The sequence below is a fragment of the Streptomyces pactum genome, from assembly GCF_002005225.1.
GTDB classification, from domain to species: Bacteria; Actinomycetota; Actinomycetes; order Streptomycetales; family Streptomycetaceae; genus Streptomyces; species Streptomyces pactum_A.
Genome location: NZ_CP019724.1, coordinates 1,372,140 through 1,429,665, shown reverse-complemented (window position 1 = coordinate 1,429,665; position 57,526 = coordinate 1,372,140). Strand labels below are relative to the sequence as shown.

The 57,526-nt window shown below is 73.4% G+C and carries 49 protein-coding genes and 2 pseudogenes (2 of these 51 only partly in view); 24 read left to right on the top strand and 27 right to left on the bottom strand.

Annotated features, from left to right (window positions below; genetic code table 11):
• The 5 genes in view from B1H29_RS06120 to B1H29_RS06100 are tightly spaced (at most 59 nt apart) and all read right to left on the bottom strand, a layout consistent with a single transcriptional unit that may run on beyond the window.
• Positions 1-1,547: the 5' portion of a hypothetical protein gene (locus tag B1H29_RS06120; RefSeq protein WP_055419253.1), read on the bottom strand. The gene continues 1,429 nt to the left of window position 1, outside the view; only the first 1,547 of its 2,976 coding nucleotides appear in the window; the start codon lies at positions 1,545-1,547; its stop codon lies off the left edge, out of view.
• Positions 1,544-2,668 carry an ATP-binding protein gene (locus B1H29_RS06115; protein ID WP_055419252.1) on the bottom strand — a complete coding sequence of 375 codons (1,125 nt, stop codon included), beginning with the start codon at positions 2,666-2,668 and terminating at the stop codon, positions 1,544-1,546. The genes B1H29_RS06120 and B1H29_RS06115 overlap by 4 nt, the downstream gene beginning before the upstream one ends.
• A gap of 59 nt (positions 2,669-2,727) precedes the next feature.
• Positions 2,728-4,170, bottom strand: a complete 1,443-nt coding sequence (locus B1H29_RS06110) for a vWA domain-containing protein (protein ID WP_055419251.1) — start codon at positions 4,168-4,170, stop codon at positions 2,728-2,730.
• Positions 4,167-5,600 (bottom strand): hypothetical protein, encoded by a 1,434-nt coding sequence (locus tag B1H29_RS06105; protein ID WP_234393059.1) that lies wholly within the window; start codon positions 5,598-5,600, stop codon positions 4,167-4,169. Before B1H29_RS06105 ends, B1H29_RS06110 begins: the two co-directional genes overlap by 4 nt.
• The gene (locus tag B1H29_RS06100) at positions 5,567-6,085 is read right to left on the bottom strand and encodes a hypothetical protein (RefSeq protein ID WP_055419250.1); all 519 of its coding nucleotides are present in this window, start codon (positions 6,083-6,085) and stop codon (positions 5,567-5,569) included. Before B1H29_RS06100 ends, B1H29_RS06105 begins: the two co-directional genes overlap by 34 nt.
• Before the next feature lie 218 nt (positions 6,086-6,303).
• Between B1H29_RS06100 and B1H29_RS06095 the strand changes: the two genes are divergently transcribed.
• Both B1H29_RS06095 and B1H29_RS06090 read left to right on the top strand, forming a co-directional pair.
• Positions 6,304-7,926 carry a phosphodiester glycosidase family protein gene (locus B1H29_RS06095; protein WP_055419928.1) on the top strand — a complete coding sequence of 541 codons (1,623 nt, stop codon included), beginning with the start codon at positions 6,304-6,306 and terminating at the stop codon, positions 7,924-7,926.
• A gap of 71 nt (positions 7,927-7,997) precedes the next feature.
• Entirely contained in the window at positions 7,998-9,023 is a 1,026-nt protein-coding gene (locus tag B1H29_RS06090) for an alpha/beta hydrolase (protein ID WP_055419249.1), read from the top strand.
• A 28-nt stretch (positions 9,024-9,051) separates the two neighbouring features.
• Here B1H29_RS06090 and B1H29_RS37980 read toward each other — a convergent pair whose 3' ends face one another.
• Entirely contained in the window at positions 9,052-9,192 is a 141-nt protein-coding gene (locus tag B1H29_RS37980; protein WP_159027787.1) for a hypothetical protein, read from the bottom strand.
• Positions 9,183-9,329 (bottom strand): hypothetical protein, encoded by a 147-nt coding sequence (locus B1H29_RS37975; RefSeq protein WP_159027786.1) that lies wholly within the window; start codon positions 9,327-9,329, stop codon positions 9,183-9,185. Before B1H29_RS37975 ends, B1H29_RS37980 begins: the two co-directional genes overlap by 10 nt.
• Positions 9,330-9,523: 194 nt before the next feature.
• On the opposite strand from B1H29_RS37975, the gene B1H29_RS06085 reads away from it, so the two are divergent.
• The 6 genes from B1H29_RS06085 to B1H29_RS06060 all read left to right on the top strand — a co-directional run bounded on the left by B1H29_RS06085 (position 9,524) and on the right by B1H29_RS06060 (position 16,627).
• Positions 9,524-10,060 (top strand): hypothetical protein, encoded by a 537-nt coding sequence (locus B1H29_RS06085; RefSeq protein WP_055419248.1) that lies wholly within the window; start codon positions 9,524-9,526, stop codon positions 10,058-10,060.
• A 328-nt stretch (positions 10,061-10,388) separates the two neighbouring features.
• A complete protein-coding gene (locus tag B1H29_RS06080) occupies positions 10,389-10,859 on the top strand; it encodes a GNAT family N-acetyltransferase (protein WP_234393086.1) in 471 nt (156 codons plus the stop codon).
• 138 nt (positions 10,860-10,997) lie between these two features.
• Complete coding sequence (locus tag B1H29_RS06075; RefSeq protein WP_055419246.1) at positions 10,998-12,506, top strand: ABC transporter substrate-binding protein; 1,509 nt, start codon at positions 10,998-11,000, stop codon at positions 12,504-12,506.
• Between the two features lie 3 nt (positions 12,507-12,509).
• Complete coding sequence (locus B1H29_RS06070; RefSeq protein WP_055419245.1) at positions 12,510-14,306, top strand: ABC transporter permease subunit; 1,797 nt, start codon at positions 12,510-12,512, stop codon at positions 14,304-14,306.
• On the top strand, positions 14,303-15,547 hold the full coding sequence (locus B1H29_RS06065) for an MDR family MFS transporter (RefSeq protein WP_055419244.1): 1,245 nt from the start codon (positions 14,303-14,305) through the stop codon (positions 15,545-15,547). Before B1H29_RS06070 ends, B1H29_RS06065 begins: the two co-directional genes overlap by 4 nt.
• A 198-nt stretch (positions 15,548-15,745) precedes the next feature.
• Positions 15,746-16,627 (top strand): GNAT family N-acetyltransferase, encoded by an 882-nt coding sequence (locus B1H29_RS06060; protein WP_055419243.1) that lies wholly within the window; start codon positions 15,746-15,748, stop codon positions 16,625-16,627.
• Between the two features lie 74 nt (positions 16,628-16,701).
• Here B1H29_RS06060 and B1H29_RS06055 read toward each other — a convergent pair whose 3' ends face one another.
• Positions 16,702-17,475: a CDP-alcohol phosphatidyltransferase family protein gene (locus B1H29_RS06055; RefSeq protein WP_055419242.1), complete on the bottom strand. Its 774-nt coding sequence runs from the start codon at positions 17,473-17,475 to the stop codon at positions 16,702-16,704.
• A gap of 108 nt (positions 17,476-17,583) precedes the next feature.
• On the opposite strand from B1H29_RS06055, the gene B1H29_RS38445 reads away from it, so the two are divergent.
• The 5 genes from B1H29_RS38445 (at position 17,584) to B1H29_RS39195 (ending at position 22,670) form a co-directional block, all read left to right on the top strand.
• A complete protein-coding gene (locus tag B1H29_RS38445) occupies positions 17,584-18,609 on the top strand; it encodes a zinc-dependent alcohol dehydrogenase (protein WP_234393058.1) in 1,026 nt (341 codons plus the stop codon).
• Positions 18,610-18,749: 140 nt separating this feature from the next.
• Positions 18,750-19,148, top strand: a complete 399-nt coding sequence (locus tag B1H29_RS06045; RefSeq protein WP_055419240.1) for a 6-pyruvoyl trahydropterin synthase family protein — start codon at positions 18,750-18,752, stop codon at positions 19,146-19,148.
• On the top strand, positions 19,145-20,386 hold the full coding sequence (locus B1H29_RS06040; protein WP_055419239.1) for a glycosyltransferase family 4 protein: 1,242 nt from the start codon (positions 19,145-19,147) through the stop codon (positions 20,384-20,386). Before B1H29_RS06045 ends, B1H29_RS06040 begins: the two co-directional genes overlap by 4 nt.
• Complete coding sequence (locus B1H29_RS37965; protein WP_055419238.1) at positions 20,383-21,402, top strand: hypothetical protein; 1,020 nt, start codon at positions 20,383-20,385, stop codon at positions 21,400-21,402. Before B1H29_RS06040 ends, B1H29_RS37965 begins: the two co-directional genes overlap by 4 nt.
• A complete protein-coding gene (locus tag B1H29_RS39195; RefSeq protein ID WP_159027784.1) occupies positions 21,399-22,670 on the top strand; it encodes a lysylphosphatidylglycerol synthase transmembrane domain-containing protein in 1,272 nt (423 codons plus the stop codon). The genes B1H29_RS37965 and B1H29_RS39195 overlap by 4 nt, the downstream gene beginning before the upstream one ends.
• On the opposite strand, the pseudogene B1H29_RS06030 reads toward B1H29_RS39195, so the two are convergent.
• Positions 22,556-23,278: pseudogene (locus B1H29_RS06030) on the bottom strand (creatininase family protein); the annotation flags it as partial. The gene B1H29_RS39195 and the pseudogene B1H29_RS06030 overlap by 115 nt on opposite strands.
• A 53-nt stretch (positions 23,279-23,331) precedes the next feature.
• On the opposite strand from B1H29_RS06030, the gene ribA reads away from it, so the two are divergent.
• Positions 23,332-23,991 (top strand): GTP cyclohydrolase II, encoded by a 660-nt coding sequence (ribA, locus tag B1H29_RS06025; protein ID WP_055419236.1) that lies wholly within the window; start codon positions 23,332-23,334, stop codon positions 23,989-23,991.
• A gap of 59 nt (positions 23,992-24,050) precedes the next feature.
• Here ribA and B1H29_RS06020 read toward each other — a convergent pair whose 3' ends face one another.
• From B1H29_RS06020 to B1H29_RS06010, 3 genes are all read right to left on the bottom strand, one after another.
• A complete protein-coding gene (locus tag B1H29_RS06020) occupies positions 24,051-25,280 on the bottom strand; it encodes a serine hydrolase domain-containing protein (RefSeq protein WP_055419235.1) in 1,230 nt (409 codons plus the stop codon).
• A gap of 339 nt (positions 25,281-25,619) precedes the next feature.
• Complete coding sequence (locus B1H29_RS06015; RefSeq protein WP_055419234.1) at positions 25,620-26,978, bottom strand: MFS transporter; 1,359 nt, start codon at positions 26,976-26,978, stop codon at positions 25,620-25,622.
• A 162-nt stretch (positions 26,979-27,140) separates the two neighbouring features.
• Positions 27,141-27,806 (bottom strand): TetR/AcrR family transcriptional regulator, encoded by a 666-nt coding sequence (locus B1H29_RS06010; RefSeq protein ID WP_055419233.1) that lies wholly within the window; start codon positions 27,804-27,806, stop codon positions 27,141-27,143.
• Between the two features lie 159 nt (positions 27,807-27,965).
• Here B1H29_RS06010 and B1H29_RS06005 point away from each other — a divergent pair, with 159 nt between their 5' ends.
• Both B1H29_RS06005 and B1H29_RS06000 read left to right on the top strand, forming a co-directional pair.
• Positions 27,966-28,844: a shikimate dehydrogenase gene (locus B1H29_RS06005; RefSeq protein WP_055419232.1), complete on the top strand. Its 879-nt coding sequence runs from the start codon at positions 27,966-27,968 to the stop codon at positions 28,842-28,844.
• 15 nt (positions 28,845-28,859) lie between these two features.
• Entirely contained in the window at positions 28,860-30,656 is a 1,797-nt protein-coding gene (locus tag B1H29_RS06000; protein WP_055419231.1) for a bifunctional sugar phosphate isomerase/epimerase/4-hydroxyphenylpyruvate dioxygenase family protein, read from the top strand.
• Here the strand turns inward: B1H29_RS06000 and B1H29_RS05995 are convergent.
• From B1H29_RS05995 to tkt, 7 genes are read right to left on the bottom strand one after another with little or no spacing between them, the layout of a single operon-like run.
• Positions 30,643-32,103, bottom strand: coding sequence for a hypothetical protein (locus tag B1H29_RS05995; protein WP_055419230.1), 1,461 nt, complete (start codon positions 32,101-32,103; stop codon positions 30,643-30,645). The two genes, B1H29_RS06000 and B1H29_RS05995, sit on opposite strands and share 14 nt — an antisense overlap.
• A gap of 56 nt (positions 32,104-32,159) precedes the next feature.
• Complete coding sequence (gene gnd, locus B1H29_RS05990) at positions 32,160-33,041, bottom strand: phosphogluconate dehydrogenase (NAD(+)-dependent, decarboxylating) (RefSeq protein ID WP_055419229.1); 882 nt, start codon at positions 33,039-33,041, stop codon at positions 32,160-32,162.
• A 1-nt stretch (position 33,042) separates the two neighbouring features.
• Positions 33,043-34,731 carry a glucose-6-phosphate isomerase gene (gene pgi, locus B1H29_RS05985; protein WP_055419228.1) on the bottom strand — a complete coding sequence of 563 codons (1,689 nt, stop codon included), beginning with the start codon at positions 34,729-34,731 and terminating at the stop codon, positions 33,043-33,045.
• Positions 34,724-35,659 carry a glucose-6-phosphate dehydrogenase assembly protein OpcA gene (opcA, locus tag B1H29_RS05980; RefSeq protein WP_055419227.1) on the bottom strand — a complete coding sequence of 312 codons (936 nt, stop codon included), beginning with the start codon at positions 35,657-35,659 and terminating at the stop codon, positions 34,724-34,726. Before opcA ends, pgi begins: the two co-directional genes overlap by 8 nt.
• Entirely contained in the window at positions 35,656-37,434 is a 1,779-nt protein-coding gene (gene zwf / locus B1H29_RS05975) for a glucose-6-phosphate dehydrogenase (RefSeq protein ID WP_055419226.1), read from the bottom strand. The genes opcA and zwf overlap by 4 nt, the downstream gene beginning before the upstream one ends.
• Entirely contained in the window at positions 37,431-38,600 is a 1,170-nt protein-coding gene (tal, locus tag B1H29_RS05970) for a transaldolase (RefSeq protein ID WP_055419225.1), read from the bottom strand. Before tal ends, zwf begins: the two co-directional genes overlap by 4 nt.
• 30 nt (positions 38,601-38,630) lie before the next feature.
• A complete protein-coding gene (tkt, locus tag B1H29_RS05965; RefSeq protein WP_055419224.1) occupies positions 38,631-40,715 on the bottom strand; it encodes a transketolase in 2,085 nt (694 codons plus the stop codon).
• A gap of 157 nt (positions 40,716-40,872) precedes the next feature.
• On the opposite strand from tkt, the gene B1H29_RS05960 reads away from it, so the two are divergent.
• Positions 40,873-41,811, top strand: a complete 939-nt coding sequence (locus B1H29_RS05960) for a helix-turn-helix transcriptional regulator (RefSeq protein WP_055419223.1) — start codon at positions 40,873-40,875, stop codon at positions 41,809-41,811.
• A gap of 160 nt (positions 41,812-41,971) precedes the next feature.
• Here B1H29_RS05960 and B1H29_RS05955 read toward each other — a convergent pair whose 3' ends face one another.
• The 4 genes from B1H29_RS05955 to B1H29_RS05940 form a co-directional block, all read right to left on the bottom strand.
• Positions 41,972-44,077 (bottom strand): MMPL family transporter, encoded by a 2,106-nt coding sequence (locus tag B1H29_RS05955; RefSeq protein WP_055419222.1) that lies wholly within the window; start codon positions 44,075-44,077, stop codon positions 41,972-41,974.
• Positions 44,078-44,224: 147 nt separating this feature from the next.
• Positions 44,225-44,893 (bottom strand): response regulator, encoded by a 669-nt coding sequence (locus B1H29_RS05950; protein ID WP_055419221.1) that lies wholly within the window; start codon positions 44,891-44,893, stop codon positions 44,225-44,227.
• Positions 44,890-46,086, bottom strand: a complete 1,197-nt coding sequence (locus B1H29_RS05945; RefSeq protein ID WP_055419220.1) for a sensor histidine kinase — start codon at positions 46,084-46,086, stop codon at positions 44,890-44,892. Before B1H29_RS05945 ends, B1H29_RS05950 begins: the two co-directional genes overlap by 4 nt.
• Positions 46,087-46,119: 33 nt before the next feature.
• Positions 46,120-47,013, bottom strand: coding sequence for an IclR family transcriptional regulator (locus B1H29_RS05940; RefSeq protein WP_079160053.1), 894 nt, complete (start codon positions 47,011-47,013; stop codon positions 46,120-46,122).
• A 614-nt stretch (positions 47,014-47,627) separates the two neighbouring features.
• On the opposite strand from B1H29_RS05940, the gene B1H29_RS05935 reads away from it, so the two are divergent.
• Positions 47,628-48,965, top strand: a complete 1,338-nt coding sequence (locus B1H29_RS05935) for a 6-phospho-beta-glucosidase (protein WP_055419219.1) — start codon at positions 47,628-47,630, stop codon at positions 48,963-48,965.
• 200 nt (positions 48,966-49,165) lie between these two features.
• Here B1H29_RS05935 and B1H29_RS05930 read toward each other — a convergent pair whose 3' ends face one another.
• A complete protein-coding gene (locus B1H29_RS05930) occupies positions 49,166-50,371 on the bottom strand; it encodes an ATP-grasp domain-containing protein (protein ID WP_055419218.1) in 1,206 nt (401 codons plus the stop codon).
• A 283-nt stretch (positions 50,372-50,654) separates the two neighbouring features.
• Between B1H29_RS05930 and B1H29_RS05925 the strand changes: the two genes are divergently transcribed.
• Positions 50,655-51,524, top strand: coding sequence for a metallophosphoesterase family protein (locus B1H29_RS05925; protein ID WP_055419217.1), 870 nt, complete (start codon positions 50,655-50,657; stop codon positions 51,522-51,524).
• Positions 51,521-52,201: a 4'-phosphopantetheinyl transferase family protein gene (locus tag B1H29_RS05920; RefSeq protein ID WP_055419216.1), complete on the top strand. Its 681-nt coding sequence runs from the start codon at positions 51,521-51,523 to the stop codon at positions 52,199-52,201. Before B1H29_RS05925 ends, B1H29_RS05920 begins: the two co-directional genes overlap by 4 nt.
• Positions 52,202-52,205: 4 nt before the next feature.
• On the opposite strand, the gene B1H29_RS05915 is transcribed toward B1H29_RS05920, so the two are convergent.
• The 3 genes from B1H29_RS05915 to B1H29_RS05905 all read right to left on the bottom strand — a co-directional run bounded on the left by B1H29_RS05915 (position 52,206) and on the right by B1H29_RS05905 (position 53,811).
• Positions 52,206-52,445 carry a hypothetical protein gene (locus B1H29_RS05915; protein WP_055419215.1) on the bottom strand — a complete coding sequence of 80 codons (240 nt, stop codon included), beginning with the start codon at positions 52,443-52,445 and terminating at the stop codon, positions 52,206-52,208.
• Between the two features lie 137 nt (positions 52,446-52,582).
• Positions 52,583-53,122 (bottom strand): hypothetical protein, encoded by a 540-nt coding sequence (locus B1H29_RS05910; protein ID WP_055419214.1) that lies wholly within the window; start codon positions 53,120-53,122, stop codon positions 52,583-52,585.
• 32 nt (positions 53,123-53,154) lie between these two features.
• Positions 53,155-53,811, bottom strand: a complete 657-nt coding sequence (locus B1H29_RS05905) for a helix-turn-helix domain-containing protein (RefSeq protein WP_055419213.1) — start codon at positions 53,809-53,811, stop codon at positions 53,155-53,157.
• Between the two features lie 232 nt (positions 53,812-54,043).
• Here B1H29_RS05905 and B1H29_RS05900 point away from each other — a divergent pair, with 232 nt between their 5' ends.
• The 4 genes and pseudogenes from B1H29_RS05900 to B1H29_RS39835 form a co-directional block, all read left to right on the top strand.
• Positions 54,044-54,703 carry a hypothetical protein gene (locus B1H29_RS05900; protein ID WP_055419212.1) on the top strand — a complete coding sequence of 220 codons (660 nt, stop codon included), beginning with the start codon at positions 54,044-54,046 and terminating at the stop codon, positions 54,701-54,703.
• 62 nt (positions 54,704-54,765) lie between these two features.
• Complete coding sequence (locus B1H29_RS05895) at positions 54,766-55,917, top strand: NAD(P)/FAD-dependent oxidoreductase (protein ID WP_055419211.1); 1,152 nt, start codon at positions 54,766-54,768, stop codon at positions 55,915-55,917.
• Positions 55,914-56,213 (top strand): (2Fe-2S)-binding protein, encoded by a 300-nt coding sequence (locus B1H29_RS05890; RefSeq protein WP_055419210.1) that lies wholly within the window; start codon positions 55,914-55,916, stop codon positions 56,211-56,213. Before B1H29_RS05895 ends, B1H29_RS05890 begins: the two co-directional genes overlap by 4 nt.
• Positions 56,203-57,526: pseudogene (locus B1H29_RS39835) on the top strand (NAD(P)/FAD-dependent oxidoreductase); its annotated part runs 38 nt beyond the window's last position; the annotation flags it as partial. The gene B1H29_RS05890 and the pseudogene B1H29_RS39835, both read left to right, overlap by 11 nt.

Sequence of the window (57,526 nt, the reverse complement as noted above, 5' to 3'; positions counted from 1 at the left end):
TAGCCGACCTGCCCGATCCGGTCGCCGCCCATCATGATCTCGACGAGGCGCCGCACGTCCCGCCGCCCGGGGACCCTGTCCTTCTCGATGCAGGTGACCGCCGCGTCCTGGAAGTCGTACGGCGTCGGCTTGGCCCGGTCCCGCATGCCGGCCAGCAGGATCGACGTCTCGAAGACGGCGATGGCGTCGGCGGTGGAGGCGAGGTAGCCGCCTCGCCGGGCGGCGCGCACGATGTCCACGGACCAGCCGAGCAGCTCCGCCTCGTCCAGCCCGTCGAGCACGGGCGCTCTGTGCAGGAAGCCGGACAGGTGGTCCCCGGTCGACGACGGGGACGGGGACGGGGACGGGGACGGCGGACCGACGGCCGTCCCGGTCCTCCCGCTCAGGGACTTCGTCGCCGCGGTCTTCTTCGTGGCAGGCTTCTTCGCACCCGCCTGCCCCGCCAGCCGGTACGGCCGCACACCGGTGCGCCTGAGGCTCTTCGCCCACTCCGTCGACGCGATCGACACCGATCCGGCGGCGAGGCCGAACTGCGCCTCGATCGCCCCGTTGCTGGACGGGATCAGCCCGTACTGCCAGGTGGTCGCGGTGCGCGGGGAGATGCTGAACGTGTCGGCGCCGTCCACCCCGAACTCCGGTACCCGGCTGGCCGCGTGGAACGCCCCGCAGACGTACAGGCAGTCAGCCGGATCCGCGCCGGTCGCGCTCAGGTGCTCGCGCATCCGGGTCCACATGTACCGCTCGCGGTCCTCGTCCACGCGGACCCGGCCGCCGTCGCCCGGTGCGAGCCGCCTGAACAGGCTGCCGATGAGGAACATGACCTGGCGGTAGGTGTCGTGGTCGGCGGTGCCGTCGCCGAGCGGTACCTCGACGTACTGGTGCCACCACTCCGACCAGTGCCGCACCTTGCCGTGCCGCAGCAGGTGCTCCTCCAGCTCGGCGAAGCGCGGCCGGAGGTCACCGATCTCGACGCCGACGGCCTCGCCGTGCAGCCCGGCCCCGGGGTCCGTACCCTCCGCGGGAGCGGTGCCCTCCGGCGCGGCCTCCCGCGCCCGCTCGCCCCTGCTGTCCCACTGGAACACATGGTCCGAGGAACGGTCGACCAGGACCAGCTCGACGCCGGGAGTGTCGAGGGCGTAGGCGATGGCCTGGTACTCGGCGGACGCCTCGGTGATCGGTGCGACGACCGACAACGGAGCCCACTCGACGGGGAAGCCGTCGACGTCACCGGCGAACGCCTGCACCGCCACCGGCAGCCGGCAGTTGCGCAGCTCGGTCAGCAGCGGCGCCATGTCCTCGCACAGCTCCAGATACACGACCTTGGGCTGCTTCTCGCGCAGGCGGCGGGCCATGGCGGTCGCCGAGGCGGGGGAGTGGTGGCAGACCGGGAAGATCTCGAGCGGCTCGCGCACCGCGCGGTCGACGTCGTCGACCAGGCCCAGGAGGATGCCCTCCAGCGCGTCGGGCCCGCCCGCGAACGCGGCCGCGGCCTCCTGCAGTTGCCCGCGCAGCGCGGCGAACGACGTGCTCTCCTGACGGGTACTCATGACAGTGTGGCGATCGCGTCGCGGCCGCCCTCCAGGAACTCGGGCCAGGAGCCGCCCTCGTCCTTGCTGCGCGGCTCGACGACGCCGTGCAGGTACTTGTTGAGGATGGCCAGGTCCTCCGGCTCGCGGCGGGTGAGGGAGCCGACGAGGGAGGAGGCGAGGGTACGGGCGGTCAGGGCGCGCTCCCCGAAGAAGTTGCTGTGCAGGACGGCGTCCTCCAGCACGCCGATCTGCTCGGCCGTCGACAGCGCGGACTCCAGCTTCTCGTCGTCGCTGCCGGCCGCGGCGGCGGAGGCGCGCAGGTCGGCGAAGCTCTGCAGGAGCACGTCGAGCAGCGTCGGCGGCACGTCGAGGTCGATCGAGTGCCGGCGCAGCAGCTCCTCGGTGCGGAAGCGGACGATCTCCGCCTCGCTCTTCCTGTTCGTCACGACCGGGATGCGGACGAAGTTGAAACGGCGCTTGAGCGCGGAGGACAGGTCGTTGACCCCCCGGTCGCGGCTGTTGGCCGTGGCGATGATCGAGAAGCCCGGCTTGGCGAAGACGATGTTGTCGTCCCCGCCCCCACTCCCCAGCTCGGGAACGGAGATGTACTTTTCGGAAAGGATGGAGATCAGCGCGTCCTGCACGTCACTCGTGGACCGGGTCAGCTCCTCGAAGCGGCCGATGGACCCGGCCTCCATCGCGGTCATGATCGGGGAGGGAATCATCGACTCCCGGGACTGCCCCTTGGCGATGACCATGGAGACGTTCCACGAGTACTTGATGTGGTCCTCGGTGGTGCCGGCCGTGCCCTGCACCACCAGCGTGGAGTTCCGGCTGATCGCGGCGGACAGCAGCTCGGCCAGCCAGCTCTTGCCGGTGCCCGGATCACCGATGAGCAGCAGACCGCGGTCGGAGGCGAGGGTGACGATGGACCGCTCGACGAAGCTGCGGTCGCCGAACCACTTCTGCGAGATCTCACGGTCCAGGCCGTCGGAGCGCTCGGAACCCAGGATGAACAGCCGGACCATCTTCGGCGACAGGCGCCACGAGAACGGCTTGGGGCTGTCGTCGATCGACTCCAGCCAGTCGAGCTCCTCCGCGTACTTGATCTCGGCGGGCGCGCGCAGCAGGTCGGACATGAGGAGAAGGCCTTTCCGTACGGTGATCACTGGGGACGGCTTGGACGAGCGTCCGTCGATCAGGTGAGGAACGTCTTGAGTTCGTGCACGAGCTTCTTGATGTGACCGGAGATCACCGGAGTGCCGAGATCCTTGAACCGCTCCCGGAACCACGGGTTCACGCTGCCGCGCCCGGAGCTGGTCACCGAGCCGACCGGGATGAACTTCGCCCCGGAGCGATGAACGGCGGCCATGCTGTCGAACAGCTCCTGGTGACGCCACTCGTAGAAGTCGGAGATCCACACCACGACGGTGCTGCGCGGCTCGTCGATCTTCGGCTGGGCGAGCGCCATGGCGACCGTGCCGTCGGTGCCGCCGCCCAGCTTGGTGCGCAGCAGCGTCTCGAACGGGTCGTGCGCCCAGGGGGTGAGGTCCAGTGCCTGTGTGTCGTAGGCGATCAGGTGGACGTCCACCTTCGGCAGCCCGGCGAAAATGGAGGCCAGGATGGTGCAGTTGACCATCGAGTCGACCATGGAACCCGACTGGTCCACGACGACGACGAGCCGCTGGGGCGTCGTCTTGCGGCTGGTGTGCCGGTAGTAGAGGCGGTCGACGTAGAGCCGCTCCTCCTCCGGGCTCCAGTTGGTCAGGTTCTTCCAGATGGTGCGGTCGATGTCGAGGTTGCGGAAGACGCGCTTGGGCGGGACGGACCGGTCCAGCTCGCCGACCGTGGACTTCTCCACCTGGGTGCGCAGCACCTCGGTGACCTCGTCGACGTAACGGCGGATCAGCGTCTTGGCGTTGGCGAGGGCGACACCGGAGAGGTTGTTCTTGTCCCGCAGCAGTTGCTCGATCAGGGACATGCTCGGCGTCAGCCGGGAGGCCAGCGCGGGGTCGGCCAGTACCTCGCGCAGGCGCATGCGCTGGACGAGGCCCGCCTCGATGGAACCGAGCTCCGGCCCGATCTCCGGGATCAGCCGGCTGAGGTCGGGCGTCCGCCCGCCACCCCCGGTACCGGTCGGGCTGACACCGCCGCCGGCCCCCGGCCGGTTCGCGCCCCCGCCCTGTCCGCCCCGCCCGCCGCGCAGCTCACCGGGCCGGCACCCCAGGGACCGTTCCAGCCATTCGGCGTCGGACTGCCAACGGGCCAGCCGCTCGGCGGTGACGTCGCCGGGCCGGGAGGCGAAGACGTTGAGCAGCACCTTCGACGCGAGCGCCGCCCGCCGCACCTCGGCGGCCCGGTCACGCGCACCGTCCTCCTCCGGCTCGGGCGTCATCAGTCCGTCGAACTCGGCGGCCAGTTCCGGATGCCGCTGCACGACGGAGTCGACGGACGCGTCGGGGTCGAGCAGGGCGGGCGGCAGACCGATGTCCTCGACGACGGCGACACTCGCCGACTCCAGGGAGGCCTGCTCCTCGGGGTCGAACAACCGCGCCAGCAGCCGCCAGTAGAGAACCTGCCGCCGGTTGTCGTACGCGTCGGGCTCGGGACCGGGCTCTTGCCCGGCGCTGAGGTGGGTCATTTCCGCAGCAGCCTTCCGGCGCGTTCGCGCAGCACGGTGACGGCGTCGGTGGCGGCCTTCTCGGCCCGGACCCCGGCCTTGTCGGTCGTACCCCCGGCCCAGGCCGCGGCATGGACCGCGACGGCCTTCTTCCGCACGACGCGCTCGACGGCGAGCGGCTGGAGCAGGAACTTCCCGGCATCCCAGCGCAGCAGCCCCAGACAAGCACTGGACGAGGCGACCGCCTCCGGGGTGAGTGGACCCGCGGCCGGCACCCGATCGGCGTCGACACGCAGACACCCCCCGGCGACATCGAGCACGACCCCGTCGGCCTCGTCGCCCCCGTCCGCCACGCCGTACCCCTCCACCAGGACGGGCACCGCGATCCGGGCAGGATGCCGGTCCAGCGGCTGCACGGCGAACGCGGCGGCGGTGGGCAGAGCCACCCGGGCGGTGGCGAAGACGTCGGCGGGCTCGCCCGCACGAGCACACGCGTCGTCCCACACCAGATCACCCTCGGCGGTGACGGGCATCGCGTCGAGGTCCATGGAACGCCCCTCGCTCACGGCGGCGAGCAGGGCCATGCGCGGCCGCAGCAACTGCCACAGCCCCGCCCCGACGACCGTGTCGGGCTTCGGCGCGGACACCGAGGCCCGCACCAGCCGGGGCGTGCCCCCGTCCGCGGGCTCGAACACCGCGTGCACCTGGGCCTGTACGGCGGTGGCGTGTTCCTGGACGTCGACGCCGAGCGGCAGCAGACGCCCGGTGACCTCTGCCACGACCGGCGCGGCGTCCGCTCCCGGCAGTGTGAGCAGCAGCGCACGGGACCACAGATCGGCCCAGCGACGGCCCGGAACACGCTCCAGGGCCGCCCCGGGACAGGACGCGGCGAGCTCGGCGGCGAACCCGTCGAGCAGCGTGGCGAGCCGGCGCGACGCCGGGTCGGGCAGCATCGCGGCCACGACCGGAGCGGCCCCGCCGACCAGTTCGTGATCGATGCCCCGCCAGCCGGCCCGCGCCAGATCGCACAGCCAACTGCGCGCGGCGAGCCGAAGATTGACGGCATGCTCCGCACCGGACGCCGGGCCGCCGGCCGCAGCGGCGCGGGGCCGGTCGACGGCCTCCTCCACCCGGGCGGTGAGGGCGTCGTGCACGGACCCGAGCAGAGCGGTACGGGCGGCGGCGAGCGCGACGAAGTGGTCCTCACCACCGGCTCCGGCGGCCGTCTTGTCGGCGGCCTCGGCGACCCGCGAGGCCAGCGGCGTCCCGGCGACGGCGTCGGCGAGCCCGGCCAGCCCCGCGGCCTGCCCGGGCTGCGGACGGAGCAGCCCGCCGACGAGCGCGCCGTCGAACCCGTCCACGGCCGCGAGGGCCTCGTCGAGCCCGTCGACGTCATCGAGAAGCAGGTCGGTACGCATCAGGCGGCCACCGCCCTGGTCGTCGGGAACCACTGCATCTCCGGCAAGGGGCCGGTGGAGGGCTCGAGCTCGAGATAGGCGAGATGCCGCAGGAACCGGCTGAACACCTGGGCCGCCGCGGAACCGTCCCCAGCCCCGGGCCGCGCCGCGGTCATGGCGGACGTGAGGACGTGCGCGTCGGCGACACCCTCGACGTCGACCTTCAGATACCGGGCCACCCGCTCGGCGCCGTACTGGAGCACGGCCTCACCGATGAGCGCGCGTATGTGATTGCAGAACGAGCCGCGCGCCCCGCCGCAGGGACGGTTGTTGTTGGTGCTGCACGCGTACGCGTACGACCCCGCCGCGACCGAGGACACGTACACCCGCCCGATGTCCGACCCACTGGACACCACACCCTGCAACCGACCGTCGGCCAGCTCCACGAACGGCACCTTGGCGAGCTTCCGCGGCCGCGCGGACGGCACCACCCGTGCCGTGCTCGACTTCTCCCAGACGGACAACGCACCATCTCCCATGCATGCGAAAGGGGGGCGTTCACGCCACGTCGGCGGAACGAGATCGAACCTATCGGTGGGCACTGACAACGGCCCCGGGTGCCGCCGCGACCTTGACGTTGCGCCGGAACCGGTCGCTACTTGTGCAGTGGACGTCGGGCGGCCGTCCATGTCTGTGTCAGCAGTGAGCGGAGAGGATGGCGCGTGTTCGTCCCCGGTCCTCGATCCAGGCGGTGCAGATGAAGAAGCGACTGTGCGGTGCGGGTGCCGTCCTCGGCCTCCTGGTCACGGTGGGCGCGCTGCCGGCGCAGGCGTCGGCCCCCGCTTTCCCACCGGGCCGGCACGCCCTGCCCCTGGGCCCCGCGGACCTCCCCGAGACCCGCACCACCACGACCCTCCAGCCGGGCGTCACCCTCACCCGCGTCGTGCGCGGTGCCGCCGACCCGACGCTGCACTGGACGGTCGAGGTCTCCATCCCCGGCGGCGACACCTCACCGGACCCCGACGCGCCGCCGACCGCCCTGAAGGACAGGGCTAGCGCCGACGAACTGGCCGGCGTACTCGAGCGGGACGGCTTCGAGGCCCGGGTCGAGCGGGTGACGACGCCGAAGACGGCCGACTACGCGGGCGGCACCCTCGGCTGGCGGGTCCGCGTCGGAACGTACGACTCGCAGTCCGCCGCGACGTCCGCACGCGCACGCCTGCGGGCGGCCGGCCACTCCGGGTCCGCCGTGTACACGGGCTGGGACGGCGACAGCACGAACCGCGGCCCGTGGCGCGTCGACGTGCTCACCATCGACCCGCGCGGGTTCCGCGGCAGCCTCGACGCGTCGTACGGCCCGGACCTGGAGCAGCGGGAGACGACCAGCGAACTGTCCGTGTCGGCCGGCGCGACCGCCGCGGTCAACGCCGGCTTCTTCGTCCTCGACCCCAGGGCGGGCGCCCCGGGCGACCCGGCGGGCGTGGGAGTGTACGACGGGCGCCTGCTCAGCGAGCCCGTCTCCGGACGCCCCGGCCTGGTGATCCACGACCACGGCCGACGTACGGAGGTCACGCGTCTCACCTGGAAGGGCCAGGTCACCGGTCACGGGACCACCCTCCGCCTGAACGGCGTCAACCGCGTCCCCGGCCTGATCCGGAACTGCGGCGGTACCGAGGGCGACACCCCCACCGCCCCGCCCCTGCACGACGTGACCTGCACCAACCCCGACGAACTGGTCGCCTTCACACCGGAGTACGGCCGGCACACGCCCCGGGGCGAGGGCCTGGAGGCCGTGCTGGACGCCCAGGACCGGGTCGTGGAACTGCGCTCACCGCGAGGCGGAACACTCCCGCCCGGCGGCACCTCGATCCAGGCGACCGGCCACCGCGTCGCCGACCTGACCGCACTCGCACACGCGGGCCACCGCCTGCGCGTCAGCACGACTTTGCTCGACGAACGCGGTCACCCGGTCTCACCTTCACCCCGGACCGACATCCTCAACGCCGGCCCCGAACTCGTCCGCGACGGACGGCTCCACGTCACCCCGGCCACCGACGGCATGGTCCACCCGGGCGACCCGAGCTGGTACTACGGCTGGGTCCACAAGCGCAACCCGCGCACGCTGGCCGGGGTGGACGCCGCCGGCCGCACCGTCCTCGTCACCGCCGACGGACGCGACACCGACGCCCTCGGACTCAGCATCGCCGAGAGCGCCAGGGTGGCCGAGTCACTCGGCCTGCGCGACGCGGTCAACCTCGACGGCGGCGGCTCGACGACGATGGTGACGAACGGCGACGTGATCAACGAACCGTCGGACACCGCGGGCGAACGCCCCGTCGGTGACGCGTTGCTGATCCTGCCCCGCAGGCACGGAAACTGACCCTCGGGTCGGTGCCGTACGAAGACCCGCACCACAGCGCGACGAACAGCAACCCACCCCAGGGAGCCGCCGTGTTCGCGAACGTGTCAACCGTCCTGACCCTCCTCGGAGCCAGGGTCCTCCTGGTCCTGGCCGTACTACTGGCCACCCTCGCACCAGCCGCCCCGGCACTGGCCTCGGGGCAGCAGGACGCCGCCCGCCGCGGCGCCGAAGTCGTCGCCGTCACCCAGGTCGCGGACCGGCAGGTCGACCTGTCGGTACGGTCGGCGGCCCTCGGAGGCCGCACGGTCGACGTCCGCCTCCTCACCCCGGACGGCTGGAACCCGCACGACCGACGCCACCGACAGCACTGGCCCACCCTCTGGCTGCTGCACGGCTGCTGCGGCGACTACACCTCGTGGACCGCGATGACCGACGTCGCGGAGACCGACAGCCTGCGCGACGTCCTCGTCGTCATGCCCGAGGCCGGCTGGAACGGCTGGTACAGCGACTGGTGGAACCACGGCGAGGGCGGCGACCCGGCGTGGGAGACCTTCCACACGAGGGAGCTGCGGCACCTCCTGGAACGCGACTGGGGCGCCGGCCGCGACCGCGTCGTGGCCGGCCTGTCGATGGGCGGCCAGGGCGCCCTCCTCTACGCCGCCAGGCATCCCGGCATGTTCAAGGCGACGGCGGCCTACTCCGGCTCCGCGCACCCTCTGCTGAACGGCGAGTCGGTCGACCGCATCATGGGCTTCTTCGCCGGCCAGGACAACGACCCCCTCCGCGTCTGGGGCGACCCGGTCGCGCAACGCCGGATCTGGGAAGCCCACGACCCCTTCCACCTCGCCAAGCGGCTCAGGTCCGTCCCGGTGTACCTGTCCTGCGGCGACGGCACGCCGGGGCCCTTGGACGCGCCGGGCGCCACGAGCGCCCTGGAGGCCGACTTCAACCGCCAGAACCACGCGCTGGCCGCGGAACTGCGACGCGTGGGCGCCCGCCACCTGACCACCAACTTCTACGGCCCGGGGACCCATGGCTGGGCCTACTGGGAGCGGGAGCTGCACGCCTCGCTGCCGATGCTGCTGGAGGCGCTGAAGGGCGACGGCGCCGCCTGAACCGACACGGGCGGGAACCGCGCGCCGTTCAGCTCGTCCCCGGGCTGTCCGGTGCGCGCGTTCCCCGCCCGTCGCCCCCGGCTCCGCCGCGCCGGGTCGACAGGGCGACGGCGATGACGACGACTCCGCCGACCGCCATGGAGATGCGTACGCGTTCGGTCAGGACCACGAACAGTCGAGCGCACCGTCGCCGCAGGCCATCACGTACCAGCCCGGCACGGGCGGCCCGGCCTTGTCCCGAGGCATGTCCACGTCCTTGCCGCACCGTCCGGAGAACCGGCCCCAGGCGTTGTCGTGGTGGTCCATCCCGTAGTGCCGCTCGGCGAGTTCCTCGTCCGCCGCACCACGCTGAACACGGTTCGCGACCCGCGTAGTCCCGCCCGACGTTCCTCGACCCTCGAAACTTAGAGGTTGTCCGACCTGCTGAGGCACCGCAGTCTGGTGGTCCTGTCCGTCGCTGGGCGGCCGGGCAATGACAGGACTGGAAGGACGGATCACCCATGCGCATCAGATCAGCGATCTTCTCGCTCGGCATCGCCGCCGCGTGCACCGGGCTCACCGCGACCACGGCCGCGGCCTACAACGACAGTGACCTCGACTGGGAGACCTGGGCGCGGTGGACCAGCGATTGCAGGAACGGTGAATACAACGATCCCTGCGCCGTACGGACTCCGGGGGAGCTCGACGGCACCTTCTTCAAGCACGACAGTGGCGGCAAGGGCATCAAGCTGGTCATGTACAAGGGCAGCAAGACCATTGCCCAGGTCGAGTTCCACCCGTACGACGAAGTGCTGCACGTCTACGACGGAGTCAACGACGGCGACACGGTCTACGTCCGCCTGAGGTGGAACGACGACTACTCTCCCGGCGACGACGCGACGTACTGGGCACCGGGCACCTCGGCGTCCGTCGACCACCACTCGATCCAGCTCGACGGTGACGACGACATCGACGAGGGCAACACCGTTCAGCTCCGCGTCTACGACGACAAGGCGCTGAACGACCCGATCACCGATTGGTACTACCTCAAGGCCTGACTTCGGGGCACACCGGGCTGACCGACCCGAGCGCCAGAGGGTCCGTCATCGGTGCCGGGGGCGGCGGCGCAGAGGCGGAGTGGGGTGCCCGGGGGAGGGGCCTGCGACTCCGCACTCCCACGGGTCCTTGAGCAACGGCACGGTGTTCCGGGAGTGGTGGTGAACCGCGCGGGTGCGCGTGTGCGCGCGGTGGCGCGCACGGTTGCGTGGGTGCCGGGGGCGTGGATCAGCCATCCGCCTTGTTGCGTAGCATGTGCAGGTGCACTTCGCCGACGACTACACGATCCGCCCGGCCGTCCCCGCCGACCTGGACGCCGCCCGAGCCGTCATGCTCGACACCGTCTACCGCGATTTCGGCACCGGGTACGTTCCGAGCTGGCACGGCGACATCATCGACCCGGCCGGGGCGTACGTGACGCCGGCGCGGCACACCCTCCTCGTCGCCGTCGACGGGGCGGGTGAGGTCGTGGCCACCGGTGCCCTCGACTCCCGTGGTCCCGCGCACCCCCCGAACCCCCGGCACGTCGCCGAGCGCTACCCCTCCGGCGTGACCGCGCAGCTACGCCGTGTGTACGTCCGGGCCGGGCACCGCCGGCGCGGCCTCGCCCGGCGGCTCGTCGACGAGCTGCTCGCCTTCGCCGCCGCGGACGGCGGGTACCGGGCCGTGTATCTGCACACGGACCCCGCCGTCACCGGGGCCGAGCCGTTCTGGCGGTCGCTCGCCAAGGTCGTGCACGACGAGCGGGAGGACGCGGGCGGCGGGCAGGGCATCGTGCATTTCGATGTGCCGATGCCCTGAGGAGGCCGCCATGATGATGGAAATGATTGTCATGTAGGCTCCGTTCACTGCCGCCTCCGCCCGACCCGCCCGCGCTCACGGGACGCCCACGCCCACGTTCACGCACGCTCAAGCACGCACCCGACCGATCCGAGGACCATGCGCTCCCACCGCCCCTCCCGGCTGCTCGCCCCCCTCCTGCTCGTCCCGCTGGTATCCGGCTGCTTCGCCTCCGGCGGCGGGGCCGACTCCGGTTCCAACGCGGAGGGAGGCGGCGACGGCTCCCGCCTCCGCGTGGCCCTCGCCTTCCCGCCCGCCGAGGGGCTCTCGCCGTACGGCGCCGACGCCACCCTCCTCAGTCGTCTCGGTGTCACCGAGGGCCTCACCGCGCTCGACGCCAACGGCTCCGCCGCACCCGCGCTCGCCGAATCCTGGCGGAGGGACGGGGAGAAGGCCTGGGAGTTCACGCTCCGCGACGCCACCTTCCAGGACGGCGGCGACGTCACCCCGGCCGCCGTCGCCGACTCCCTCACCCACGCCACCGACGCCAAGCCCGCGCCCGCCGCCCTGGCGGGGGTCACCCTCACCGTCAAGGCCCAGGGCGACCGGGTCGTCCGCATCACCACCGCCGAGCCCGACCCCGTACTGCCGCTGCGGCTCTCCAGCCCCAGCCTGGCCGTACTGTCCGCCAAGGCCTACGCCGACAAGAACCGCGTCGACCCCGTCGGCCACGCCACCGGCCCCTTCGAGCTGACCGGGGTCAACGGCGCCACCTCCGCCTCCCTCGACCGGTTCGACGACTACTGGGGCGGCCGCGCCCAGGCCTCCGGTATCGACGCCCGCTTCATTGCCGACGGCACCGCCCGTGCCAACGCCCTGCGGACCGGCGAGCTCGACATCGCCGAGGCGATCCCCGTCTCCCAGGCGGCGAGCCTCGACGAGGAGACGCGGCGCGACACCGCCACCACCCGGACCACCAGCCTGCTCCTCAACGCCTCCTCCGGGCCCTTCGAGGACGCCGGGCTGCGGGCCGCCGCGCGTGCCGCCGTGGACACCTCCGTGTTCGCCGAGGACGTGTACGAGGGATACGCCGACCCCAGCGCCGGGATCTACGGCCCCGCCGTGACCTGGGCCGAGGGCAAGCGGAGCGAGCCCGTCGGGCGGGCGGCGGCCGACAAGCCCGGCGGCGACACCGTCAACCTCGCCACCTACGACAATCGGCCCGAGCTGCCCGAGGTCGCCCAGGTGGTGAAGCAGCAGTTGGAGAAGGCCGGGTTCGAGGTGAAGCTCACCGTGCGGGAGTACTCGCGACTGGAGAGCGACGCGCTGGAGGGGAAGTTCGACGCCTTCGTGCTCGCCCGCAACACCCTCCTCGACACCGGTGACCCCGTCGCCGTCCTCGCCAGCGACTACACCTGCGACGGCGGCTTCAACATCGCCCAGCTCTGCGACAAGGACGTCGACCACGCCGTCGCCGAGGCCGAGAAGACCGACGACACCGCCAAGCGGCAGGCCGCCGCGATGGACGCCGAGGCCCGCGTCCTCGGCAGCGACGCCGTCGTGCCCCTCGTCCACCAGCGGATCATCACCGGCGTCGCCGACTCCGTGCAGGGCGTGATCCTCGATCCGTACGAGCGCACCCTCGTCGGCACCGGCACCCGGCGCTGAACCGTGCGGCAGCGGGTGGCCACCGTCGTGTGGCGGGTCGTCCTCGCGGCCGGGTTGGTGTGCGGGATCGGTCTGCTGCCGTGGCTCACGCACACCGACCCCGCCCACACCGTGCTCAAGGCACGGTCCGCCGAACGGGAGCCCACACCCGAGGTACTCGCCGACATCCGCGCGCAGCTCGGGCTCGACGGCGGGCCGCTGCACCTGCTCGGGCGGTGGCTCGGCGGGCTGGTGCGCGGGGACGCCGGGCGGTCGTGGATCTCGGGCGCGGATGTGCTGCCCGACGTGCTCCAGGCGCTCGGGGCCTCCCTGCTGCTCATGGCCGTCGCGCTCGTCGTCGCCGCCCTGACCGCCGGGCTCATCTGTGCCCGCACGCTCCGGCTGGGGGCCCGGCGGCGGCTCGGCGGGCGGAGGCGTGGCGGTACCGCCTCCGCCGTCATCGCCTCACTGCCCGAGTTCCTCGTCGCCTCCGTGCTCGCCACCGTCGTCGGGGTGCAGCTCGGGTGGCTGCCCGCGCTGGGGTGGTACGGGGCCCAGTGGACCGTGCTGCCCGCCCTCGCCCTCGGGCTGCCCGCCGGGGCCGTGCTCGGGCGGCTGCTCGACGATCTGCTGCCCGGCGCCTTCGGTGAGCCGTGGGCGCTGGCCGCCGCCGCCCGGGGGCTGACCGGTCGGCGCATCGCGCGGCAGGCGCTCCGGCGGTGCGTGCCCGCGCTGCTGCCCAACCTCGGGCTGTTCGCCGTGGGGCTCACGGGCGGGGCCGTCGCCGTGGAGCAGGTCTTCGACATCCCCGGCCTCGGCCGCACCACCCTCCAGGCCGCCCTCGCCCAGGACCTGCCCGTCCTCCAGGCCGGCACCCTCGCCCTCGTCCTGCTCGCCGCGCTCGCGACCGGTGCCACCCGCGTCGCCGCCCGCCTGCTCACCGGCCCCGCCCTGCGCGACGGCGCGCTGTCCTCCCTGCACCGGCCCGCGCCGCCCGCCGGAGGACTGCTGCCCGTCCTCTACGGCGCCGTTCTGCCGGCCGTCATCGGGGTCGGGCTGACCCGTGATCCGCTCGCCCTCGATACGGGGGAGCGGTTGCTGGCACCCTCCCTCGACCACCCCTTCGGCACCGACTCCCTCGGCCGCGACCTGCTGGCCCGCGTCGGTCACGGGGCACTCGACACGCTGCTGCTCGCCTCCGCCATCACGGCCGCCGCCCTCGTCGCGGGCGTACTCCTCGGGCTCCTACCCCGCGTGTCCGCGCCGCTCGTCGACACCGTCAACGCCGTACCGCCCGTACTGGCCGCCCTCCTCGTCACCGCCGTAGCGGGGAGCGGGGCGGTCACGCCCGCGCTCGCCGTGGGTGCCGTGGCCTGGGCGCCGCTCGCCGCGCACACCTCCGCGCTGCTGCGCCAGGAACGCGCGACCCTGCACATCACCGCCACCCGGGGGCTGGGTGCCGGACGGTGGTATCTGCTGCGCCGCGAACTGCTGCCCGCCGTATTGCCGCCCGTCCTGCGCCACGCCCTGCTGCGGCTGCCCGGTGTCGCCCTCGCGCTCGCCTCGCTCGGCTTCCTGGGGCTGGGGGCGCAGCCCCCGTCCCCGGAGTGGGGCCTGCTCCTCGCCGAGAACCAGCCCTATGCCGAGCGCGCCCCCTGGGCCGTCCTCGCCCCCGCCGCCGTCCTCGCCCTGCTCGGCGCGCTTGCCGTCACCGCGGCGGGCGGACTGCGCCGGCCCCGTCGGCGCCGGGGACGATCCACCGCGGCCGTCGCCGGGCAGCCCGCCGAAGACGTGGAAAAGGAACTGGCCGCCGCACGATGACCTCGCTGTTCACCGGTCGGTCCGCGCCCCCCTCCAGGCGGGCGGCCGCACCGCTCTCCCCGCTGCTCCGGCTGCTCATCCTCACCCAACTCGCCTTCAACGTGGGCTTCTTCGCCGTCCTCCCCTTCCTCTCCGAGCACCTGGGTCAGGGCATCGGCATGGCGGGCTGGCTGGTCGGGTTCGTGCTCGGGCTGCGTACCTTCAGCCAGCAGGGGCTGTTCGTCGTCGGCGGGGCGCTGGCCGACCGCTACGGCATCCGGCCCGTCGTGCTCGCCGGGTGCGTACTGCGGATCGCCGGGTTCGTCTGGCTCGGGTTCGCCGAGCGGACCTGGGCCGTCGTGGCGGCCGTGCTGCTGATCGGCTTCGCCGCCGCGCTGTTCTCGCCTGCCGTCGAGTCCGAGGTGGCCCGGCAGGCCGTCGTCCGGGAGGAGGAGGGCGGCGGGGACCGGACCCGGGTGCTCGCGCTGTTCACCGTCGCCGGGCAGGCGGGGGCCTTCGTCGGGCCGCTGCTGGGTGCCCTGCTGCTGGCCGTCGACTTCCGTACGGCGTGCCTGGCCGGGGCCGGTGTCTTCGTGCTCGTGCTCGCCGGGCACGCCTGGCTGCTGCCGCAGCGCGTTCCCGGGCGGGCGCGGGTCCGGGTCAAGGGCGGGGCGCGGCTGCTGCTGCGCAACCGGCGCTTCCTCGCGCTGTGCTGCGCTTACGGCGCCTATCTGCTCGCCTACAACCAGCTCTACCTCGCGCTGCCCGCCGAGGTGGAGCGCGCCGCCGGTTCGCAGGCACCGCTGGCCTGGCTGTTCGCGCTGTCCTCGGTGCTGGTGGTGACCGCGCAGTTGCCGGTGACCCGGTGGGCGGCAGAACGGCTGACGCCGCGGCGGTCGATGGTGGCGGGGCTGGTGCTGATCGCGGCCGGGTTCGCCGTCGTCGCGGTCGCCCGGCCGGCCGGGTGGACGGGGACGGGTGCGCTGGTGCCCGCCGCCGGTTTCGTCGTGCTGCTCACCCTCGGGCAGATGCTCGTCGCGCCCGTCGCCCGCGCCTGGGTGCCGGACCTCGCCGAGGACGGGCGGCTCGGGCTGTACACCGGGGCGCTGTCCTCGGTCTCCGGACTCATCGTGCTGGCCGGCAGCTCCGCGACCGGACTGCTGCTGGACAGCGGTCTGCCGGTCGCCGTGCCGTGGCTGGTCCTGGCCGCCGTACCGCTGGCGGCGGTGGCGATGCTGCCTCGGCGTCAGGGAGACCGTTGAGGCCATTGAGGCTTCGTGGACCGGGCGCGAGCAGCGTCAGTACCTTGTCAGGGCGCTGTGGGTCCGTTAGGTTTTCCCAGCCGTTGCCGATCTTGTGGCCCGGCGTCGTCGACGAGGAGGTGTGGAGCACATGCGCAGGAGTGCCCGGCAGTCGAGCCCGCGTACCGGCCTTTCCCGCTTCCTCACGACGGAGACACCTTGTCGCTTCGCATCACCCCGCTGACCGACCCCGCCGACGGGCCGCACGGCCGACGTCTCGCGTGGCTCGCGTCCGACGCCGATTCCAACCCCCTCGGAACGGCCTTCCTGCGCCTGCTCACCAGCCCCGGACAGGCGCACCTGGCCGAACTGACCCTGAACGTCCACCCCGAGGAGCGCCGCGGGAGCGTGGGTACGCGGCTGCTCGACACCGCGGTGGCCGCCGCCCGCGACGACTCCAGGCGCTGCGTCGTCGCGCAGGCCGGGGCCGGATCGCCCGGCGACCACTTCCTGTCGGCCCGCGGTTTCCGCAAGGTCCTCACCCTGCGGTTCGCCCGCCTGCCCCTGGCCGACGTGGACGCCGCGGCCCTCGATGAGACCGTCGAGCGTGCGCATCCCGGCTACCTGCTGACCTCGTGGCAGGGCACCGTCCCCGACGACCTGGCCCGGACCTTCGCCGCCTCCCGTCGCGCCATGGACGACATGCCGATGGACGAAGCCGACTACGGCAGGGTCGTCTGGGACGTGGACCGGGTCAGGGCCGCGGCGAAGGCCATCGACGATCGCGGCGACCACCTGCACACCGTCGTCGCCATCGACACCTCGGACGGCTCGATCGCCGGGTTCACGGAACTCGTCGTCCCCGGCGACGGCACCGGTGACGGCCAGCACTACGGCACCGGTGTGCTGCCCGAGCACCGCGGACACGGCCTGGCCCGGTGGATGAAGGCGGAGTCGATCCGACGGGCCCGCGCGGACCATCCGAAGCTCGGCGGACTCCTGACCGACACCGCCGACGGCAACACGTACATGAGACGCGTCAACGACCGCCTCGGCTACGCACCCACGCACACGACGCTCCAGTACCAGCTCGAGCTGTAGGGACGGCGAGCGGGCGGACGCGGACGGACGCGGACGGGCCGGCTCCGCTGCGGCCGTCGGCCGTCTGGGGAGCCCTACTGGGCGACGAGTTCCCGCATCACCTCGGCCGCCGGGGCGCCGCCCCGCGTCCGCGCCGTCCGCCACAGCCACAGCACGTCCCGGCCGAAGGACCACACCAGCAGCCCCAGCGCCAGCAGCACCACCCCGGTGTTGACCGCGTGCGGCAGCAGCTCCGCGCCCGCCACCAGCAGCAACACGCCCTGCAGCGCCGCCACCGTCTTGCGCGCCGTGCTCGGCGGCAGCGGGGCGGTCAGCCACGGCCAGGCCCGGGCCGCGGCGACGAACACGTACCGCATGCCGCCGATCAGCAGCACCCACGGACCCTGGTCCATCGCCACGTACACGCTGAGCACCAGGATGAGGAACGCGTCGACCTCCATGTCGAAGCGGGCGCCCAGCGGTGACGAGGTGCCGGTACGGCGGGCCACCTTGCCGTCCACCCCGTCCAGGATCAGGGCCACGGCGGTCAGGCCGACGAGGAGGGAGACGGGCGGTGCGCTGCGGAAGGAGTCCGCGACCAGGGCCGTGACCCCGCCCACCAGGGTCGCCCGGCCCAGGGTGACCCGGTTGGCGGGGCCGAACGACGGCAGCCGGGATCGGTGCAGGGCCCGGGAGAGCACCGCCCAGGTCGCGAACGCGAACGCGAGGCCGGTCAGCCAGCCCGCCGTGCCCATGCCGATCGCCGTTCCGAGCAGCGCCAGGAGCAGGATCTGCGCGCCCGCCCCCACCGCGGTCTCCTGCTGAACGGGCCTCGCGTCGTACCCGTCGTACGTGTTGTTCAGGGCCACCGAACACCCTCCGGCCGTGTGACAGAGTCGATCAACGCCGCTACCTTGTGCGCGGCTCGTGCATCCCTCGGTACGTGGGCGGCTTCCCGATCGTTCAGGAGGACATCGATGACTCGGATGACGCGGACGGCGACGCCGACGGCGCGGACGAGGCGCACCGCACGTGCGTTCTGGGTCGACTCGCCGGGCGCGGGCGCGATCCGCGGCGTCGAGCTGGCCGCGCCCGGGGCGGACGAGGTGCTCGTGCGCACGCTCTTCAGCGGCGTGAGCCGGGGCACCGAGACGCTCGTCTTCGGCGGCCGGGTGCCCGAGAACCAGTACGCGGCCATGCGCGCGCCGTTCCAGGAGGGGGACTTCCCGGGGCCGGTGAAGTACGGCTACCTCAACGTCGGTGTGGTGGAGGAGGGGCCGGACGCCCTCGTCGGACGTACCGTCTTCTGCCTGTACCCGCACCAGACCCGGTACGTCGTCCCGGCCGCCGCCGTCACCCCGGTGCCCCCGGAGGTCCCCGCCGGACGGGCCGTGCTCGCCGGTACCGTCGAGACCGCCGTCAACGCCCTGTGGGACGCGGCGCCCCTGGTCGGCGACCGGATCGCCGTGGTCGGCGGCGGCATGGTCGGCTGCTCGGTGGCGGCGCTGCTGTCCCGCTTCCCGGGCGTCCGGGTCCAGTTGGTCGACACCGACCCCGCCCGGGCCGAGACCGCAGAGGCGCTCGGCGTCGGTTTCGCGTCCCCCGCCGACGCACTCGGCGGCCTCGACCTCGTCGTGCACGCCAGTGCGACGGAAGCGGGCCTCGCCCGGTCACTCGAACTGCTGCGGCCCGAGGGCACGGTCCTGGAACTGAGCTGGTACGGCGACCGCCGCGTCGCCCTCCCGCTCGGCGAGGCCTTCCACTCCCGGCGCCTGACCCTGCACAGCAGCCAGGTCGGCACGGTCTCCCCGGCACGCGGCGCCACCCGCACCTACGCCGACCGGCTCGCCCTCGCCCTCGACCTGCTCGCCGACCCGGCGCTCGACGCCCTCGTCACCGGCGAGTCCGCGTTCACCGAACTGCCGGACGTGCTCCCGGGGTTGGCGTCCGGAGCGATCCCCGCCCTGTGCCACCGCATCCGGTACGCCGGCGACGACGACTGACCCGACGGGATCCATCGGCGCCTGACCTTGAGAAAAGACGTACGGGACGCTGAACAGGGGAAGGCACCGGGCCGTAATAGACGGCACCCCGCGCGGCGATCGGCGGGGGATCAGACGTGCCACACCTGGAGGGTCGTCCGTTGTTCAGCATCACCGTCCGCGATCACATCATGATCGCCCACAGTTTCCGCGGCGACGTCTTCGGGCCCGCGCAGCGCCTGCACGGAGCGACGTTCCTGGTGGACGCCACCTTCCGGCGCGAGCAGTTGGACGAGGACAACATCGTCGTCGACATCGGCCTCGCCACCAGGGAACTGGGCGCCGTCGTCAGCGAGCTGAACTACCGCAACCTCGACAACGAACCCGACTTCGCCGGCGTCAACACCTCCACGGAGTTCCTGGCCAGGGTCATCGCCGACCGGCTCGCCGAGCGCGTCCACAAGGGCGGGCTCGGCGAGGGGGCCAGGGGACTGGCCGGCCTCACCGTGACCCTGCACGAGTCGCACGTCGCCTGGGCGAGTTACGAGCGTGCGCTGTGACCGACACGTCCACCGAAACGGCGACCGGCACGCCCCCTGGGACGGCGGCCGGCGCAACCGCCGGACGCGCCCGGCTCACCTACGTCCCCGCCCAGACGTCCGCGCCGGCTCCGGCCCCGAGGAACGGGGGAGTCGTCCCCATGTCCCTGCGCTCCGTGCACTTCGTCATGCCCGGCGGAGTCGACGACCCGGCCGCACCGAGCGGCGGCAACGCCTACGACCGGCGGGTGCGACTGGACCTGCCCGGCTTCGGCTGGCGGGTACGGGCGCTGCCCGTGGCCGGTGACTGGCCGCGGCCGGACGCCGCCGCCCGCGCGGAACTCGCCCGCGTCCTGCGCCGGCTGCCGGACGGCGCCGTCGTCCTCCTCGACGGCCTGGTCGCCTGCGGCGTGCCCGAGGTCGTGGTCCCGGAGGCCGAGCGGCTGCGCATGGCCGTCCTCGTCCACCTCCCGCTCGGCGACGAGACCGGCCTCGACCCCGCCGTCGCCGCCGGACTGGACGCCCGCGAACGCGCGGTACTGCGCGCCGTCCCGGCCGTCGTCGCCACCAGCGACTGGGCGGTCCGCCGCCTCGTCTCCCACCACGGTCTCGACCCGGGCCGCGTCCACGTCGCCGCCCCCGGCGCCGACATCGCGCCCCTCGCGCCCGGCACCGACGGTGTCTCCCGCCTGCTGTGCGTCGCCGCCGTCACCCCCCGCAAGGGCCAGCACCGGCTGGTGGAGGCGCTGGCGGCGGTCGCCGACCTGCCGTGGAGCTGCGTGTGCGTCGGCGGGCTCGGGCAGGATCCGCAGTACGTCGGCCGGCTGCGGGCGCTGATCGCGCGGCACGGTCTGGAGGACCGGCTGGTGCTGGCCGGACCGCGGGCCGGCACGGAACTCGACGCCACCTACTCCACCGCCGACCTGATGGTCCTCACCTCGTACGCGGAGACGTACGGCATGGCGGTGACCGAGGCCCTCGCGCGCGGCATCCCCGTGCTGGCGACGGACGTCGGCGGCCTCCCGGAGGCCGTCGGGCGCGCTCCCGACGGCGGAGTGCCCGGCATCCTCGTCCCCCCGGAGGACCCCGTGGCGCTCGCCGCCGAACTGCGCGGCTGGTTCGGGGAGGCGGACGTACGGCGCCGGCTGAAGGCCGCGGCCCGCGGCCGCCGCGCCGCCCTCGACGGCTGGGCGACCACGGCCCGCAGCCTGGCCGGCGTACTGCACCGGCTGCCGAGCGAACCCCGGAGGGTGGCATGAGGCGGACGACGGCACCGGCCGCAGGACCGGCCCCGGCCCGGCCCGGCCCGCGGGACGCCCCCGAGGAGGCGAACGGTGTGATCTCCGGGGCGGGCCCGGCCGGGCCGCTCACCGACCGGTCCGGGCGGCCCGCCGCGGAGTGCGACACCCTCCGTCTCCGGCAGACCCCGGGGCGCCCCGACGAACCTCCGCGCTACGCCCCCGAGTGGCTACGGCTCCGCGAGCCCGCCGATGCCGCCGCGCGGGCGCACGATCTGCTCGACCCGCTGCGGACCCGCCTCGCCGAGCTGCCGACGCGGGCGGACGGGCTGGTCGTGCACGACGTGGGGTGCGGCACCGGTTCGATGGGACGCTGGCTCGCCCCGCTGCTCGACGGCGCCCAGCACTGGGTGCTGCACGACCACGATCCCTACCTCCTGCACTTCGCCGCCGTCGCCGCCCCGCGTGCGGCCGCCGACGGGAGCCGCGTCACGGTCGAGACACGGCGCGGCGACCTCGCCCGCCTCACCCCGGACGCGCTGACCGGCGCCGCGCTGCTGACGGCGTCCGCGCTGCTCGACGTACTCACCGGCGAGCAGGTCGGCACGCTCGCGGCCGCCTGCGCCGCGGCCGGCTGCCCGGCCCTGCTGACCCTCTCCGTCGCCGGGCGCGTCGACCTCACCCCCGCCCACCCCCTGGACGCCGAGATCGCCGACGCCTTCAACGAGCACCAGCGGCGTACCGGCATGCTGGGTCCGGACGCCGTCGACGCCACGGCGGAGGCCTTCGCCGAGCACGGCGCCACGGTGCGGACGCACCCCAGCCCCTGGCGGCTGGGTCCCGGGGAGACCGCGCTCACCGCCCAGTGGCTGCGGGGCTGGGTCGGCGCGGCCGTCGAACAGCGCCCCAAGCTGCGCGAACCGGCCGCCCGGTACCTGGACGAGCGCCTCGCGGCCTGCGCCGCCGGGGAGTTGCGCGTCGTCGTCCACCACACCGACCTGCTGGCGTCGTGCCGGCCGACGGGCGGGGTCTCGTGAGCGCACCGACGCTGCCGGCGGCAGCGGGGGCCCCGCCGACGGCCGTGGACCGGGACGCGACTCCCGCCGGCAGCGGCCCCGGAGGCGGCAGTCCCGCCGGCAGCCCTTCCGCCGGCGGCCCTCCCGTCGGCAGTACTCCCGGCGGCGGCAGCCCCCGCCGCCGCGCCCTGCGCGCCCACCTGGGCAGCCTCGCCGGCGTCGCCATCGTCGGCGTCCTGCTGTGGCGGACGGGGACCGGTGTCCTGCTGGACGGGCTGCGCCGGATCGACGGCCCCACGCTGCTGACGGCGCTCGGGATCGGGCTGGTCACCACGGTGTTCAGCGCCTGGCGCTGGGCCCTGGTGGCCCGGGGGCTGCGCATCCGGCTGCCGCTCGGACCGGCCGTCGCCGACTACTACCGCGCGCTGTTCCTCAACGCCGCCCTCCCCGGCGGTGTCCTCGGCGACGTGCACCGCGCGGTACGGCACGGACGCGGCGCCGGCGACCTGGGGCGGGGCGTGCGGGCCGTGGTCCTCGAACGGGGCGCCGGACAAGTCGCGTTGATCGGCGTCGGAGCCGTGGTGCTGCTCACGATGGAGTCACCGGTGTCGGCCGGGACCCGCCACCTCGCGCCGCTCGTGGGATCGGCCGTACTCGGCGCGCTCGCCGTCGTCCTCGCCCTGCGCATGAACCGGGCCCCCTCCCGCGGGGGACGGGCAGCGGCCGGGGCCGTGCGGACGACGCTCCGCGAAGCGCGCGAGGGGCTGCTGTCCCGGCGGAGCCTGCCGGGGGTCGCCGTGTCGTCCGTCGTCGTACTGGCCGGGCACCTCGCGATGTTCGTCCTCGCCGCCCGGGTGGCCGGCAGCGGTGCCTCCGTCGCCGTACTGACGCCGCTGGCCGTGCTGGCGCTGCTCGCCATGGGGCTGCCGCTGAACGTCGGCGGCTGGGGCCCCCGGGAGGGCGTCACCGCCTGGGCGTTCGGCGCGGCGGGGCTGGGCGCGGGCACCGGGCTGGGCGTGGCCGTGGTCTACGGGGTGCTCAGCCTCGTGGCGAGCCTGCCCGGCGTCGCCGTCCTCGCCGTCCGCTGGTACGAGGGGCTGCGCGGGGGCCCCGGGCCGCACCGCGCGCCCGACGGGCACTACCCGCGCTCACCGCCCGGAGCCGTGACCGTCACCGACGTCAACATCGAGAAACACGCCCCGAAGGAATCCGCGAGACCCGCCAGCAGTTCCTTCCCCTTTTCCGCCGAACCGAGTGAAGGTCGCCCGATGACACCGGAATCGGTATAGGCGGACATTCCGAGGGAGAGCAGATGACGCCGGTCGTCCGCGACGAAATCGGCCGCCTCGTAACCGGGCCGGACGTATTCGGGGTGCGTGTGCAGAAGAATGGAGGTCTCGATCTCCCCCGCGTGCATGTCGGTGAGCAGCGAGGTGGTCACCCCCGCCCGCTCCCGCGCCGCCTCCCAGTCCTCCGCGGCCGGGAACAGCGCCGTCCGTTCGCCGCGTGCGGAGGACTCCTGGACGACGTTGCCCAGTACGTAGTTCCCGCCGTGCCCGTTGACCACCACCAGGGCGTCCACGCCCGAGCGGCGCAGCGAGTCCGCTATGTCCCGTACCACCGCGTGAAGGGTCACCGAGGAGATGCTGACGGTCCCCGGCCAGTCCGCGTGCTCGTGCGAGCAGCCGATCGTCACCGGTGGCAGGAGGTGTACCGGGTACGCGGCCGCGATCTCCCGGGCGACGGCGCAGGCGACGAGCGTGTCGGTCGCCAGCGGCAGGTACGGGCCGTGCTGCTCGAAACTCCCGACCGGCAGCACCGCCACCTGCCGCGGAACCCCCAAGGCCCGCCCGCGTACGTCGTCACTCGTGTCCGCCGGCACCACTGAAAAATCCATTCCCGCACGGCCTTTCGTCTCTCTTGAGCAACCTGTTGAGGAACGCGAGAATCATGACAGAAAATATCGGTGTACTAGGCAAGAAGACGCCGCAGCGCACGGACGTGGAGCGCGTCGTGGTCACGCCGCTGCCCACCGTCCACGGCGAATTCCGGGCGTTCGGCTATTTCGACCACGAGCGCGGTGACGAGCAAGTGGCGCTCGTGTACGGCGACCTGGCCGCCGACGGCGTGCTCACCCGGCTGCACTCGGAGTGCCTGACGGGGGACGCGTTCGGTTCCCGGCACTGCGAGTGCGGCGACCAACTGTCCTGCGCGCTGCGGGCGGTGGCCGCCGCGGGCAGCGGTGTCGTCGTCTACCTGCGCGGGCACGAGGGGCGCGGCATCGGACTGCTCGCCAAGCTGCGGGCGATGGCGTTGCAGGCCGAGGGTCTGGACACGGTGGAGGCGAACCTCGCCCTCGGCCTGCCGGTGGACGCCCGTGACTACGGCGTCGCCGCCCGCATCCTGGACGACCTCGGGGTGCGGTCCGTGCGCCTGATGTCCAACAACCCGCGCAAACGGGAGGCGTTGGTGCGGCACGGCATCCAGGTCACCGAGCAGGTGCCGCTGCTGATAGCGCCGTGCGAGAGCAACATCACCTATCTGCGCACCAAACGGGAGCGGCTGGACCATCACCTGCCCCACCTGGACGCCGTGGCCCACCTGTCCTGAGCGGCCCGGCCAGGAGCGCGCGGATCGGTCCGCCAGGCCCTCGTGCACGAGCGGACGGTTCAGTCCGCCACGGCCTCGTGCACGAGCCGCTTGAGGTCCGGGTAGACCGTGTGCGAGGACTTCGGTCGCACCTGGGTCAGGAACTGCACCGTCAGGTCACGGCCCGGGTCGACCCAGAAGGTGGTCGTCGCCACCCCGCTCCAGCCGTAGGTGCCGAGTCCGGAGGGCGCCTGGGCGCGGTCCGGGTCGATCACCACGGAGACGCCGAGACCGAACCCGACACCGTCGTTGCCGGGTTCGTCGTGCGCCGGGCGGCTGCCGCAGGCGCGCAGGTCGGCGTCGCCGGGCAGGTGGTTGCGGGTCATGAGGTCCACCGTCCCGGGGGAGAGCAGCCGGACGCCGTCCAGTTCGCCCCGGCGCCGCAGCAGCTCCGCGAAGCGGTGCACGTCGTACGCGGAGGAGACCAGGCCCCCGCTGCCCGACAGGAAGCGCGGCCGGCCCCGCAGCGGCAGCCCGGGGACCGGTTCTATACCACCGCCGTCCGTCTCGCCGTACAGCTCGGCCAGCCGGTCTGCCTGCTCGTCGGTGACCTGGAAGCCGGTGTCCGTCATGCCGAGCGGCCCGAAGATCCGCTCGGCGCAGTACACGTCGAGCGGCTGCCCGGACACCACCTCCACGAGCCGTCCGAGCACGTTGGCGGCCACCGAGTAGTTCCACCGCGTGCCCGGCTCGAACTGCAGCGGCAGGCTCGCGTACAGGTCGACCGTCTCGGCCAGACCCGCGCCCGGGCGCACCGACGACTCCAGGCCGGCCGCGCGGTACAGCGCGTCGACCGGGTGGGCGTGGTAGAAACCGAAGGTCAGACCGGCGGTGTGGGTCATCAGGTGCCGGACCAGGACCGGACCGGCGGCCGGTCGGGTGACGACGCCGTCCCCGGACCCTTCGACGTACACCCGCGGCTCGGCGAACGCCGGAAGGTACCGCGCCACCGGGTCGTCCAGCGACAGCCGCCCCTCCTCCACCAGCATCAGCACGGCCACGGACGTGACCGGCTTGGTCATGGAATAGATCCGCCACAGCGTGTCGGCCGCCACGGGCAGCCCCGCCGCGACGTCCCGCCGTCCGTACACGGTCAGATGGGCGACTCGCCCCCCACGGGCGACGGCCACCAGGAACCCGGGCATCCTTCCCTCGTCGACCTGCCGGGCGAAGTGCAGGTCGAGCCGGTCCAGCGCCTTCGGATCCAGCCCGGCCGCACCCGCGTCGACCTCCTGCCGCAGCGGTGCCATCCCCATCGCCCTCCTTGGTCGTTCGTCGAGGTGGGTCCGGCCTACCCCGCGCGGGCGCGCTCAGACCTCCCGGTCGAACGGAAACACGTGACGGGCCGCTCGACCGGACCGCGCGCCACCAGGGCGAAGCCGCCGCGCGGCGTCCGGCACGCCGTCGCCTCCGCGCGCCGGAGCGGCGGGCGCCCAGAGGACGGCGCTCCGGAGGGCGGGCGCCCAGAGGACGGCGCTCCGTAGAGCACGGCGTTCCGGAGAGGACGCCGGCCCGGAGAAGACGGCGCCGCCCGCCGGGTACCGGATCGGGGGGCGGCGGCGCGTCGGCGGGTTCCGGGCCCGGCGGCGTCAGGCCGTCACCGTCTCCGGTCGGGCGGCCTCCCGGTGGTCCCGCTCGCCCAGTTCCTCCGTCGGGACCCTGTGGGTCTCGCGGGCCGAGAGGGCGGCGACCACCGGCGGGACGCACAGCGCGGCCGTGAACAGCGCCACCGCGAACCAGTCGTCCCCGTCCGGGCCGGCGATCTGCGCCGCGAAGGTCACCGCGAACCCGGCCACCGCGAAGCCGATCTGCGTGCCGATCGCCACGCCGGACAGCCGGACCCGGGTGGAGAACATCTCGCCGTAGAAGGCGGGCCACACGCCGTTCGCGGCGCTGTAGACGACGCCGAAGGCGACGATGCCCAGCAGGAAGGTCAGCGGGTAGGAGCCGGTCGAGATGGCCCACAGGTACAGGAACATCGTGACCGCGCTGCCCACCGCGCCGATCAGGAACACCGGGCGCCGGCCGATGCGGTCGGACAGCGTCGCCCACAGCGGGATCGCGGCGAGCGCGACGACGTTGGCGAGGGCGCCCACCCACAGCATGGCGGTGCGGGACATGCCGACGGCGTCACTGGTGGCGTACGCCAGCGCCCAGACCGTGAAGATGGTGCTGACCGAGGCGATGAGCGCGCCCGCGACCACCCGCAGCACGTCCGCCCAGTGGTCGCGCGCCAGCACGGCCAGCGGCATCTTCGCGACGCCCTCCGTGGCGGTCTGCTGCGTGAAGGCCGGCGTCTCGTCCAGCTTGCGGCGGATGACGTAGCCGACGACGGCGACCACGACGCTCAGCCAGAACGGCACGCGCCAGCCCCACGCCAGCAGGTGTTCCTCGGGGAGCGCGGCGATGGGGAGGAAGACCAGGGTGGCGAGCAGTTGCCCGCCCTGGGTGCCGCTGAGGGTGAAGCTGGTGAAGAAGCCGCGTTTGTGCGGTGGCGCGTGTTCCAGCGTCATGGAGTTGGCGCTGGCCTGTTCGCCGGCCGCCGATATGCCCTGCAGGACGCGGCACAGCACCAGCAGGACCGGGGCGAGGGTGCCGACCTGGTCGCGGGTGGGCAGACAGCCGATGAGGAACGTCGACACGCCCATCAGGATCAGCGTGAAGACCATGATCTTCTTGCGGCCCATCCGGTCGCCGATGTGGCCGAGGAAGAACGCGCCGACCGGACGGGCGGCGTACGCCACACCGAACGTGGCCAGCGACAGCAGGGTCGCGGTGGCCGGGTCGGACTCGTCGAAGAAGACCTCGGGGAAGATCAGCGCGGCCGCGCTGCCGTAGATGAAGAAGTCGTAGTACTCGAGCGCGCTGCCGATCCAGGCGGCGGTCGCGGCCTTCTTCGGCTGGCCGGGCGGGGCGGCGCCGGGAGGCGCGGGGGCGGGGACGGACACGGCGTTGCTCCTTCGGGGGACTCCACGGTAGGCGGAGTGAGCGGAGGGGAGAGGTGCCGATCGGCTAATTAACCCACTGGGTAGTTAGTCGCGGTTGGGAAGGGATGTTGCGCGCACGTTTCCCTTGTGTCAAGAGGCCGCGTCGTCCCGCCGCCGCCGTGGTCAGTCCGCCGCGCGTTCCGCGGTCAGGTAGGCGATCACCATGTCGCCGAGCATGGTCCGGTAGTGCTCGCGCTGGTCCGGGGCGATCAGGTCGCGGCCGAACAGCGCGCCGAAGGTGTGCCGGTTGGCGACCCGGAAGAAGCAGAACGAGCTGATCATCGCGTGCAGGTCGACGGCGTCGACGTCGGCCGTGAACAGACCGGAGCGCTGCCCGTCCTCCAGGATCCGGCGGATCACGTCGAGCGCCGGGGAGCCGATGCTGCCCAGCATCTCCGAGGACGCGATGTGCTCGGCGTCGTGGATGTTCTCGATGCTCACCAGGCGGATGAAGTCGGGGTGGCGCTCATGGTGGTCGAAGGTCACCTCCGCCAGGCGCCGGATGGCCGCCACCGGGTCCAGGTGCTCGACGTCGAGCTGCTGCTCGGCCTCCCGGATCACGCCGTACGCGCGCTCCAGGACGGCCGTGAAAAGCTGCTCCTTGCCGCCGAAGTAGTAGTAGATCATCCGCTTCGTGGTGCGGGTGCGGGCGGCGATCTCGTCGACGCGGGCCCCGTCGTAGCCGGCCCGGGCGAACTCCCGCGTCGCCACGTCCAGGATCTCGGCCCGGGTGCGGGCGGCGTCGCGGGTGCGGGTGCCGGATCGTGCCGGTTCGTCGACGCTGGTCATCGGGTTCCTTCGGCTGCGGGAGAGGGCTGCGGGCTGGGACGTGCCGGTGATTCTAGAAGCCTCGGCCTTCCCACCCGCCCCGACCTCCTGCTATGACTAACGTACTAGTTCGTACATTGGTCGCTCGGGCAGCAGCCCGAGCCGCTCAGGAGGTCCCCGGTGGCCAAGGACTCGTATCTCGTCGGGCTGATCGGCTCCGGCATCGGCCCGTCGCTCAGCCCGGCACTGCACGAGCGGGAGGCCGGCCGGCAGGGTCTGCGTTACCTGTACCGGCTGATCGACATCGACCGACTCGGTGTCCGGCCCGAGGCGGTGGGCGACCTGCTGGGCGCGGCCCGGGTCCTGGGCTTCGACGGTCTGAACATCACGCACCCGTGCAAACAGCTCGTCATCGAACACCTGGACGCCCTCGCCCCGCAGGCCGAGGCGCTCGGCGCGGTCAACACCGTCGTCTTCGACGACACCGGCCGGGCCACCGGCCACAACACCGACGTCACCGGCTTCGCGGCCTCCTTCGCCAGAGGCCTGCCCGACGCTCCGCTGGAGCGGATCGTGCAGCTCGGCGCCGGCGGCGCCGGCGCGGCCGTCGCCCACGCCACGCTCACCCTGGGCGCCGGGCGGATCACCGTCGTCGACGCGCTGCCCGAACGGGCCGCCGCCCTCGCCGGTCAGCTCGAACGGCACTTCGGGGACGGCCGCGCCGACCACGCCACCCCCGACCGGCTGCCCGGACTGCTGACCACGGCCGACGGCGTCGTGCACGCCACCCCCACCGGCATGGCCGCCCACCCGGGGCTGCCCCTGCCCGCCGGACTGCTCCACCCCGGGCTGTGGATCGCCGAGGTCGTCTACCGCCCGCTGGAGACCGAGCTGCTGCGCACCGCCCGCGCGCTGGGCTGCGCCACCCTCGACGGCGGCGGCATGGCCGTCTTCCAGGCCGCGGACGCGTTCCGGCTGTTCACCGGGCGGGAACCCGACGCCGTGCGGATGCTCGCCGACATCACCGACCTGACGGGCGCCCTCGGGGCCCCGAAGTAGGAAGGAGGCAGCGACATGCGGACGTCCATCGCCACCGTCTCCCTCAGCGGATCCCTCACCGAGAAGCTCACGGCCGCCTCCCTGGCCGGCTTCGACGGCGTGGAGATCTTCGAGAACGACCTGCTGGCCAGCCCGCTGACCCCCGAGGAGATCCGAGCCCGCTGCGCCGACCTCGGACTCACCATCGACCTCTACCAGCCCATGCGGGACGTCGAGGCACTGCCCGAGGAGGAGTTCGGCCGCGCGCTGCGCCGTGCCCGGCACAAGTTCGAGCTGATGCGCAGGCTCGGCGCGGACACCGTCCTGGTGTGCTCCAGCGTCTCCCCGCACGCCGTGGACGACGACGCGCTGGCCGCCGAACAGCTCGGCCGGCTCGCCGACCTGGCCCGGGACCACGGCATCCGCGTCGCCTACGAGGCGCTCGCCTGGGGCCGGCACATCAGCACCTACGACCACGCCTGGCAGGTGGTCGAGAGCGCCGGCCACCCCGCGCTCGGCACCTGCCTGGACAGCTTCCACATCCTTTCCCGGGGCAGCGACCCCGAAGGCATCGGGGACATCCCCGGCGACAAGATCTTCTTCCTCCAGCTCGCCGACGCCCCGCTGCTCGCGATGGACGTCCTGCAGTGGAGCCGCCACTACCGCTGCTTCCCCGGCCAGGGCGGCTTCGACGTCGCCGGGCTGCTGCGGCACGTACTGCGCGCCGGGTACGACGGCCCCCTGTCCCTGGAGGTCTTCAACGACGTCTTCCGGCAGTCCGAGGCCGGCCCCACGGCCGTGGACGCGCGGCGCTCCCTGCTGACGCTCCAGGAGACGGTCGGCCTCGCCGCGCCGCCCGCACCCGCCCCGCCCACCGGCGTCGCCTTCGCCGAACTGGTCACGCCCGACGCCGCACCCGTCGCGGCCGCGCTCGGCGCGCTGGGCTTCGCCCGGACCGCACGGCACCGCGGGAAACCCGTCGACCTGTGGCAGCGCGGCGACGCCCGCGTCCTGGTCAACACCGGCCCGGCCGAACGCCGCGACGGCACCCGGCTCGCCGCCGTCGGCCTGGAGGCGCCCGACCCCGCCGGGGCCGCCCGCCGTGCCGAGGCGCTGGTGGCACCGGTGCTGCCGCGTCGCCGCGCCCCGGGCGACGCCCCGCTGGAGGCGGTCGCCGCGCCCGACGGCACGGAGCTGTTCTTCTGCGCCACCGAGCGCCCCGGACTGCCCGACTGGCGCGCCGACTTCGAGGACGTCGCGCCCCCCTCGTACGACGGGGAGCCCTGGCGCGTCGACCACCTCTCCCTCACCCAGCCCTGGCATCAGTTCGACGAGGCGGCGCTCTTCCACCGCGCGGTCCTCGGGCTGCGCCCGCAGGAGAGCGTGGACGTCGCCGACCCCTACGGGCTGCTGCGCAGCCGCGCCGTCAGTACCGACGACGGCGCCGTCCGCATCGTCCTGACCGTCGGCCCGGCACCCACCGACGACACCGCGCACGCCCAGCACATCGCCCTGGCCACCGACGACGTGGTCGCCGCCGCCCGGAGCTACCGTGCCGCCGGCGGCCCGCTGCTGCCGATCCCCGCCAACTACTACGACGACCTCGCCGCCCGCTTCGAGTTCGCCGACGGCGAGCTGGAGACGTACCGGGAACTCGGCATCCTCTACGACCGCGACGCGCACGGCACCTTCCGGCACTGCTACACGCACACCGTCGGCCGGGTCTTCTTCGAACTCGTCCAGCGCGACGGCGGCTACCGGGGCTACGGCGCGGCGAACGCCCCGGTGCGGCTGGCCGCGCAGCACGCGGTGCGCGGGTTCACTGGCGGCTGACGGTGCGGGTCAGACCGGTGATCACCGTGGTGGCCAGGATCCAGCCCGTGATGATCAGGACGTAGGAGAGCGTCTGGTAGCCGCCCTGCGGGGCGAAGGCGTTCTCCTGGCCGAAGGAGATCACCGGCAGCAGCAGGTCCAGGGTGTAGAACACCGGGTCGAAGTCGGGGGACTCGGCGGGCTTGAGCGGCGGCGGGTGGTGCAGCGCGTACGCGACCGAGCCGACCGCCAGCAGCGACAGCAGCCAGCCGCCCGCGCGCAGCGGCCGGAAGCCGTACCCGACCGTGACGTCCTGGAGGTGCCCCCACAGCCGGCCGTACCAGGGCAGGGTGCGCCGGTGCCGCCGCTGCTTGGCGAGCTGGACCAGCCGGGCCGCGTCGTCGTCGCCGATCCTGCGGTAGGCGGCGGTCAACTGCTCGTAGATGAAGGGCAGATAACTGTCGCCCTTTTCCAACATCGGCAACCGGCGCCCGGCGGGCTCGTGCGGGACGAGGGACGTGTAGGTGAGGTCGTTGAGCTGCACCCAGTGCGGTACGACCTCCGGTTCGAGGAACAGCACGTCCACCTGGGCACGGCGCAGATTGATGGCACCCTCCACCGCCGGGCCCTGCCGCAGCCACAGTTCGCCGATCACGCAACTGCTGGCCCGCAGCGCGGTGCCATCGGGGTTGGCCAGCCGGGCGTGCGACAGGTCCAGCCGGCCGGATATCCGCGCGCCGCGCAGTTCCAGCCGGCCCCGGACGTCCGCGTGCCGCATCACCACGTCCGCCTCGGCCGCCAGCGTCTCGGCCTGCACGGCGGTCCCGCCCGGCCGGTCGAGCACAGCGTCGGTGAGATTGACGGTCCCGGCCACCCGCGCGCCGTTGATCCGTACCTCGCCCCGGGCGCGGAGCCCCGGCGCCCACAGGTCGGCGCCCAGCACGGCCTGGTTGAGCTGGAGCACCGGCCCCTCGGCGTCCGGCACGTCGATCCGCGTGCTCTCCAGGTACAGGCTGCCGGTGACCTCCGCGCCCGCGAGCCGCACCATCCCGCCGAACCGGGCGCGGGTCAGCCGCAGTACGCCGTCCACCCGCACCGCGTGCGCGATCAGCCCGGGCAGCACCGACTCGCTCACATTCAGCTCGCGCAGGCGTGCCGCGTAGAACCTCGGGACCTCGTCGAAGTGGCAGTGCCGCAGCCGCACGGGGTGGTCGACCGTCGCGTACTGCATGTCCAGCCGTCCGGTGACGCGGGCTCCGGCCAGGCTGAGCGCGGCGACCCGGCCCTCCTGTCGGGGACCGTCCAGGAGCAGCGACCGCAGCATGCAGGCCCGCACGGTGCGTTCGGCGCCCCAGGCACCGCCGTCGGCGGGGTCCTCGTCGTCCGAGGCGCGGAAGTCCACGTGGCTGCCCGTGGCGAACGCCCGCCAGACGCGCGTCTCGGCCGGTGTCAGGTCGTTGATCTCCATCAGGGAGGGACTCTGACCCGAACCGGCCGATCACGTCAACGCGCTTTTCGGACCGACTACTTCTTGGCGGCCTCCACCGCGTGCCCGCCGAACTGGTTGCGCAGCGCGGCGACCATCTTCATCTGCGGCGAGTCGTCCTGCCGGGACGCGAACCGCGCGAACAGCGACGCCGTGATCGCCGGCAGCGGCACCGCGTTGTCGATGGCCGCCTCCACGGTCCAGCGTCCCTCACCGGAGTCCTCCGCGTAACCGCGCAGCCCGTCCAGGTGGTGGTCCTCGTCGAGGGCGTTGACGGCGAGGTCCAGGAGCCAGGAGCGGATGACGGTGCCCTCCTGCCAGGAGCGGAAGACCTCGCGGACGTTGTCCACGGAGTCGACCTTCTCCAGCAGCTCCCAGCCCTCGGCGTAGGCCTGCATCATGGCGTACTCGATGCCGTTGTGGACCATCTTGGAGAAGTGCCCGGCGCCGACCCGGCCCGCGTGGACGTAGCCGTACGGGCCCTCCGGCTTGAGCGCGTCGAAGATGGGCTTCAGGTCGTCGACGGTCTCCTCGTCGCCGCCGACCATCAGGGCGTAGCCGTTCTTCAGGCCCCACACACCGCCCGAGACGCCCGCGTCGACGAAGTTGATGCCACGCCTGCCCAGCTCCTCGGCGTGCTTCTCGTCGTCCGTCCAGCGGGAGTTGCCGCCGTCGACGACGGTGTCCCCGGGCTTGAGGAGCGTCGCGAGCTGGTCGATGACGTGCTGGGTGGCGGCACCGGCCGGCACCATCACCCATACCGCGCGCGGCCGGTCGAGCTGTTCGACGAGGTCGACCAGACTGCCGACGTCGGCCCGCTCGGGATTGGTGTCGTATCCGACGACGGTGTGGCCGGCGTTGCGCAGACGCTCGCGCATGTTGCCGCCCATCTTGCCGAGACCCACAAGTCCGATCTGCATGTCAGTGCACTTCCTTCAGTTCACGGTAGGCGGCCACCAGCGCGGCCGTGGACGGGTCGAGGCCGGGCACGGAGCCCGCCGCGTCAGCGGCTGAGGCGAACGTTTCGGTCAGGGCGGGCTCGACGCGCTTGGCCAGCACCTTGCCGAGCTCGACGCCCCACTGGTCGAAGGAGTCGATGTTCCAGACCGCGCCCTGTACGAACACCTTGTGCTCGTACAGCGCGATCAACTGGCCGAGGACGGAGGGGGTGAGTTCGGCGGCCAGGATGGTGGTGGTCGGGTGGTTGCCATGGAAGGTGCGGTGCGGCACCTGCTCCTCGGGCACGCCCTCCGCCCTGACCTCCTCGGCACTCTTGCCGAAGGCGAGCGCCTGTCCCTGGGCGAACAGGTTGGCCATCAGCAGGTCGTGCTGGGCCTTCAGCTCGTCGCTCAGCTCGGCGACGGGCCGGGCGAAACCGATCAGGTCGGCCGGGATGAGTTTGGTGCCCTGATGGATGAGCTGGTAGTACGCGTGCTGTCCGTTGGTGCCGGGCGTGCCCCAGACCACCGGCCCGGTCTGCCACTCCACGGGGTGCCCGTCACGGTCGACGGACTTGCCGTTGGACTCCATGTCGAGCTGCTGGAGGTAGGCGGTGAACTTCGACAGGTAGTGGCTGTACGGCAGTACCGCGTGCGACTGGGCGCCCATGAAGTTGCCGTACCAGACGCCCAGCAGACCCAGGATCAGCGGGGCGTTGTCCGGGGCCTCGGCGTTGCGGAAGTGCTCGTCGACGATGCGGAAGCCGTCGAGCATCTCCCGGAAGCGGTCCGGGCCGATGGCGATCATCAGGGAGAGCCCGATCGCCGAGTCGTACGAGTAGCGGCCGCCCACCCAGTCCCAGAACTCGAACATGTTGGCCGTGTCGATGCCGAACCCGGCGACCTTGTCGGCGTTCGTCGACAGGGCGACGAAGTGCTGGGCCACCGCCTTCTCGCCGGCCTCTTCGCCGCCGCCCAGCCCGGCCAGCAGCCAGGAGCGCGCCGAGGTGGCGTTCGTGATCGTCTCGATGGTGGTGAACGTCTTGGACGCCACGATGAACAGCGTCTGGGCCGGATCCAGGTCCCGGACCGCCTCGTGCAGGTCGGCGCCGTCCACGTTGGACACGAACCGGAACGTCAGCGAGCGGTCGGTGAAGGCGCGCAGCGCCTCGTACGCCATCGCCGGACCGAGGTCGGAGCCGCCGATGCCGATGTTGACGACGTTGCGGATGCGCTTGCCGGTGTACCCGGTCCACTCACCGGAACGGACCCGGTCCGCGAAGGCGGCCATCTTGTCCAGCACGGTGTGCACCTTGGGGACGACGTTCTCGCCGTCGACCTCGATCACCGCGTCCCGCGGGGCGCGCAACGCGGTGTGCAGCACCGCCCGGTCCTCGGTGATGTTGATCCGCTCACCGCGGAACATGGCGTCGCGCAGGTCGGACACGCCGGTGGCGGAGGCCAGTTTGCGCAGCAGCGCCAGTGTGTCGTCGGTGACCAGGTTCTTGGAGTAGTCGATGCGCAGGTCGCCGACGCGCACGACGTACCGCTCCGCCCGTGAGGGGTCCGCGGCGAACAGCTCGCGCAGGTCCGGTCGCGACAGCGCGTCCTCGCGGTGGTCCGCCAGCGCGGTCCACTCCGGCCGCCGGTCGGGCTTCGGGAAGTCAGACATGGACAGGGGTCTCCTTGCCGGCCTCGCCGCGCAGGGCGATGGCGTACATCTCGTCCGCGTCGAGGCGCCTGAGCTCCTCGGCGATGAGTTCGGAGGTCGTGCGGACCTTCAGCGCGAGGGAGCGCGGGGGCTGGCCGGGCAGGGTCATCGTGGCGATCGGTCCCTCCGGCCGGTCGATGACGATCTCGCCGCCCGCGGTGCCGAGGCGGACGGCCGTGACGACCGGGCCGTCGGTGACCACCCGGTCGACCCGGACGTGCAGCCGGGCCTCCAGCCAGCGGGCCAGCAGCTCGGCGGCCGGGTTGTCGGCCTCGGCCTCCACGGCCGCCGAGGTCACCGGCACCCGTGCCTGGTCCAGCGCCGCGGCCAGCATGGAGCGCCACAGCGTCAGCCGGGTCCAGGCGAGGTCGGTGTCGCCGGGCGCGTAGGAGCGGACCCGGCTCTCCAGGACCTCCATCGGCCGCTCGGCCGCGTACAGGTCGGTGATCCGGCGCTGGGCCAGCGCGCCCAGCGGGTCCTTCGCGGGGTTGTCGGGCGCCTCCACCGGCCACCACACGACGACCGGGGCGTCCGGCAGCAGCAGCGGCAGCACCACCGAGTCGGCGTGTTCGGACACCTCGCCGTACATGCGCAGCACGACCGTCTCGCCGGTGCCGGCCTCGGAGCCCACCCGGACCTCGGCGTCGAGGTGCGAGCGGGTGCGGTCGCGCAGGTTGCGGGGGTGGCGCTTGATGACGACCAGGGTGCGTGAGGGATGCTCGTGCGAGGCTTCCTCGGCGGCCTTGGTCGCGTCGTAGGCGTTCTCCTCGTCCGTGACGACCACGATCGTCAGGACCATGCCGACGGCCGGGGTCCCGATGGCGCGGCGGCCCTGGACGAGCGCCTTGTTGATCTTGCTTGCCGTGGTGTCCGTCAGGTCGATCCTCATGGCCTGCGCCAGCTCCGTCCGTCTCGTGCGAGCATCTCGTCGGCTTCCCGCGGTCCCCAGCTTCCCGAGGCGTACCGCGCGGGCCGCCCGTGCGTGGCCCAGTACTCCTCGATCGGGTCGAGGATCCGCCAGGACTCTTCCACTTCCTGGTGACGGGGGAACAGGTTGGCGTCGCCCAGCAGGACGTCCAGGATCAGCCGTTCGTAGGCCTCCGGGCTGGACTCCGTGAAGGACTCGCCGTACGCGAAGTCCATGGACACGTCCCGGATCTCCATCGACGTGCCCGGCACCTTGGAGCCGAACCGCACCGTCATGCCCTCGTCGGGCTGCACCCGGATGACGATGGAGTTCTCGCCCAGCTCCTCCGTGGCGGTGGAGTCGAAGGGGGAGTGCGGGGCCCGCTGGAAGACCACCGCGATCTCCGTGACCCGGCGGCCGAGCCGCTTGCCGGTGCGCAGGTAGAAGGGGACGCCCGCCCAGCGGCGGTTGTCGATCCCCAGCTTGATCGCCGCGTAGGTGTCGGTCGCGGAGGCCGGGTCGATGCCCTCCTCCTCCAGGTAACCGGGCACCTGCGCGCCGCCCTGCCAGCCGCCCGCGTACTGCCCGCGCACGGTGTGCCCGCCCAGGTCGTCCGGCAGCCGTACCGCCTTGAGCACCTTCAGCTTCTCGGTGAGCAGCGACGCCGCGTCGAAGGAGGCCGGCTCCTCCATGGCGGTGAGGGCCATCAGTTGGAGCAGGTGGTTCTGGATGACGTCGCGGGCCGCGCCGATGCCGTCGTAGTAGCCGGCCCGGCCGCCGATGCCGATGTCCTCGGCCATGGTGATCTGCACGTGGTCGACGTAGGACCGGTTCCAGATCGGCTCGTACATCTGGTTGGCGAAGCGCAGCGCCAGGATGTTCTGGACGGTCTCCTTGCCCAGGTAGTGGTCGATGCGAAAGACCTGCTCCGGGTCGAAGACCTCGTGCACCAGCGCGTTCAGGTCGCAGGCGCTGTCCAGGTCGTGCCCGAACGGCTTCTCGATCACCGCGCGGCGCCAGGAGCCGTCCGGGGCGTCCGCCAGCCCGTGCTTCTTGAGCTGCTGGACGACCTTCGGGAAGAACTTCGGCGGCACCGAGAGGTAGAAGGCGTAGTTGCCGCTGGTCCCGCGGGAGGCGTCCAGCTCCTCGACGGCCTTGCGCAACTGTTCGAAGGCGTTGTCGTCGTCGAAGTCGCCGGGGATGAAGCGCATGCCCTCGGCGAGCTGCTGCCAGACCTCCTCGCGGAACGGTGTGCGCGCGTGCTCCTTGACGGCGTCGTGCACGACCTGGGCGAAGTCCTGGTTCTCCCAGTCCCGGCGGGCGAAGCCGACCAGGGAGAAGCCCGGCGGCAGCAGGCCGCGGTTGGCCAGGTCGTAGACGGCCGGCATCAGCTTCCGGCGGGACAGGTCGCCGGTGACACCGAAGATGACCAGTCCGGAGGGGCCCGCGATGCGCGGGAGGCGCCGGTCCTGGGGATCGCGCAGGGGGTTGCTCCAGTCGAGGGGCGCCACGGGTGCGACGGCCTCCTCCCCGGCCCCCTCGGCCTTCGCGCCCTTGGCGGCGCGGGCCGCCCGGGACTTCTCGGCGGTCCGGGCGGACCCGGCCCCCTCGGCGGACTTCGGCGCCCCGGCGGCCCGGGACTCCTCGGCCTCCTCGGCGTGCGACGGCCCCGCCGCCTCCCGGGCCGTCCTCGCCTCCTTGGCCTCCTTCGTCGCCTTGGTCTCGTGGACCGTCGTAGCGGGAAGGTCCTCGCTCATTCCCCGTCAACTCCCTTGCTGTCGAGGGACTTCGTCACGGCGTCGAGCAGGTCCTGCCAGGCCGCCTCGAACTTGGCCACGCCTTCCTGCTCCAACTGCTGCACCACCTCGTCGTACGAGATGCCGAGCCGCTCCACGGCCGCGAGGTCGGCCCGGGCCTGGGCGTAACCACCGGTGACCGTGTCGCCCCGTACGTCGCCGTGATCGGCGGCGGCGTCCAGGGTGGCCTCCGGCATCGTGTTCACGGTGCCGGGAGCGACCAGCTCCTCCACGTACAGGGTGTCCCGGAATGCCGGGTCCTTCACCCCGGTCGACGCCCACAGGGGGCGCTGGGCGTTGGCGCGGGCCCCGGTCAGCGCGGCGAACCGGTCACCTGGCCGTGTCGAACCGCCGGCGGAGCCGAACACGTTCTCGTACGCCTCGTAGGCCAGCCGCGCGTTGGCCAGCGCCGCCTTCCCCTTCAGGGCGAGCGCCTCGTCCGTGCCCAGCAGCGTCAGGCGCTTGTCGATCTCGCTGTCGACGCGGGAGACGAAGAAGGAGGCGACGGAGTGGATGCCGGTAAGGTCCAGCCCGGCCGCCTGCGCCTTCTCCAGGCCGGTGAGGTAGGCGTCCATGACCTCGCGGTAGCGCTCCAGGGAGAAGATCAGCGTGACGTTGACGCTGATGCCGGCGCCGATGACCTCGGTGATCGCCGGGAGACCGGCCCTCGTCGCCGGGATCTTGATCATCACGTTGGGGCGGTCGACCAGCCAGGCGAGCTGGCGCGCCTCGGCGATCGTGGCCCGCGTGTCGTGGGCGAGACGCGGGTCGACCTCGATGGAGACCCGGCCGTCTCGGCCGTCGGTGGCGTCGTAGACCTCGCGCAGCACGTCGGCGGCGGCGCGGACGTCGGCGGTGGTCATCATGCGGACCGCCTCGTCGACGGTGACGCCCCGGGTGGCGAGGTCGGCGAGCTGCTCCTCGTAGCCCTCACCGGAGCCGATGGCGGCCTGGAAGATCGACGGGTTGGTGGTCACGCCGACGACGCTCCCCGACTGGATCAGCCCGGCGAGGTCGCCGGACTCGATCCGCCGCCGCGACAGGTCGTCCAGCCAGACGGAGACGCCCGCGTCGGACAGGCGTCGCAGTGCTCCCGCGGTCGCGGTTGCTTCGGTCACAGTGATCATCTTCTCTTTCTGCTTCTCTGTTGGGCCGGCTCAGCCGCGGGCGGCGGCCAGGGACTGTCTGGCGGCGGCGGCCACGTGCTCGGCGGTGAAGCCGTACTCGGTGAACAGGGTCTCGGCGTCCGCGGAGGCACCGAAGTGCTCCAGCGAGACGATGCGGCCGGCGTCGCCCACGAACCGGTGCCAGGTCAGGCCGATGCCGGCCTCCACGGCCACCCGGGCCCGCACGGACGGCGGCAGCACGCTCTCGCGGTACTCGCGCGGCTGCTCCTCGAACCACTCGACGGACGGCATCGACACCACCCGCGTGGGCGTGCCCTCCGCCTCCAGCGCCTCCCGCGCGGCCACGGCGAGCCGCACCTCGGAACCGGTGGCGATCAGGACGGCCTCCGGGGAGCCGGTGGAGGCCTCGGCGAGGACGTACCCGCCGCGTGCCGCGTCCGGGTTCGGCTCGTAGGTCGGCACGCCCTGGCGGGTGAGGGCGAGGCCGTGCGGGGCCGGGCGGGTGGAGTGCCGCCTGAGGATCTCCGCCCAGGCGGTCGCGGTCTCGTTGGCGTCGGCCGGGCGGACCACGTTCAGGCCGGGGACGGCGCGCAGGGCGGCCAGGTGCTCGACGGGCTGGTGGGTCGGGCCGTCCTCGCCCAGGCCGACGGAGTCGTGCGTCCACACGTACGTCACCGGCAACTGCATCAGGGCGGACATGCGGACGGCATTGCGCATGTAGTCGGAGAAGACCAGGAAGGTGCCGCCGTAGATCCGGGTGTTGCCGTGCAGCGCGATGCCGTTCATCTCCGCGGCCATCGAGAACTCGCGGATGCCGAAGTGCACGGTGCGCCCGTACGGGTCGGCCTCCGGCAGCGGGTTGCCCTCCGGGAGGAAGGAGCTGGTCTTGTCGATGGTGGTGTTGTTCGAGCCGGCCAGGTCGGCGGAGCCGCCCCACAGCTCCGGCAGCACCGGGCCGAGGGCCTGCAGCACCTTGCCGGAGGCGGCGCGGGTGGCGACCGCCTTGCCGGTCTCGAACACCGGCAGGGTGTCCTCCCAGCCTTCGGGCAGCCGGCCGGCGAGCACGCGGTCGAACAGCGCCGCGCGCTCGGGGGCGGTGTCGCGCCATGCGGCGATCCGCTTGTCCCAGGCGGCGTGCGCCTCGGCACCCCGGTCCAGGGCGCGGCGGGTGTGGGCGAGGACCTCGTCGCGGACCTCGAAGGACTTCTCCGGGTCGAAGCCGAGGACGCGCTTGGTGGCCGCGACCTCCTCCTCGCCGAGGGCGGAGCCGTGGGAGGCCTCGGTGTTCCGGGCGTTCGGGGCCGGCCAGGCGATGATCGTGCGCATGGCGATGAGGGAAGGGCGCCCGGTCTCGGCCTTCGCCGCCGTCAGGGCCGCGTGCAGGGCGGGCACGTCGACGTCGCCGTTGTCGGCGGGCTCGACGCGCTGCACGTGCCAGCCGTAGGCCTCGTACCGCTTCAGGACGTCCTCGGAGAACGCGGTCGCCGTGTCGCCCTCGATGGAGATGTGGTTGTCGTCGTAGAGGAAGACGAGGTTGCCGAGCCTTTGGTGACCGGCCATCGAGGACGCCTCGGCGGAGACGCCCTCCTGGAGGTCGCCGTCGGAGACGATCGCCCAGACGGTGTGGTCGAAGGGGGACTCGCCGGCCGGGGTCCCGGGGTCGAACAGGCCGCGCTCGTAACGGGCGGCCATCGCCATGCCCACCGCGTTGGCGACGCCCTGGCCGAGCGGCCCGGTGGTGGTCTCCACGCCGGCGGTGTGCCCGTACTCGGGATGGCCGGGCGTCTTCGAACCGTGCGTGCGGAACGCCTTGAGGTCGTCCAGCTCCAGTTCGTACCCGGCGAGGTAGAGCTGGGTGTAGAGGGTCAGCGAGGTGTGACCGGGGGAGAGGACGAAACGGTCACGGCCGGTCCACTCCGGGTCGGCGGGGTCGTGTCGCATCACCTTCTGAAAGATCGTGTAGGCCGCCGGGGCGAGGGCCATCGCGGTGCCCGGATGGCCGTTGCCGACCTTCTGCACCGCGTCGGCCGCGAGAACCCGGGCGGTGTCGACGGCACGCCGGTCGAGTTCGGTCCATTCGAAGCGGTCCGCGCCGTCCGCTGTGTGCGTGCTCATCTTCAAGAAATCCTCGATCGGAGCGAAGGAACTGGTCTGACGTGTTCAAACTTAAAAGTCTGACTTTTGAGAGTGAAGGTCGTGGTGTGCCAGCCTGTGGTGAAACTGGGACACGCCCCGGCGCGCGGGTGCACGGGCGGGACGGCACGAGAAGGACATGGCGGACGAACACATCCAAGACGGTGCCGGCGGCGGCGGTGGCGGCGACGCCAGGGACGGCGACGGAATCAGAACGTTCCCCTTCCCGGTCGATCTCAGCCTCCTCGGCGTCGGCATGCAGGTCGGTCCCATGGGCGCCGGCCGCACCTGGCACGCGCACGCCCCGCTGCACCGCGTGCACCGCATCGACTTCCACGTCGTCATGCTCTTCACCGGCGGCCCGGTCCGTCACATGATCGACTTCGCCGAGTACGAGGCGACGGCCGGCGATCTGCTGTGGATCCGGCCCGGACAGGTCCACCGCTTCTCGCCCGACAGCGAGTACCGCGGAACGGTGCTGACCATGCAGCCCGGCTTCCTGCCCCGCGCCACCGTGGAGGCCACCGGCCTCTACCGCTACGACCTGCCGCCCCTGCTCCACCCCGACGAGGCACGGCTCGCCGGGCTCACGGCCGCGCTCGACCAGCTCCGCCGCGAGTACGAGGACGCCACCACCCTGCCGCTGAGCCTGCACACCGCCGTACTGCGCCACACGCTGTCCGCGTTCCTGCTGCGCCTCGCGCACCTCGCGGTCAGCTCCGCCGAGGCGGCGCGCCAGGGCCGGACGGACACGCCGGGCGACACCACCTTCACCCTCTTCCGGGACGCGGTCGAGCGGGGCTTCCCTACCAACCACAGCGTCAGCGCCTACGCCGACGCGCTCGGTTACTCCCGCCGCACCCTCGTGCGCGCGGTGCGCGCCGCCACCGGCCAGACGCCCAAGGGGTTCATCGACAAACGCGTCGTACTGGAGGCCATGCGGCTCCTCGCCCACACCGACATGCCCATCGGCCGGGTCGGCGCGGCGGTCGGCTTCCCGGACGCGGCCAACTTCTCCAAGTTCTTCCAGCAGCACACGGACCAGACGCCGGCGGCCTTCCGGACCGAGGTGCGCTGAACGGCACCGTGCCAAGGAGGGTGAAGGGGCGTCACGCGCGCGTGACGCCCCTTCACCCTCCTACGGGGGCCGGTTGCCGCTCGGCGGCCGGAGCCGAACCGGTTCACGGTCACGAAGTCCGCCGGCCGGCCGCCCGGCCGCCACCGTGCCGGCCGGTGCCTCAGTGGTGCGCCGGCTCCGGCTCGGCCGGGGCGGCGACCTCCTCGCGCACACCGAACCGCTCGTGCGCCCGGCGCAGCGGCCGCGGAGCCCACCAGGCGCGGCGGCCGAGCAGCGCCATGGTCGCCGGCACCAGCAGCATCCGTACGACCGTGGCGTCGATCAGCACCGCCAGGGTGAGGCCGAGCCCGATCTGCAGGATCGGGGAGAAGCCGCCCGTCATGAAGGCGCCGAACACCACCGCGAGGAGCAGCGCGGCACAGGTCACCACCCGCCCCGAGCGGCGCAGTCCGGTCACCACGGCCTCCCGGTCGTCACCGCTCTGCTCCCGGGCCTCGCGCATCCGCGCCAGGATGAACAGCTCGTAGTCCATGGCGAGTCCGAAGGCGATCGCGATGATCAGCGGCGGAGCGGTCAGGCTCAGCGCGCCCAGCCCTTCGGCGCCGATCAGCCCGGCCAGGTGACCGTCCTGGAAGACCCAGACGACGGCGCCGAGCGCGGCGCCGAGACTGAGCAGCGTGGTCGCGACCGTGCGCAGCGGCAGCAGCACCGACCCGGTGAAGGCGAACAGCAGGACGAGGATCCCGGCCAGGACGGTCAGCGCCGCCCAGGGTGCCCGGTCGGCGAGCATCTGCCGGAAGTCGACCAGTTGGGCCGCGGTTCCGGTGACCTGGACGGGAGCGTCGCCGCGGATGTCCCGTACCCGTTCGACCAGTTCGGTGGCGGCCCTGCCGTCGACCGAGCCGGCCGGGGGCAGTTCCAGCACGGTCGTACCGCCGGGCAGGTCACGGCTCCCGCCTCCCGGCGCGAGCGCGCGGATCCGGTCGGCCGTCCCCGCGTCGGTGCCGGGGCGCAGGACCACGGTGACCGGCGAGACCCCGGTGCCCGGCGGGAAGTGCGCGCCGACGGCGTCGTGGAGCCGCCGGGCCTCGGTGCTCTTCGGGAGCTGCTGTGCGTCCCCGATGTTGACGCGCATGCCGGTGACGGGCAGCGCCAGCACCAGCAGGGCCGGGACGGCCACGGCCAGGACCGCCGCGCGCCGGCGGGCGGCGAAGCCGGCCAGGCGGGCGAAGAGCCGGCCCTCCTCGCCCTTCGCACGCACCTTCGCCGGGGCGATCTTCCCGCCGAACCGTGCCAGCAGCGCGGGCAGCAGGGTCAGTGCGGCGAGCATGTCGACGACGACCACCGCGGCCACCGCCAGACCCATGCTGCGCAGGAACGTACTGGGGAAGACCAGCAGCCCGGCCAGGCTCACCGCCACCGTCAGCCCGGAGAAGAGCACGGTCCGCCCGGCCGCCGCGACGGTGCGGTGCACGGCCTCCACCACGTCCGGGGTCTCCCGCCGCTCCTCGCGGAAGCGGACCAGCATCAGCAGGGCGTAGTCCACGGCGAGGCCGAGCCCCAGCATCGTCGTGACCTGGATCGCGTACACGGAGATGTCGGTGAACTGGCTGAAGGCGAACAGGGCGAGGAAGGCGCCCGCGATGCCGGCCACCGCGACCAGCAGCGGCAGCCCGGCCGCGCGCAGTCCGCCGAAGACGACCAGCAGCAGCACCAGCACGACCGGCAGCGAGATCAGCTCCGCGTTCTTCACGTCCTCCTGGGCCCGCTCGCCGAGCTGCTCGCCCAGCAGCGGCCCGCCGCTGACATGGACGCCCGACGCGTCGATCTCGTGCAGCCGCCCGGCCGCCGCGTCCACCGCGGCCTCCTCGGCGGCGTCGTCCAGTCCTCCCTCGAGGGCGACGGGCACGATCAGCGCCCGCCCGTCCTCGGCGACCAGGCCGCGCGTGGCGTACGGGTCGGGCACCGCGGCGACGCCCGCGAGGTCCCGCAGGTCGGCGACGGCCCGCAGTACCTGGGCGCGCACCTCGGGGCCGGAGACGGCGGCGGCCTCGACGACGGCGGTGATCGACTCGCCCGACGGGTCGAGGTCGTCCAGGTACTCGGCGGCGACCGCCGACTCGGTGCCGGGGACGTCGGGCACGTCGTCGGAGAGCTTCCCGAAGACCCCCGTCCCGAGGCCGAAGCCGAGCAGCAGGAACACGCCCCACAGGAGCATCACGGTCAGGGGGCGGCGGGTCGCCGCCCGGGCGAGTGTGGACAGCACGGTGCCTCCCGGCGATCGTCATCCGACAGGGGATGCGTCTTTCGACGTCGCCAACAGACTCGTGCCCGGCGGTGTGTCGCCGGATCGCCGATGGGAGCGGTTTGCGGGACTCGCCCGTACGGGGGAGACCGGCCCCCGCCTCACCCGTCAGGGGGAGCCCGGGGTCACCAGGCCGGTCTCGTACGCGCAGATCACGGCCTGCACCCGGTCCCTGAGACCGAGCTTGCCCAGCACGTTGCTGACATGGGTCTTGACGGTGTGTTCGCTCACGAACAGGGTCGTGGCGATCTCGGAGTTGGACAGCCCGCGCGCCAGCAGCCGCAGCGTCTCCACCTCGCGGGCGGTCAGCACCTCGATGCGCCGCGGGGTGACCTCGGCGGTGGCCTCCGCCCGCCGGCGCCGCACGATGTCCGCGACCAGCCGGCGCGTCACCGCCGGTGCCAGCAGGGAGTCGCCGGCCGCGACCACCCGGACCGCGTGCACCAGGTCGTCCCGGCGCACGTCCTTGAGCAGGAAGCCGCTGGCGCCCGCGTACAACGCCTCGTACACGTACTCGTCCAGGTCGAAGGTGGTCAGCATGACGACCTTGCAGGCGGACCGCGCGCACACCCGCCGGGCCGCGTCGAGGCCGTCCATCACCGGCATGCGGATGTCCAGCAGGAGAACGTCGGGCGCGAGCCGCTCGACCGCGGCCACCGCCTCGGCACCGTCGCCCGCCTCCGCGACGACCTCGATGTCGGCCTGGGCCTCCAGAATCATGCTGAACCCGCTGCGGACCAACTCCTGGTCGTCGGCGACGACCACCCGGATGCTCACCCGAGCGCCGCCCGCCGTCCGGCCGCGACGGGCAGGCGGACGACGACGCGGAAGCCGCCGTCCGGCCCGCCGCCGACGACGGCCCCGCCCCCGCAGGCCGCGGCCCGCTCGCGGACGCCTATCAGCCCGTGTCCGCCGCCGTCCGGCGCCGACGGGCCCCGCCCGTCGTCCGTCACCGTCAGGGTCACCTCGTCCTCCGCCCAGTCGAGTCCGACCGTCGCGGAGGAAGCGTACGCGTGCTTGACCGTGTTGGTGAGTGCCTCCTGCGCGATGCGGTAGGCGGCGACCTCGGTGTCCGGCGGCAGCGGGCGCGGCTCGCCGCTCACCCGCAACTCCACGCGCAGCCCGGTCGATTCGCCGACCTGCCGGACCAGACCGGACAGCGCGGCCAGGCCCGGCTGCGGCAGGCGTTGCGGCCCGGCTGCCGACTGCTCCTCCTTGAGGACGCCGAGGATGCGCCGCAGTTGGGTCATCGCGTCCCGGCCGGCGGTCGCGATCGCGTCGAACGCGGCCTCCGCGCGCGCCGGATCACTGCGCACCACGACCGGCCCCGCCTCGGCCTGCACCACCATCAGGCTGACCGCGTGCGCCAGGATGTCGTGCATGTCGCGGGCGATACGGGAGCGTTCCTGCGCCATGGCCCGCGCGGTGTCGGCGGCCCGCTCGCGCTCCAGCCGCCGGGCCCGGTCCTCCAGTTCGGCGGTGTAGGCACGCTGGGTGCGGGCGAGCGTGCCCAGGGCGTACGCGCACACGATGCTCAGGAGCTGGAAGGCGTACTCGAAGGGCTCGGCATCCTCCCGGTGCCGGATGGTGACGGCGACCCCGATCAGCCAGCCCGCCAGCATCATGCGCCGCTGCCAGGGCCGGGCCAGGGCGGCCAGTGTGTACAGGACGACGAATCCGCCGTACATCAGGTCGGGCGGGGGCGCGTGGTGCATCGCCTGCGTGGGGGTGGCCACGGACACGGCACAGGCGGTCGCGAAGGGCGCCGCGCGCCGCCACACCAGCGGCACCGCCGTGGCGGCCCCGAGCAGCCAGCCCTGCCCGGTCAGCGGGTCGTCGCCCTCGTCCGGGAACAGCCACTGCAGGGAGACGGCGAACAGCACCAGCGCGGCGACGGCCGTGTCGACGGCGTACGGGTTCGTCGTACGCAGCCGTGCGACGGCGGAGGTGAGCGGGGACCGGGCGGACATGGGCGGCTCCTCGGGGCAAAGGCCGTCCCAGTATCACGACGGCCCCGGGGCCCCGTCCTCACCGGTGCGGGGGATATCCGGTGTCCGCCGACGGGGATCCGTCCCTCCCCGGCCGGACGGACGCCCGGCGCCGGACCGCGCCGTCTCCTCCGGTCGCCACCCCAGGGCCCGGGAGATGCCGCGCGCGGCCAGCCGCACCGCGGGGACCAGCGCCGGTACCTGTGCGCCGGCGTGCGGTACGACGACGGAGACGGCAGCGGGCACCGTGCCGTCCGGGCCGTGCACCGGAGCGGCCACCGACAGGGCGTCGTCGGTCACCTGACGGTCGCTCACCGCCGCGCCGGTGCGCCGCACCTCGGCCAGCACCCGGCGCAGCCGCGCGGCGTCGGTGATGGTGTACGGGGTGAACGCGGTGAGCGGGCCCGTGCGGTACGCCTCCTGGAACTCCGGCTCGCCGTACGCGAGCAGGGCCAGGCCGACCCCCGTGGCGTGCAGTGGCCAGCGGGCGCCGACGCGGATGTGCACGCCGACCGAGGACCGCGCCGCCAGCCACTCGGTGTAGACGACCTCGCCGCCGTCCCGCACCGCCAACTGCACGTTCTCGTGCGTCGCCTCGTACAGGTCCTCCAGGTACGGCAGTGCGACCTGCCGCAGCGCCAGACCACGCGGGGCGAGCGCGGCGATCTCCCACAGCCGCAGTCCGATGTGGTAATCGCCCGACTCGTCCCGCTCCAGCGCGCCCCACTCGGTCAGGGCGGCCACCAGCCGGTGCGCGGTGGTCAGGCTCAGCCCGGCCCGCCGGCTGATGTCCGTCAGGCACAGCGCCGGGTGCTCGTGATCGAACGCGGCGAGCACCGACAGCAGGCGGTCGGTCGCGGTGGGGGTGCCCCGGGGCGAGTGGAGTCGGGAGTGGGGGAGGGTGGTCATGGCCGGCATCCTCGGCGGGATCTGCGGGGTGGCGGGCTACGGGGGTGAGGCGCGGTAAGGGGGTGCTCGGGCGGGGTGTGGCGGGTTGCGGGGCGGGGCGTGGCGGGGGCGCGGTGGAGGGTTGTGGCGGTGTGGCGGTGTGGTGCGGTGGTGGGCTGTGGCGGGTCGAAGCCGGAGCGGACACGGGTGGGCGGACCGGAGCGGACACGTGGCGGGAGCGGGGCGGGGCTGTCGGCCCGAGCGTACGGTGCCGGTCGCACGCGGCACAGGGGGCGCGGAGCTGGATGTGCCGCCGCGGTCGTGCGGAGTGGTGGGGTGAGGCGCAGGGGGTGGCGGGGGTTGTGGTGCCGGGCGTGTCCTGTGCCGGGCGTGGGGTCGGATGTGTCGCCGCGGTCGTAGGGCGCGGTGGGTGATGCGCCCGGGGTGGCGGTGGTTCCTGGTGCCGGCGTGTCTCTGTGACGGGTGTGGGGCCGGATGTGTCACCGGGCGCGTACGGCGGGGTGAGCGGGCCGCGGGGGCGGCGAAGTCAGACCGGTACCGGGCGGCCCACCGGGCCGGGCGTGCCATGATCGGCGCCAGACGGAGAGCCGGGCCGGTGACGGAAGGGTGCGGGCGTGAGACTGACGATTCTGGGCGGCGGCGGATTCCGGGTGCCGCTCGTGTACGGGGCGCTCCTCGCGGACCGCGCCGAGGGCCGCGTGACACACGTCGTGCTGCACGACCTGGACGCGGCCCGGCTGTCGGCGGTGAGCCGGGTACTGGCCGAACAGGCCGCGGGGACGCCGGACGCGCCCGAGGTCACGGCCACCACCGACCTGGACGAGGCGCTGCGGGGCGCCGACTTCGTGTTCTGCGCGATCCGCGTCGGCGGCCTGGAAGGGCGGGCCGACGACGAACGCGTGGCGCTGGCCGAGGGCGTCCTCGGCCAGGAGACGGTCGGCGCGGGCGGCATCGCCTACGGGCTGCGGACCGTCCCGGTCGCCGTCGACATCGCGCGCCGCGTGGCCCGGCTGGCGCCGGACGCCTGGGTCATCAACTTCACCAACCCGGCCGGTCTGGTCACCGAGGCGATGTCCGGGCACCTCGGCGACCGCGTCATCGGCATCTGCGACTCGCCGGTCGGCCTCGGCCGCCGCATCGCCCGCGTGCTGGGCGCCGACCCGGACCGGGCCTGGATCGACTACGTCGGCCTCAACCACCTCGGCTGGGTCCGCGGCCTGCGCGTGGAGGGTCGCGACGAACTCCCGCGGCTGCTCGCCGACCCGGCTCTGCTCGGCTCCTTCGAGGAGGGCCGGCTCTTCGGTCCCGAGTGGCTGCGCTCCCTGGGCGCGATCCCCAACGAGTACCTGCACTACTACTACTTCAACCGGGAGACCGTCCGCGCCTACCAGGAGGCCGACCGCACCCGGGGCGCGTTCCTGCGCGACCAGCAGGCCCGCTTCTACGACGAGATGCGCCGCCCCGACGCCCCGGCCCTGGCGGCCTGGGACCGCACCCGCGCCGAGCGCGAGGCCACCTACATGGCCGAGAACCGCGAAGCGGCGGGCGCGGGCGAGCGCGAGGCCGACGACCTGTCCGGCGGCTACGAGAAGGTGGCGCTGGCCCTGATGCGGGCCGTCGCCCGGGACGAGCGCACCACGCTCATCCTCAACATCCGCAATCGGGGCACGCTGTCGGTCCTCGACGCCGACGCCGTGATCGAGGCCCCGTGCCTGGTCGACGCGAACGGCGCCCATCCGGTGGCCGTGGACCCGCTGCCGGGCCACGCCACCGGCCTGGTCTGCGCGGTCAAGGCGGTCGACCGCGAGATCCTCGCGGCGGCCGGCTCCGGCTCCCGGGCGGCAGCGGTGCGCGCCTTCGCCCTGCACCCGCTCGTCGACTCGGTCAACGTCGCCCGCCGCCTCGTCGACGGCTACACGGCCGCCCACCCGGGCCTGGCGTACCTGAGGTAGGCGGGAGGCCCCGGCGCAGCCGCCGGTCGCGGGCACGCCGGCCTTCGCCCCGAGTCGCGGTCGCGGCCGGGTCGAGTACGAGGCGGCCGGCCACCTGCGCCGGCGATGCTTGCCGGGGGCGCTGGCCGGGCGGTCGTGGCCTCGGCCTGAGCCAAGGCGTGTCCGGATCGAGCCCGAGGCGGCAGGTCCCCGGACGCGTCCTACGCCGGAGCCCCGGCGGCCGGGTCCGGTGCGGGGGCGGCCAGCGGACCGGCGGCCGGCGCCGCGACCGCCGGATACTTCACCGGAGCCGGAGCCGGAGCCGGAGCCGGAGCCGGAGCCGGAGCCGGAGCCGGAGCCGGAGCCGGGACCGTGGGGAGGTCCGTGCGCTGATGCGGCAGGGAGACGGGCCGCAGGGGGCGCGGCCCGGACACCACCGAGTAGTCCTGGCCCAGGAACGGCGGCGTCAGCTCGCCCGGGTCGTCACCGAGTGCCAGCCGGACCGCCGCCCACGGCACGTTGATCCCGCACAGCGCCAACTGGTGCAGCCCACCGGCCGGCCGGGTGTTGACGTCCATCAGCACGGGCCGGTCGCCGTACATCCGGAACTGCACGTTGGACAGGTGGTGCAGCCCGAACGCCTCGGCGATCCGCCGGGCCGGGGCCAGCCACTGCTCGTGCAGTGTGAACCCCCGGCGGCGGCCGTTCTTGGTGCGGCCCACGGCCAGCCGTACCCGGTCGTCGGGACCGGTGAGGCAGTCCACCGAGACCTCCGGCTGCTCCAGCCGCGGCATCACCAGCCAGTCGACCGGCTCCTCGGCCGCCCGCAGCGCCTCGACGACCAGGGGCAGCGGCACGGACGGACCCGGGAAGCCGTTCAGGTGCGCGAGGGAGAAGGGGGCACGGGTGACCATCCGGAAGCCCACGCCCCCCGCGCCGGACGCCGGCTTGAAGCACGCCCGGTGTCCGTGCGCCTCCAGCTCCTCGACGGCCGAGACGAGTTCGTCGGCGGTGCGGACCCGCCACCACGGGGGCACCGGCACACCGATCGCGCGGAGCGCCTCGTAGGCGGTCACCTTGTCCTGGAAGACGGCCACCGCCTCCGGCGGCGGCGCCAGCAGCGCCGTACCGGCCGCCTCGAACTCGGCACGGTGGGCCACGATCGCGGACTGGTACAGCCGGGGCACGAACACGTCGATGCCGCGCCGCGCGCACTGGTCCAGGGCGTACTCGACGTAACCGGCCGGGGACAGGCCCTCCGGCTCCAGGTCGGCGGTGTCCGCGGCGGCCAGCACGGGGGAGTCCGGGTCGCCGTGCGTGGCGTGGATCTCGACGGCACGGTCGGCGGGATTTCTCCGGAGCTGATCCATGAAGAAGACGTTCTCCGCGTACGTGCGGTTGAGCCAGACGCGTACGGGAGAAACCATGCAGGCCGCCTTTCACGGTTCGCGGGCAGGGCGAAGCGGGCCGTGCCCGGCCAGGGGGGTTGGAGGGACACCAAGCCGCCCTGCGCGCAGGGAATCGTGGCGGTGGTGTTGGGGCGATCATAGGGGGTTGCACACCTCCGGACGCAAAGCGCGTCACACGGATGCACGGGCCCTGCCTCGGGGCGGCCGCGAGGCCCCCGCCCGGCGGGGGCGGGTCGCCCTTGTGACCGGGGCCCGCGATGTGATCTCGTAACGTCGAACGCATGTCTGGAAGGGGTGGGGGATGAGGTCGACGGTCGGGGGCCCGGGGAAGCTGTGGGCCATCAGCGACTTGCACATCGGCTACGAGGAGAACCGTGCTCTGGTCGAGAAGATGCGCCCCGACTCGGACGACGACTGGCTCCTGGTGGCCGGCGACGTGGCGGAGACCGTCGCGGACGTCCGGTGGGCCCTCGGCACCCTCGCGGACCGCTTCCGCCGGGTCGTCTGGGCCCCCGGGAACCACGAGTTGTGGACGCATCCCAAGGACTCCGTCACCCTCCGTGGCGTCGCCCGCTACGAGCACCTCGTCGACATGTGCCGCGAGCTGGGCGTGACGACGCCCGAGGATCCGTACCCGGTGTGGGAGGGAGCCGGGGGCCCGGCGGTGGTCGCGCCGCTGTTCCTGCTCTACGACTACTCGTTCCTGCCCGCCGGATGCGCGACCAAGGACGAGGGGCTGGCGTACGCCCACGGCACCGGCATCGTGTGCAACGACGAGTTCCTGCTGCACCCCGACCCGTACCCGAGCCGCGACGCCTGGTGCCGGGCGCGGGTCGCCGAGACCGAGCGCAGGCTCGCCGAGGTCCCCGCCGGGCTGCCGACCATCCTCGTCAACCACTACCCGCTGGACCGGCACCCCACCGACGTCCTGTGGTACCCCGAGTTCGCCATGTGGTGCGGCACCCGGCTGACCGCCGACTGGCACCGCAGGTTCCGGGTCGACACCATGGTCTACGGTCATCTGCACATCCCGCGGACCACCTGGCACGAGGGCGTCCGCTTCGAGGAGGTGTCGGTCGGCTACCCGCGCGAATGGCGCAAGCGGACCGGGCCGCCCGGGGCGCTGCGCCCCATCCTGCCGACGTCGGCGCGCAAGGAGGTGGCCCGGTGATCGAGGACCTGCTGCCCGACACCGTCGTCACCGTGGAGGCCCACGGCCACGACGACGCGGGACACCTCCCCCTCTACCCGGAGGAGGAGGCGCTCGTGGCCCGGGCGGTCGCCAAGCGCCGCCGGGAGTTCGCCGTCGTCCGGTCCTGCGCCCGCCGGGCCATGGAGAAACTCGGTGTGCCCGCGCAGGCCGTGCTGACCGGCGAACGCGGTGCGCCGCGCTGGCCGGCCGGACTGATCGGCAGCATGACCCACTGCGACGGCTACTGCGCCGCCGCGCTGGCCCGCGCCACCGACCTGGCCTCCCTCGGCATCGACGCCGAACCCGACGGGCCGCTCCCGGACGGCGTCCTGCCCAGTGTGTCCCTGCCCGCGGAGCGGGATCGGCTGCTCCGGCTGGCCGAGGAGCGCCCCGGCATCCACTGGGACCGGCTGCTGTTCAGCGCCAAGGAGTCCGTCTACAAGGCGTGGTTCCCCCTCACCGAGCGGTGGCTGGACTTCATGGAGGCCGACATCGAGATCTCCGTGAACCCCGTCGACCCCCGCCGCGGCACCCTGCGGGCCGCCCTCCTGGTGCCGGGACCCACCGTGGGCGGCCGGCGCCTGACCCACTTCGACGGCCGGTGGACCGCCGGGCAGGGGCTGGTCGCCACGGCGGTCACGGTCCCGCACGGCTGACGCGTCAGGGCCGCGGACACCAGCTCCGCAGCAACCGGAAGAACTCCTCCTCGTTACCGGCCAGCCCCGCGGCCTCGAGCGCCTGTTCCGCCTCCGCCAGTACGGAGGGCGGGACGACGGGCGGCCGAGGAGCGCCGGCCGGTCCCGCCGCGGTGTCGAAACCGGCGCGCACCGTGTGCAGGAGCCGCAGGTAGGCCTGAACGGCGGTGCGCTCGTGGTCGGTCAGTACGGCGGTGGTGGTCATCGGTCGGCTCTCCCCACAACGACGTCAGCGGTCACGCGCCCCCGCACGGCGGCGGCACACTCCCAGCTTGCCGCCCACCACTGACAATCCCGCCGAGCCGCGCCCCGTACGCCGCCCGCCACGGGCCGGTCGGGCCGTCAGCCCGGATAGCCCAGCGACGCCCCGATCCGTCCCGCCAGGTGGTCCCGCTGCACCGGCCCACGCAGGGACGAACCGTCCAGCCACGTGCGGCACTTGCTGGCCAGCAGGAGCCCGAAGGCCTCCGCCTCCTTCTCGTCGGCGAGGTCGAAGCGGGAACGCGCGGCCACCGTCCGCACGGTGGCGCGCAGTGCCTCCTCGTCCCGGTCCGAGGCGTCCCCGTCCAGCAGCCGGGCCGCGACCGTGGCCCCCTCGACGTGGTGCCCGCAGTGCCCGGCCTTCATGTGCCACAGCTCGTGACCGAGGATGACCAACTGGTGGTCGGGCGCCGTGCGTTCCTCGACGACCACCAGGTCCTGGTCGGCCATGTCGAGCCACAGGCCGCTGGCCGTCCCGGGCGGGAAGGCGGCCGTGCGGAACAGCACCGGACGGCCCCGCCGCCTGCTCATCGCCTCGCACAGCGCCGCGTACAACTCGGCGGGCCGCGCCGGGGCGGGGAGCGTGAGCTCCTCGACCAACTCGCCGCACAGACGGCGCATCTCCCTACCGGTGCCCACGTCTCTCCCCAGGCTCACGACTCGGGCCGCTTGACGCTCTCCAGGAGCATGTCCAGCCATTCGGCGACCTTGTCGCGGTGCTGGTCGGTGGGCAGTTGAGCGGCCCGCCAGGCGATGCCGCGCACGCCGTGGTCCTGCAGCAGCCGCTCCAGGGGGTCGCCGGCGGCGGCCGCAGCCTTCCGTTCCCGGCCGGCGAGCTGCTGCAGCAGTTCCTGCTCGGTGTGCTGGAGGGCGCCCGCGAGCGCCTCGGGGTCCTCGGCGGTGAGGAAACCGGCGTGCACCCGGAAGAAGCGCTGGATGGCGTCGCAGTGCTCCATGGTGGGGCGCCGGTCGCCGTTGATGAGAGCGCCCGCCTGCTGCCGGGACATGCCGGCGCCGTCGGCGATCTCCTGCTGGGTGTACTTGCGGCCGTTCGGCTTCAGCCGGGTGCGGCGCAACAGGTCCAGACGCTGCACGAACCGGGCCTGCACATCGGGCTCGCCCGCCGGCCGGCCGCTCAGCAGGGCGCCCGCCACCGACTCGGGGACGCCGGAGGCGGCGGACAGGCGGCCGACGTCGAAGACCTCGGCGGCGGGCACGCCGAGCCGGTCCGCGAGCGCGGTGACGCGGGCGACGACGGCGGACAGCGCGGCCGTCGGCATGGCACCCGGACCCTCGAGACCACCCGTCACCGACAGCTCTCCTACGTCTCTCACAGGCCTCACAGGCTTCTCACAAGCGGTTGCCGTGAACTTCCCGGAGAGTAGCCTGCCGCTCGAACTCACATCCAGGTCTCGCCACAACTGTGGCCTATTTCAGCCGTCAACAGGCACGAAATGCCACGATAGTTGACACACCCCGCGGCGGGGCACCAGGATCGGGACGCCGCGAGAAGGCCGCATAGGCAAGAGGGGTGACCTCCCGATGGCATTTCAGGCAGGAGGGCAGCGGCCGGAGCCGCGGCCCGCGCCCACGACCCCCGACGCCCAGGCGTATCTGCAGGACTACACGGCGCTCGTGGAGGCCGTCCCCTTCCCCTCGCTCGTCGTCGACCACCGCTGGGACGTGGTGCTGACCAACGGCGCCTTCCGGACACTCTTCCAGGGGGCCGGACCGCATCCGACGGCCATGCCCGGCGACAACTTCCTCAGATTCGTCCTCTTCCACCCGGACGCCTCCGCGGTCCTCGGGGAGCACGAGTCGAGCTGGTGCCTGCCGCTGCTGGCGCACTTCGCCGGCGCCCTGGAGCGAGACGGCCACGACAACGGCCTGCAGGCCGTCCGCCGCGACATCGCCCAGGACCCGATCATGGAGGCCGCCTACCGCCAGGGCCTGCCGCACTGGATCCGCGCCGTCGGCGCGGAGGCCGTCGAACTCGACGGTGCCGTACGGCCGCTGCACCACCCCGACCCGCGCTGGGGCCGCACCGAGTGCCGGGTCGTGGTCGAAACGCCCAAGGCGCTGCGGGAGTTGGGCTACACCCGGCTGACGCTGGTCCTGCGCGAGCCCCGCCGTGCCCCGCACCGCCCCGCACGCCCCCGCCGCACCACCTCCCACCTCAGGGTGGTCCCCGCCTCCGAGTGATCGACCGCGCGAGTGACCGTCGCCCTGTTCCCAGACAGTGTGTTGTGTGACATAGTACTGACGTGATCGAGTCGCTGACCTGCGATGTCGTAGTGGTCGGGGCCGGAATGGTGGGTGCGGCCTGTGCGCTGTACGCCGCCCGTTCGGGGCTCGACGTGATCGTGGTGGACCGTGGCCCGGTGGCCGGCGGCACCACCGGAGCGGGGGAGGGCAACCTCCTCGTCTCCGACAAGGAACCCGGACCCGAGCTGGAACTCGCCCTGCTGTCCGCCCGCTTGTGGACCGCGCTGGCCGCGGAGCTGGGCCGCGCCGTCGAGTACGAGCCCAAGGGCGGTGTCGTCGTCGCCGAGACCCCCGAGGCGCTGGCCGGCCTGGAGGCCCACGCCGCCGGCCAGCGCACGGCCGGGGTGGAGGCGGTGGGCGTCCCGGCGGACCGGCTCCACGACCTCGAGCCCCATCTCGCCCCCGGCCTGGCGGGCGCCGTGCACTACCCGCAGGACGCCCAGGTCATGCCCGCTCTGGCCGCCGCTCACCTGCTGCGGGCTTCGGGGGCCCGACCGCACACCGGCCGCACGGTGACCGGCATCCTGCGCGGCCCCGGCGGCGCCGTGCGCGGAGTACGCACGGACCGGGGCGACCTGCACGCCCCGGCGGTCGTCAACGCGGCCGGCCCGTGGGGCGGCGCCCTGGCCGCACTGGCCGGCGTACGCCTGCCGGTCCTGCCCAGGCGTGGCTTCGTCCTCGTCACCGAACCGCTGCCGCCCCGGGTCCGGCACAAGGTGTACGCCGCGGACTACGTGGCCGACGTCGCCAGTGACTCGGCCGCCCTGCAGACCTCCCCGGTGGTGGAGGGGACCGCGGCGGGGCCGGTCCTCATCGGCGCCAGCCGCGAACGGGTCGGCTTCGACCGGTCGGTCTCCCTCCCGGCGCTGCGGGCGCTGGCGGCCGGCGCCACCCGGCTGTTCCCCTTCCTCGCGGGAGTACGGGCCATGCGGACGTACGCCGGGTTCCGGCCGTATCTGCCCGACCACCTACCGGCCGTCGGCGCCGATCCCAGGGCGCCCGGTCTCTTCCACGCCTGTGGCCACGAAGGTGCCGGCATCGGCCTGTCCACCGGCACCGGACACCTGATCGCCCAACTGCTCAGCGGTGAGCGGCCCGCCCTCGACCTCACCCCGTTCCGCCCCGACCGCTTTCCCGAGGAGGTCCGGTGAACCCGCTCCGCCTGGTCCGGGCACGGCCCGCGCCCGCCTTCACGGTCACCGTCGACGGGCGGACGACCGAGGCGCTGCCCGGCCGGACGGTCGCCGCCGCGCTGTGGGCGGCCGGAATCACCTCCTGGCGCGCCACCCGGGAGGCGGGCCGGCCGCGCGGGGTGTTCTGCGGCACCGGCGTGTGCTTCGACTGCCTCGTCACCGTCAACGACCGCCCCAACCAGCGTGCCTGCCTGGTCCCCGTGCACCCGGGCGACGTGATCCGCACCCAGGAGGGAACCGGCCATGCGGACTGACCTCGCGGTGATCGGGGCCGGGCCGGCCGGGCTCGCGGCGGCGCTGGCGGCGGCCGCCGGCGGGGTGCGGGTCACCGTCGTGGACGCGGCGGACCGGCCGGGCGGGCAGTTCTTCCGGCAGCCCGCGGCCGAACTGGGCGCCCGGCGGCCACAGGCGCTCCACCACCGGTGGCGCACCTGGGAGCGACTGCGGGACGGGCTCGCCGCCGGTGACGTACGCGTCCTGACGGGGCATCACGTGTGGTTCGTCGAGGAGCGGTCCGGCGTCTTCACCGTGCACGCGCTGCTCGGGCCGGGTCAGGACGAGCCGGCCGCCGTGCACGCGGACGCCGTGCTGCTCGCCACCGGAGGCTACGAGCACGTCCTGCCCTTTCCGGGCTGGACCCTGCCCGGCGTCCTCACCGCCGGGGGCGCCCAGGCCATGCTCAAGGGCGCGCTGGTGGTGCCCGGCCGGACCGCCGTCGTCGCCGGCACTGGGCCGCTGCTGCTGCCCGTGGCGACCGGGCTCGCGGCGGCCGGGACACGGGTGGCGGCGCTCGTCGAATCGGCCGGCCCGAAGCAGGTCGCCCGCCACGCCCGCGCCCTGGCCGGCAAGCTCCCCGAGGGCGCCGGATACGCCGCCCGCCTCCTGCGCCACCGTGTCCGCGTCCTCACCCGGCACACCGTCGTGCGCGCCCACGGCGACGACCGGCTGACCGGCGTCACGGTCGCCGCCCTCGAGGACGGCGGACAGGTCCGGCGTGGCACCGGGCGGTACATCCCCTGCGACACCCTGGCCGTCGGCCACGGCATGCTCCCGCACACCGATCTCGCCGACGGCCTCGGCTGCCGCCTGGACGGACCGGCCGTGGCCGTCGACGTGGAGCAGCGCACGAGCGTCCCCGGGGTCTGGGCGGCCGGGGAGTCCACCGGCATCGGCGGCGCCGCCCTCGCGCTCGCCGAGGGGCACCTCGCCGGACGCTCGGTCGCGGCACGGTTGCGGGGCGCCGAGCCCGCCCCGGCCGGACGGGCACCGGCCGCGCGGACCCGCGAGACGCTGCGGGCCTGCGCCGAGGCCCTCGCCGCCGCCTTCGCCCCGCCGGCCCACTGGGCCGATCAGGTCACCGACGACACGCTGGTCTGCCGCTGCGAGGAGGTCACCGCCGGGGCCGTCCGCGAGGCCGTCGACGGGCTCGGCGCGGGTGACGTCCGCACCGTGAAACTGCTGACCCGGGCCGGGATGGGCTGGTGCCAGGGACGGATGTGCGCCACCGCCGTCGCCGGCCTCACCGGCTGCGAGACCGCCCCGTCCCGACGGCCGTTCGCCCGCCCCG

Coding starts and splice junctions, on each gene's coding strand:
- B1H29_RS06115 (WP_055419252.1), bottom strand. CDS start 2,668: ATGTCCGACCTGCTGCGCGCGCCCGCCGAGATCAAGTACGCGGAGGAG.
- B1H29_RS06110 (WP_055419251.1), bottom strand. CDS start 4,170: ATGACCCACCTCAGCGCCGGGCAAGAGCCCGGTCCCGAGCCCGACGCG.
- B1H29_RS06100 (WP_055419250.1), bottom strand. CDS start 6,085: ATGGGAGATGGTGCGTTGTCCGTCTGGGAGAAGTCGAGCACGGCACGG.
- B1H29_RS06095 (WP_055419928.1), top strand. CDS start 6,304: ATGAAGAAGCGACTGTGCGGTGCGGGTGCCGTCCTCGGCCTCCTGGTC.
- B1H29_RS37975 (WP_159027786.1), bottom strand. CDS start 9,329: ATGGACCACCACGACAACGCCTGGGGCCGGTTCTCCGGACGGTGCGGC.
- B1H29_RS06085 (WP_055419248.1), top strand. CDS start 9,524: ATGCGCATCAGATCAGCGATCTTCTCGCTCGGCATCGCCGCCGCGTGC.
- B1H29_RS06080 (WP_234393086.1), top strand. CDS start 10,389: ATGCTCGACACCGTCTACCGCGATTTCGGCACCGGGTACGTTCCGAGC.
- B1H29_RS06075 (WP_055419246.1), top strand. CDS start 10,998: ATGCGCTCCCACCGCCCCTCCCGGCTGCTCGCCCCCCTCCTGCTCGTC.
- B1H29_RS06065 (WP_055419244.1), top strand. CDS start 14,303: ATGACCTCGCTGTTCACCGGTCGGTCCGCGCCCCCCTCCAGGCGGGCG.
- B1H29_RS38445 (WP_234393058.1), top strand. CDS start 17,584: ATGACTCGGATGACGCGGACGGCGACGCCGACGGCGCGGACGAGGCGC.
- B1H29_RS37965 (WP_055419238.1), top strand. CDS start 20,383: ATGAGGCGGACGACGGCACCGGCCGCAGGACCGGCCCCGGCCCGGCCC.
- ribA (WP_055419236.1), top strand. CDS start 23,332: ATGACAGAAAATATCGGTGTACTAGGCAAGAAGACGCCGCAGCGCACG.
- B1H29_RS06020 (WP_055419235.1), bottom strand. CDS start 25,280: ATGGCACCGCTGCGGCAGGAGGTCGACGCGGGTGCGGCCGGGCTGGAT.
- B1H29_RS06010 (WP_055419233.1), bottom strand. CDS start 27,806: ATGACCAGCGTCGACGAACCGGCACGATCCGGCACCCGCACCCGCGAC.
- B1H29_RS06000 (WP_055419231.1), top strand. CDS start 28,860: ATGCGGACGTCCATCGCCACCGTCTCCCTCAGCGGATCCCTCACCGAG.
- B1H29_RS05995 (WP_055419230.1), bottom strand. CDS start 32,103: ATGGAGATCAACGACCTGACACCGGCCGAGACGCGCGTCTGGCGGGCG.
- gnd (WP_055419229.1), bottom strand. CDS start 33,041: ATGCAGATCGGACTTGTGGGTCTCGGCAAGATGGGCGGCAACATGCGC.
- pgi (WP_055419228.1), bottom strand. CDS start 34,731: ATGTCTGACTTCCCGAAGCCCGACCGGCGGCCGGAGTGGACCGCGCTG.
- opcA (WP_055419227.1), bottom strand. CDS start 35,659: ATGAGGATCGACCTGACGGACACCACGGCAAGCAAGATCAACAAGGCG.
- zwf (WP_055419226.1), bottom strand. CDS start 37,434: ATGAGCGAGGACCTTCCCGCTACGACGGTCCACGAGACCAAGGCGACG.
- tal (WP_055419225.1), bottom strand. CDS start 38,600: ATGATCACTGTGACCGAAGCAACCGCGACCGCGGGAGCACTGCGACGC.
- tkt (WP_055419224.1), bottom strand. CDS start 40,715: ATGAGCACGCACACAGCGGACGGCGCGGACCGCTTCGAATGGACCGAA.
- B1H29_RS05960 (WP_055419223.1), top strand. CDS start 40,873: ATGGCGGACGAACACATCCAAGACGGTGCCGGCGGCGGCGGTGGCGGC.
- B1H29_RS05945 (WP_055419220.1), bottom strand. CDS start 46,086: ATGTCCGCCCGGTCCCCGCTCACCTCCGCCGTCGCACGGCTGCGTACG.
- B1H29_RS05940 (WP_079160053.1), bottom strand. CDS start 47,013: ATGACCACCCTCCCCCACTCCCGACTCCACTCGCCCCGGGGCACCCCC.
- B1H29_RS05930 (WP_055419218.1), bottom strand. CDS start 50,371: ATGGTTTCTCCCGTACGCGTCTGGCTCAACCGCACGTACGCGGAGAAC.
- B1H29_RS05925 (WP_055419217.1), top strand. CDS start 50,655: ATGAGGTCGACGGTCGGGGGCCCGGGGAAGCTGTGGGCCATCAGCGAC.
- B1H29_RS05915 (WP_055419215.1), bottom strand. CDS start 52,445: ATGACCACCACCGCCGTACTGACCGACCACGAGCGCACCGCCGTTCAG.
- B1H29_RS05910 (WP_055419214.1), bottom strand. CDS start 53,122: ATGCGCCGTCTGTGCGGCGAGTTGGTCGAGGAGCTCACGCTCCCCGCC.
- B1H29_RS05900 (WP_055419212.1), top strand. CDS start 54,044: ATGGCATTTCAGGCAGGAGGGCAGCGGCCGGAGCCGCGGCCCGCGCCC.